40 protein-coding genes (1 of these 40 running past the window's edge) are annotated in these 57,671 nt (G+C 70.3%); 17 read left to right on the top strand and 23 right to left on the bottom strand.

Annotated elements, in window-relative coordinates; genetic code table 11:
• Together ABZS54_RS11305 and ABZS54_RS11300 are read left to right on the top strand one after the other, a co-directional pair.
• Nucleotides 1–107, top strand: the 3' end of a protein-coding gene (locus ABZS54_RS11305; protein ID WP_355533549.1) for a DsbA family oxidoreductase. Its footprint begins 598 nt before the window's first position; 107 of the gene's 705 nt are visible here — the last part of the coding sequence; its start codon lies off the left edge, out of view; the stop codon is at nucleotides 105–107.
• Nucleotides 104–1,324: an MFS transporter gene (locus tag ABZS54_RS11300; RefSeq protein WP_355533547.1), complete on the top strand. Its 1,221-nt coding sequence runs from the start codon at nucleotides 104–106 to the stop codon at nucleotides 1,322–1,324. The genes ABZS54_RS11305 and ABZS54_RS11300 overlap by 4 nt, the downstream gene beginning before the upstream one ends.
• A 139-nt stretch (nucleotides 1,325–1,463) precedes the next feature.
• Here ABZS54_RS11300 and ABZS54_RS11295 read toward each other — a convergent pair whose 3' ends face one another.
• Nucleotides 1,464–3,110, bottom strand: a complete 1,647-nt coding sequence (locus ABZS54_RS11295; RefSeq protein ID WP_355533545.1) for a family 20 glycosylhydrolase — start codon at nucleotides 3,108–3,110, stop codon at nucleotides 1,464–1,466.
• Between the two features lie 497 nt (nucleotides 3,111–3,607).
• On the opposite strand from ABZS54_RS11295, the gene ABZS54_RS11290 reads away from it, so the two are divergent.
• From ABZS54_RS11290 to ABZS54_RS11265, 6 genes are all read left to right on the top strand, one after another.
• Entirely contained in the window at nucleotides 3,608–6,127 is a 2,520-nt protein-coding gene (locus tag ABZS54_RS11290) for a nitrate- and nitrite sensing domain-containing protein (protein WP_355533543.1), read from the top strand.
• Nucleotides 6,124–6,549 (top strand): roadblock/LC7 domain-containing protein, encoded by a 426-nt coding sequence (locus ABZS54_RS11285; protein WP_020555367.1) that lies wholly within the window; start codon nucleotides 6,124–6,126, stop codon nucleotides 6,547–6,549. Before ABZS54_RS11290 ends, ABZS54_RS11285 begins: the two co-directional genes overlap by 4 nt.
• An 80-nt stretch (nucleotides 6,550–6,629) precedes the next feature.
• Nucleotides 6,630–7,844 (top strand): ABC transporter substrate-binding protein, encoded by a 1,215-nt coding sequence (locus ABZS54_RS11280; protein WP_355533541.1) that lies wholly within the window; start codon nucleotides 6,630–6,632, stop codon nucleotides 7,842–7,844.
• Between the two features lie 30 nt (nucleotides 7,845–7,874).
• Nucleotides 7,875–8,750, top strand: coding sequence for a branched-chain amino acid ABC transporter permease (locus tag ABZS54_RS11275; protein ID WP_355533539.1), 876 nt, complete (start codon nucleotides 7,875–7,877; stop codon nucleotides 8,748–8,750).
• Entirely contained in the window at nucleotides 8,747–10,678 is a 1,932-nt protein-coding gene (locus tag ABZS54_RS11270) for a branched-chain amino acid ABC transporter ATP-binding protein/permease (RefSeq protein WP_355533537.1), read from the top strand. Before ABZS54_RS11275 ends, ABZS54_RS11270 begins: the two co-directional genes overlap by 4 nt.
• Nucleotides 10,679–10,681: 3 nt before the next feature.
• A complete protein-coding gene (locus tag ABZS54_RS11265) occupies nucleotides 10,682–11,389 on the top strand; it encodes an ABC transporter ATP-binding protein (protein ID WP_355533535.1) in 708 nt (235 codons plus the stop codon).
• A gap of 59 nt (nucleotides 11,390–11,448) precedes the next feature.
• Here ABZS54_RS11265 and ABZS54_RS11260 read toward each other — a convergent pair whose 3' ends face one another.
• The 7 genes from ABZS54_RS11260 to ABZS54_RS11230 form a co-directional block, all read right to left on the bottom strand.
• Complete coding sequence (locus ABZS54_RS11260) at nucleotides 11,449–12,156, bottom strand: FHA domain-containing protein (protein ID WP_355533534.1); 708 nt, start codon at nucleotides 12,154–12,156, stop codon at nucleotides 11,449–11,451.
• A 78-nt stretch (nucleotides 12,157–12,234) separates the two neighbouring features.
• A complete protein-coding gene (locus ABZS54_RS11255; protein WP_355533532.1) occupies nucleotides 12,235–13,533 on the bottom strand; it encodes a VWA domain-containing protein in 1,299 nt (432 codons plus the stop codon).
• 24 nt (nucleotides 13,534–13,557) lie between these two features.
• Nucleotides 13,558–14,817 carry a protein phosphatase 2C domain-containing protein gene (locus ABZS54_RS11250; protein WP_355533530.1) on the bottom strand — a complete coding sequence of 420 codons (1,260 nt, stop codon included), beginning with the start codon at nucleotides 14,815–14,817 and terminating at the stop codon, nucleotides 13,558–13,560.
• Nucleotides 14,808–17,096 carry a tetratricopeptide repeat protein gene (locus tag ABZS54_RS11245; RefSeq protein ID WP_355533528.1) on the bottom strand — a complete coding sequence of 763 codons (2,289 nt, stop codon included), beginning with the start codon at nucleotides 17,094–17,096 and terminating at the stop codon, nucleotides 14,808–14,810. The genes ABZS54_RS11250 and ABZS54_RS11245 overlap by 10 nt, the downstream gene beginning before the upstream one ends.
• Nucleotides 17,093–18,367 (bottom strand): hypothetical protein, encoded by a 1,275-nt coding sequence (locus tag ABZS54_RS11240; RefSeq protein ID WP_355533527.1) that lies wholly within the window; start codon nucleotides 18,365–18,367, stop codon nucleotides 17,093–17,095. Before ABZS54_RS11240 ends, ABZS54_RS11245 begins: the two co-directional genes overlap by 4 nt.
• Nucleotides 18,364–19,371, bottom strand: coding sequence for a glutamate ABC transporter substrate-binding protein (locus ABZS54_RS11235; protein ID WP_355533525.1), 1,008 nt, complete (start codon nucleotides 19,369–19,371; stop codon nucleotides 18,364–18,366). The genes ABZS54_RS11240 and ABZS54_RS11235 overlap by 4 nt, the downstream gene beginning before the upstream one ends.
• Complete coding sequence (locus ABZS54_RS11230; RefSeq protein WP_355533523.1) at nucleotides 19,368–20,678, bottom strand: hypothetical protein; 1,311 nt, start codon at nucleotides 20,676–20,678, stop codon at nucleotides 19,368–19,370. The genes ABZS54_RS11235 and ABZS54_RS11230 overlap by 4 nt, the downstream gene beginning before the upstream one ends.
• 434 nt (nucleotides 20,679–21,112) lie before the next feature.
• Here ABZS54_RS11230 and ABZS54_RS11225 point away from each other — a divergent pair, with 434 nt between their 5' ends.
• Entirely contained in the window at nucleotides 21,113–22,102 is a 990-nt protein-coding gene (locus tag ABZS54_RS11225) for an ATP-binding cassette domain-containing protein (protein WP_355533521.1), read from the top strand.
• Between the two features lie 97 nt (nucleotides 22,103–22,199).
• The gene (locus tag ABZS54_RS11220; protein WP_355533519.1) at nucleotides 22,200–23,042 is read left to right on the top strand and encodes an ABC transporter permease; all 843 of its coding nucleotides are present in this window, start codon (nucleotides 22,200–22,202) and stop codon (nucleotides 23,040–23,042) included.
• A 104-nt stretch (nucleotides 23,043–23,146) separates the two neighbouring features.
• On the opposite strand, the gene ABZS54_RS11215 is transcribed toward ABZS54_RS11220, so the two are convergent.
• The 3 genes from ABZS54_RS11215 to ABZS54_RS11205 all read right to left on the bottom strand — a co-directional run bounded on the left by ABZS54_RS11215 (nucleotide 23,147) and on the right by ABZS54_RS11205 (nucleotide 27,759).
• Nucleotides 23,147–26,350, bottom strand: coding sequence for a BTAD domain-containing putative transcriptional regulator (locus ABZS54_RS11215; protein WP_355533517.1), 3,204 nt, complete (start codon nucleotides 26,348–26,350; stop codon nucleotides 23,147–23,149).
• 273 nt (nucleotides 26,351–26,623) lie between these two features.
• Complete coding sequence (locus ABZS54_RS11210; protein ID WP_355533515.1) at nucleotides 26,624–26,893, bottom strand: DUF397 domain-containing protein; 270 nt, start codon at nucleotides 26,891–26,893, stop codon at nucleotides 26,624–26,626.
• Nucleotides 26,890–27,759: a helix-turn-helix transcriptional regulator gene (locus ABZS54_RS11205; RefSeq protein WP_355533513.1), complete on the bottom strand. Its 870-nt coding sequence runs from the start codon at nucleotides 27,757–27,759 to the stop codon at nucleotides 26,890–26,892. Before ABZS54_RS11205 ends, ABZS54_RS11210 begins: the two co-directional genes overlap by 4 nt.
• Before the next feature lie 259 nt (nucleotides 27,760–28,018).
• Here ABZS54_RS11205 and ABZS54_RS11200 point away from each other — a divergent pair, with 259 nt between their 5' ends.
• Nucleotides 28,019–28,468: an ATP-binding protein gene (locus tag ABZS54_RS11200; protein ID WP_355533511.1), complete on the top strand. Its 450-nt coding sequence runs from the start codon at nucleotides 28,019–28,021 to the stop codon at nucleotides 28,466–28,468.
• A 126-nt stretch (nucleotides 28,469–28,594) separates the two neighbouring features.
• On the opposite strand, the gene ABZS54_RS11195 is transcribed toward ABZS54_RS11200, so the two are convergent.
• Complete coding sequence (locus tag ABZS54_RS11195) at nucleotides 28,595–29,599, bottom strand: alpha/beta fold hydrolase (protein WP_355533509.1); 1,005 nt, start codon at nucleotides 29,597–29,599, stop codon at nucleotides 28,595–28,597.
• Between the two features lie 148 nt (nucleotides 29,600–29,747).
• Between ABZS54_RS11195 and ABZS54_RS11190 the strand changes: the two genes are divergently transcribed.
• On the top strand, nucleotides 29,748–30,914 hold the full coding sequence (locus ABZS54_RS11190; protein ID WP_355533507.1) for an aromatic ring-hydroxylating dioxygenase subunit alpha: 1,167 nt from the start codon (nucleotides 29,748–29,750) through the stop codon (nucleotides 30,912–30,914).
• Between the two features lie 402 nt (nucleotides 30,915–31,316).
• On the top strand, nucleotides 31,317–32,852 hold the full coding sequence (locus ABZS54_RS11185) for a PQQ-binding-like beta-propeller repeat protein (RefSeq protein WP_355533505.1): 1,536 nt from the start codon (nucleotides 31,317–31,319) through the stop codon (nucleotides 32,850–32,852).
• On the opposite strand, the gene ABZS54_RS11180 is transcribed toward ABZS54_RS11185, so the two are convergent.
• The 8 genes from ABZS54_RS11180 to ABZS54_RS11145 all read right to left on the bottom strand — a co-directional run bounded on the left by ABZS54_RS11180 (nucleotide 32,768) and on the right by ABZS54_RS11145 (nucleotide 45,423).
• Nucleotides 32,768–33,568 (bottom strand): urease accessory protein UreD, encoded by an 801-nt coding sequence (locus ABZS54_RS11180; RefSeq protein WP_355533503.1) that lies wholly within the window; start codon nucleotides 33,566–33,568, stop codon nucleotides 32,768–32,770. The two genes, ABZS54_RS11185 and ABZS54_RS11180, sit on opposite strands and share 85 nt — an antisense overlap.
• Nucleotides 33,565–34,245 (bottom strand): urease accessory protein UreG, encoded by a 681-nt coding sequence (ureG, locus tag ABZS54_RS11175; protein ID WP_355533592.1) that lies wholly within the window; start codon nucleotides 34,243–34,245, stop codon nucleotides 33,565–33,567. The genes ABZS54_RS11180 and ureG overlap by 4 nt, the downstream gene beginning before the upstream one ends.
• A gap of 52 nt (nucleotides 34,246–34,297) precedes the next feature.
• A complete protein-coding gene (locus tag ABZS54_RS11170; protein WP_355533501.1) occupies nucleotides 34,298–34,987 on the bottom strand; it encodes an urease accessory UreF family protein in 690 nt (229 codons plus the stop codon).
• Nucleotides 34,988–35,113: 126 nt separating this feature from the next.
• Nucleotides 35,114–36,835, bottom strand: a complete 1,722-nt coding sequence (locus tag ABZS54_RS11165) for an urease subunit alpha (protein WP_355533499.1) — start codon at nucleotides 36,833–36,835, stop codon at nucleotides 35,114–35,116.
• Complete coding sequence (locus ABZS54_RS11160; RefSeq protein ID WP_355533497.1) at nucleotides 36,832–37,182, bottom strand: urease subunit beta; 351 nt, start codon at nucleotides 37,180–37,182, stop codon at nucleotides 36,832–36,834. Before ABZS54_RS11160 ends, ABZS54_RS11165 begins: the two co-directional genes overlap by 4 nt.
• Nucleotides 37,179–37,481, bottom strand: a complete 303-nt coding sequence (locus ABZS54_RS11155) for an urease subunit gamma (RefSeq protein WP_355533494.1) — start codon at nucleotides 37,479–37,481, stop codon at nucleotides 37,179–37,181. Before ABZS54_RS11155 ends, ABZS54_RS11160 begins: the two co-directional genes overlap by 4 nt.
• A 443-nt stretch (nucleotides 37,482–37,924) precedes the next feature.
• Nucleotides 37,925–38,383 (bottom strand): hypothetical protein, encoded by a 459-nt coding sequence (locus ABZS54_RS11150; RefSeq protein ID WP_355533491.1) that lies wholly within the window; start codon nucleotides 38,381–38,383, stop codon nucleotides 37,925–37,927.
• Nucleotides 38,368–45,423, bottom strand: a complete 7,056-nt coding sequence (locus ABZS54_RS11145) for an RHS repeat-associated core domain-containing protein (protein WP_355533488.1) — start codon at nucleotides 45,421–45,423, stop codon at nucleotides 38,368–38,370. Before ABZS54_RS11145 ends, ABZS54_RS11150 begins: the two co-directional genes overlap by 16 nt.
• An 835-nt stretch (nucleotides 45,424–46,258) precedes the next feature.
• On the opposite strand from ABZS54_RS11145, the gene ABZS54_RS11140 reads away from it, so the two are divergent.
• Nucleotides 46,259–51,199: an FG-GAP-like repeat-containing protein gene (locus tag ABZS54_RS11140; RefSeq protein ID WP_355533485.1), complete on the top strand. Its 4,941-nt coding sequence runs from the start codon at nucleotides 46,259–46,261 to the stop codon at nucleotides 51,197–51,199.
• A 115-nt stretch (nucleotides 51,200–51,314) separates the two neighbouring features.
• On the opposite strand, the gene ABZS54_RS11135 is transcribed toward ABZS54_RS11140, so the two are convergent.
• Nucleotides 51,315–53,324, bottom strand: a complete 2,010-nt coding sequence (locus tag ABZS54_RS11135; RefSeq protein WP_355533482.1) for a prolyl oligopeptidase family serine peptidase — start codon at nucleotides 53,322–53,324, stop codon at nucleotides 51,315–51,317.
• Nucleotides 53,325–53,419: 95 nt separating this feature from the next.
• Between ABZS54_RS11135 and arfB the strand changes: the two genes are divergently transcribed.
• The gene (gene arfB / locus ABZS54_RS11130; protein ID WP_355533479.1) at nucleotides 53,420–53,842 is read left to right on the top strand and encodes an alternative ribosome rescue aminoacyl-tRNA hydrolase ArfB; all 423 of its coding nucleotides are present in this window, start codon (nucleotides 53,420–53,422) and stop codon (nucleotides 53,840–53,842) included.
• Nucleotides 53,843–53,859: 17 nt separating this feature from the next.
• Entirely contained in the window at nucleotides 53,860–54,597 is a 738-nt protein-coding gene (locus ABZS54_RS11125; RefSeq protein ID WP_355533476.1) for an ATP-binding protein, read from the top strand.
• A gap of 6 nt (nucleotides 54,598–54,603) precedes the next feature.
• Here the strand turns inward: ABZS54_RS11125 and ABZS54_RS11120 are convergent, their stop codons facing one another.
• Together ABZS54_RS11120 and ABZS54_RS11115 are read right to left on the bottom strand one after the other, a co-directional pair.
• Nucleotides 54,604–55,458 (bottom strand): DUF1206 domain-containing protein, encoded by an 855-nt coding sequence (locus ABZS54_RS11120; RefSeq protein ID WP_355533590.1) that lies wholly within the window; start codon nucleotides 55,456–55,458, stop codon nucleotides 54,604–54,606.
• A gap of 157 nt (nucleotides 55,459–55,615) precedes the next feature.
• Nucleotides 55,616–56,797 carry an acyl-CoA dehydrogenase family protein gene (locus ABZS54_RS11115; RefSeq protein ID WP_355533473.1) on the bottom strand — a complete coding sequence of 394 codons (1,182 nt, stop codon included), beginning with the start codon at nucleotides 56,795–56,797 and terminating at the stop codon, nucleotides 55,616–55,618.
• Between the two features lie 98 nt (nucleotides 56,798–56,895).
• Here ABZS54_RS11115 and yidD point away from each other — a divergent pair, with 98 nt between their 5' ends.
• Nucleotides 56,896–57,564, top strand: coding sequence for a membrane protein insertion efficiency factor YidD (gene yidD / locus ABZS54_RS11110; RefSeq protein WP_355533470.1), 669 nt, complete (start codon nucleotides 56,896–56,898; stop codon nucleotides 57,562–57,564).
• Nucleotides 57,565–57,671 lie beyond the last annotated feature (107 nt).

The raw sequence follows: 57,671 nt of genomic DNA, 5'->3' as shown, positions 1-57,671 counted from the left end.
TCCTCCAGGTCCTGGAGCAGGTACGGGAGCAAAGCGACGAGTCGGCTGCGGCCGGGCAGGCGGCGGACGACGGCGACGCGTGCGCCGACGGTTCCTGCGCGGTGTGAGCGCCCCGGGGGGAACGACCGGGCAGTTGTCCGTCGAGCGCCTGCAACAGGCGCGCTGGGCCACGCTGTCGGTGTTCTTCGCGTTCAGCGCCGCGGTGGCTGACTTCCTGGCCCGGATCCCGCAGTTCAAGCAGGATCTGGAACTCGACGACGCGCAGTTGGGGCTGGCCCTGCTCGGCTCGCCGGTGGGCGCGTTGGTGGCGGTTCAGCTCGCGGGCACCGCCGCCGGGCGCTGGGGCAGCAAGCGAGTCGCGCGGGTGTCGGTGATCGGCGGGTGTCTGGCACTGTTCCTGCCCGCGTTCGCCTGGAACCTGCCCTCGCTGGCGGTCGGTCTGCTGGTCCTGGGCGCGCTGATGGGGTTCACCGATGTCACGGCGAACGCACAGGGTGTCGCGATCGAGCAGCAGTTGCGCCGGCCGATCATGAACGGCCTGCACGGCGGCTACAGCCTCGGCGGGCTGTTCGGCGCGCTGGTCGGCTCCGGCGCGGCGGCCCTGGGGATCACGCCCAGGGTGCATCTGTCGGTGATGGCGCTCGTGCTCGCGATCGCGGTCTGGGCGAGTTCGCGCGCGCTACTGGGCGTCGCGGACGATCCACACGTGCGCCCGCCGGCGCAGCCGGACGAGGCCGCCGAGTCGACCGTGCCGACCACGGGCGGGCTGGTCCGGCTGCTCGCCGGCTATCGCGCGGTGGTCCTGCTCGCCCTGATCGGGCTGTGTTCGTTCGTCGGCGAGGGCGCGGTCGCCGACTGGAGCGGGGTACATCTGCGCGAGACGCTGGACAGTTCCGCGGGCGTCGCCGGGCTGGGCTTCGCGGGCATGTCGGTGGCGATGGCGGCCGGCCGGTTCGCGGGCGATCGGGTGGTGGAACGGTTCGGTCCGGTACGGGTGTTGCGGATCGGCGCGCTGATCGGGGCACTGGGCATGGCGCTCGCGCTGGCCACGCCGTGGCCGGCGGTGTCGGTGCTCGGATTCACGCTGTTCGGCGTCGGGGTGGCCCCGGTCGCCCCGGTGACGTTCAGCGCGGCCGGCAACACCCCGGGGGTGCCCGCCGCGTGGGCCATCTCGCGGGTGACCGGCATCGCCTACATCGGGCTGCTCGCCGGCCCGCCGGTGATCGGCTTCATCGCCCACCACACCAGCTTGACCACGGCGTTGGCCATCCCGGCGGTACTGGTCGCGATCGTCGCCCTGACCGCGGGCGCGGTCCGCCGCTGAGCCCGCGCACTCGGCCTGTCCGGTTTCCGAGGGCAACCCGGCGCACGCCGAGCACCACTCGCGGCGGCCTCGCCCTCGGCCCATCGGGCCACCCGAGCACGCGGCCCGTACGTGCCCGGCCGCTGCCGCGGCCCCCGCGTCACGTCAGCTTGTGCGCGTGGTTGATGCCCTGTGCGTCCCAGCGCGCCTCGTGCGCCGCGGCCCTGGTCCGAAAGTCCGCCCAGTCGCGCCGTTCCGGGCGGGACCAGGCGGCCTCGGCGACCGAAGCGATCCGCGGAAAGAGCAGATACTCGGCGTCCGCGACGCTTTTGATCGTCTCGCCCCACAGCGCGCCCTCGACTCCGAGCACCGCCTCGGCGGGCAGTCCGGGCAGGTGCGTCGAGGGTTCCCACTCGTAGGACTTCCGCACGTCGACGGTGCCGGCCCAGGTCACCCCGAGCCGCTCGCCGCCGCTGTACTTCATGTCCAGGTAGGCGTGGTCGGCCGGGGCCATCACCACCTTGTGCCCGGCCCGCGCGGCGGCCGCGACCTCGGCCGCGTCCTGTTTGGACGCGCCCCAGTACTCCAGGATCGCGCCGGGCGCCGGGTCGCCGGAGGCGAGTTGGTGCCAGGCCATGGTCTGTTTGCCGTGTTTGGCCACGAGCGGCTGGGCGCGGGCCATGAAGGCCCGATACTGCGCGGGCTTGAGGGTGTGCGCCTCGTCGCCGCCGATATGCAGGTAGGGCCCGGGGGTGAGTTCCGCGAGCCGGCCGAGCACCTCGTCCAGGAACGTGTAGGTGGCCTCGCCGTCGATGCACAGCGATGAGAAGCCGACCTGGGTGCCGGTATAAGGGGTGTGCTGTTTGCCGTCGCAGGCCAGTTCCGGGTAGGCGACGATCGCCGCGTTGGTGTGCCCGGGCATGTCGACCTCGGGCACCACGGTGATGAAGCGCGCGCTCGCGTAGTCGATCACCGCGCGGTAGTCGGCCGCCGTCCAGAACCCTCCCGGCCCGCCGCCCACCTGGGTGGCCGCGCCGATTTCGGTGAGCCTGGGCCGACCCTCGATGGCGATCCGCCATCCCTGGTCGTCGGTCAGGTGCAGATGCAGGTGGTTGAACTTGTAGGCGGCGAGGTGGTCGATCAGCCGGCGCATCTCGGCGGGCGGATAGAAGTGCCGGGCCAGGTCGATCATGATGCCCCGGTACGGATACCGGGGCGCGTCCCGGACCACGGCCGCGCGCAGCTCGAACGGCGGCTTGGCCGGTACCAGTTGGCGCAGCGTCTGGGCACCCCGATAGAGGCCGACCGGCGCACCCGCCCGGATCGTGGCGCCACGCTCGGTGACGACCAGTTCGTACGCCTCGTCGCCGTCGGGTCGGCCCGCGGGGTCGGGGTCCAGGGTCAGCGCGATGTCGGCGCCGGCGCCGGCGTGTGCCTCGACCACCACGGGCAGCGGCAGGCCGGTGGCGGCCCGCAGTTCGGCGGCGACGAGTTCGGCGACCGACCGCGCGGCCTCGGTCGCGGCCCGCACCCGGGTGTCCCGGGCCGGTATCCACGGTCGGCCCCGGCCGCCGAACGCCTCGACCGGGATCGGCACGAGCCCACGCGCGTCGGCCTCAAGCGGTCCGCTTGGCAGTTCCCGGGCCTCGGCGCTGCCGGCGGCGGGCCGGCCGGGGTCCCCGGCTCCGCTCGGGTCGGCCTTCGGCGTGCCGCCGGAGGAGGAGGCTGCGTCGGTGATCCACACGGCCGCCCCCACGGCGGCGATCGGCACGGTGAGGAAAAAAGCCAGGGCGCGTCGCCGCAACATGTGACTCTCCCAAATCGGTCCGCCTGGATCGGGCTCGGTCCAGTCTAGGCAGTCCTCGACGACGATTCGGTTGGTCGACACACCGATAAGCGGAAGGCAACGATCCGGTATATCCCAACGAATGGTTGGCAAACGGGCATCGGAAGGTGGGGGTGAAATACGGATATAAGGGCCCGACTGGCGACGCCGGGGCCAAATGCCGTGATATCACCGTGTGTACGGCGATGCCCCGCTATCGTTATTCCTTCGCAGGGTTAACTTACGCTTGTCAACATTCGGGGGCGTATGCGGGGCTCCCGGCCCATTACCCACCAGGCACTGCGAGCACACGTGCGAATGCCGCTAGGCTCTGCCCGTCGTGCACGGAATAGGACGCGATCCGCGTCACCGAAAGCGCAAGACCGGAAAGTGCGAATCATCGGGAAAATGACGTACTTGACAAGCGGAATACTCGACTCCGTATCCCTGCCTCGTTCCACCCCGGCTACGACCTGGTGGTGGACGACCTGAACATCACTCGGAAACTCGTCCTGCTCGTCGCCGTGCCGCTCACCGTGATGGTGGGTTCCGCCGGCCTCGCCGTATCCACCACGACCGGCGAGGCCCTCGACGCGAACCGCCTACGCTCGCTGACCCAGGTCTCCGCCGAGGCCGGTGAACTCGCGCACCGCCTGCAGAGCGAACGCGCCGCCGCCGCCGCGGTGCTGTGGCCGGAGGCCGGCAGCGGCGCGCTGGTCACGTACCACCAGCGCACCGCCGCGACGGACGAGAGCGCCACGCGCTACCGCAAGCTGCGCAAGGACCTGGGCTCGATCCCCGGCAACACCAAGGAACGACTGCGCAGGCTGGACGCGGGTCTGACCGACCTGACCGCGCTGCGCGAACAGGTCCAGGCGCCCAAGGGCACCTCGCTGACCGCCGTCGTCTTCCGCTACCGCATCCTGATCGCGGACGCGCTCGACTACCGCGACAGCGTGGCCCAGGCCGGTGGCGCGGGCGCGGACAACTCGGACCGCCTGCGCGCCGCCGCCGCTCTGTCGCACGCCACGGAGTGGCTGGGACAACAACAGACGGCGGTCCTGCGCGCCTTGGCGTCCAGCCGGATCTCGCCGTCCCAACAGCAGGACATCCTGGCCACCCGGACCGGCTACGACGAGAGCGAGACGTCCTTCGAGTCGCTCGCCGACGCGGACTGGCTGGGCTGGCTGGAACTCGCCCAGACCGGCCCGGAGATCCTGGCCGTGCACCAGCTCGAGGACGCCGTCTCCCGAGCCAAGGTGGACACACCCATCCTGATCAGTCAGGACGTGTGGACCAAGGCGACCGCGGACCGGATCGCCCGGATCAGCGACGTCGAACGACGCGTGGACGCGGCGGTGCTCTCCTCGGTCAGCGACGAACGCGACGACCGCCGCTGGTGGGCGATCGGGCAGGCCGCCGCGGTGCTGCTCGCGCTGGCCGCCGCGGTACTCCTGGTGCTGCGCCTGGGTCGACCGATGACCCGCGAACTGCTGCGCCTGCGCGACACCGCACACGAGGTGGCCTACACCGGCTTGCCGGACGCGGTGGCCAAGCTCCAGCAGGGCCGCTCCCTCGACGGCGCGACCGCCGACGAGATCGCCGAACGCGCGGGCACCCCCATCGAGGTACGCGGCAAGGACGAGATCGCCGAGGTGGGCTCGGCGTTCAACACCGTCTTCACCGCCGCCGTCCGGATCGCCGCCGAACAGGCGGTCCTGCGCGCCGGTATCGCCACCGTGCTGGTCGCCCTCGCGCGCCGCAACCAACGGCTCACCGACGGCCTGGTCAAGGTCCTCGACGAGGCCGAGGCGCACGAGCACGACCCGGACCGCCTCAAGCGGCTGTACTCGCTCGACCACCTGGTCCAGCGGATGGGCCGCAACAACACCAGTCTGCTGGTGCTCGGCGGCGAGGGCACCGCGCGCGTGCGCGAGGACGCGCTGCTCCTGGACGTCGCACGCGCGGCGATCGGCCGCATCGAACGGTTCACCCGGGTGGACCCGGGCGCGGTGGACCCGCGCATCCTGATCGCCGGTCGGGCCCGCGACGACGTCGCACACCTGCTCGCCGAACTGTTGGACAACGCGACCAAGTTCAGCCGCCCGGAGACCTGGGTGGTACTCCAGGCGAACCGACGCGGCGACGGCGCCGTGCTCACCGTGACCGACTCCGGCGTGGGCATCACCCCGGAGCGGCTGGCCGCGTTCAACGAACGCCTCGCCTCGCCCGCCCAGTTGGACGTGCACGCGGTGCGCGCGATGGGTCTGACCGTGGCCGGCCACCTGGCCACGCGCTACGGCATCACGATCACCCTGAGCCCGGGACCGCAGGGCGGCACGGTGGCCGAGGTGGGCCTGCCCGAGGACATCGTGGTCTTCCGCGATCGCCCCGGCCGGCACCGCGGTGTGCCCAAGCCCGAAATCGCTCCCCAGCCGGCCGCCGGCCGGGCGCTGGACGTGGGAGTACGGGCCGGTGGCCATCCGGACCCGGGCCCGTTCGAGCCGGTGGCGAACGTTTTCACGCCGACCCGACCCCAACCGGTCAGCGACGCGGGCGCCCCCGGACCGCGCGAGCCCGCGCCCTCGGGACTGCGCTTCACCGGCGAGCGCCCTCCCGCGCCCGCCGCCCCGACCCCGCCCGCACTCGCCCCGATGGGCTCGGCCGAACCCGCCGAGCGCCCGGAGCAGCCGCAGGCGCCCACGGGTGCGAGCCAGGATTCGGCACTGCCCAGCCGCACCACGAACACGGGCCTGCCGCTGCGGGTTCGCCGGGACACGCCCAGCGTGCACCCGGGCAGCCCCGCCGCACCCGCCGCGCCGTTGGTCGGCACGACCGGGACACCCGCCCGGGCGAACACCACGCCGGACCGTCGCGACGCCCGCCAGGTGTCCGCGGCCATGTCCGCCTTCGCGCAGGGCATCGGGCACAGCCGGGCCCGCCGCGCCCCCTCGCCCCGCCCCGGCGGCGGCGAACCGGATCACAAGGAGAGATCGTGACCCACCCCACCGCAGCCGATCTCAGCTGGCTGCTCAACGATTTCGCCACCCGGGTGCCCGAGGTACTGCACGCCGTCGCGGTCTCCGCGGACGGTCTCGTGGTGGCCAACACCAGCACGCTGCCGCAGGACCGCGCCGACCAGCTCGGCGCGGTCGCCTCCGGTCTGGTCAGCCTGCTGGCGGGCGCCGCGCGTCTGTTCGGCACCGACCCGGTGGCGAGCAACCTGACCGAGATGAACGGCGCGTTCATGTTCTCCATGCAGGTCAGCGACGGCGCCTCGCTGTTGGTACTGGCCTCGCGCGAGTGCGATATCGGCCAGGTCTCGTTCGAGATGGCCGAGCTGATCAACCAGGTCGGCCCGGCTCTGACCCCCGCCGCCCGCGAGCGCTTCCTGCACGTACAGCGCGGCGCGTTGGGCTGACCGACGCAGTCTCGCGTCCCTCCCGACGCGGCCCCACTCGACCGCTCGACGCTGTACCCGTCCAAACCCTGGAGCACGTCATGACCCCGGCAAGTCCCATATCCCGACGCTCGTTCCGTGTCACCTCCGCCGGCCTGCTCGCCGGCGCGCTCGCGTTCACCGCCGCGTGCAGCGGCAGCGCGGCGGACGACAAGAAGGGCGGATCGTCCTCCGGCACGATCAAGATCGGCCTGACGATCCCGCTGACCGGTGTCTACTCCGCGCTCGGTCCGGACCTGCAGAACGGCTTCCAGACCTACCTGGACCAGCACGGCGGCAAACTGGGCGGGCACAAGATCGAGCTCGTGATCACCGACGAGGGCGACGGCCCGCAGACCTCGGTGCCCTCGGTCACCAAGCTGATCAAGCAGGACAAGGTCACCGCCGTGGTGGGTCTGACCAACGCGGCCACGGTGGCCGCCAACGTGCAGGTCGTGAACGACAACAAGGTGCCGATGATCGGCGCCGTCGGTCGCCCCGGCAAGATCGACAAGCCGGACTACGTCTGGCACACCAGCTACCTCTCCGAGGAGCCGGGTGTGGCGGCGGCGCCGTACATCAAGGAGAACGTGGCCGGCACGGTCTACGCGATCGGCCCGGAGTACCAGGGTGGTTTCGACCAGCTCCGCGGCTTCACCGAGACGTTCGACAAGCTCGGCGGCAAGCTGGCGAACCCGGACGGCAAGACCAAGTGGACGCCGTTCCCGGCCACCACCAACTTCCAGCCGTACTTCACCGAGATCAAGAACTCGGGCGCCAAGGCGGTCTACACGTTCTACGCGGGCACCGCCGCGGTGAACTTCGTCAAGCAGTACAAGCAGTCCGACGTCAAGGACATCCCGCTGTACGCGGCGGGCTTCCTGACCGAGGGCGCGGTACTCGGGGCCGAGGGCGATGCGGCCAAGGGCGTGTTCACCTCGCTCAACTACACGCCCACCCTGGACATCCCGGCCAACCGCTCGTTCGTCGCGGCCTACCAGGGCAAGTACAACGCGCTGCCGACGATGATGTCGGCAACCATGTACGACGCGGCCGCCGTGCTGGACAAGGCGATCGCCGCCGCGGGTGACAAGGTCACCCCGGAGACGGTCAACGCCGCGATCGCCAAGACCGGCAAGGTCGACAGTCCGCGCGGTTCCTGGGAGTTCAACCCGAGCACGCACGCGCCGGTGCAGAAGTGGTACCTGCGTGAGGTCAAGCAGGACGGCACCGCGCTGAGCAACGTCATGGTCCGCGAACTCGGCACGCTCGGCTAGCGGCGGCTTCGGAGCGAAAGGGAGCGTGCCGTGGGCTGGTTCGACGACAATTTCATCCCGGCCGTGGACGGTGTGGCCTACGGGCTGCTCCTGTTCGTCGTGGCCGCGGGCCTGACTCTGGCCTTCGGCTCGGGCGGAGTCCTCAACCTCGCGCACGGCACGCTCTACGCGTTCGCCGCCTACACCGCGGCCGCGGTCGCCGACGGCTCCTGGGTGGGCCTGGCGCTGGCGGTGCTCGCGGGCATCGGGGCGGGCGCGGCCGGCGGCGGGGTGCTCGCGGCGCTGACCGCGCCGATCGCCGGCAGAGGGCATATGGCGCAGGCGATGCTGACGTTCGGCGTCGCGCTGGTCGGCAGTGACCTGCTGACCACCACGTTCGGCAAGGACGACCCCCAGGTGTCGGTGCCCGGCGCACTGGAGAAGCCGGTGTCGATCCTGGGCCACAACTACCCGGGCTACCGGCTCGCGTTCATCGTGGTCGCGATCACGCTCGGGGTCGGCGGCTGGTACGTGCTGGCCCGCACCCGAATCGGCGCGGCCGTGCGCGCGTCGGTGGACGACCCCGAGATGCTCGCGGCCGGCGGCATCTCGCCGGCCCGGGTGCGCACCGGCGTGCTGGTCGCCGCGGGCGCCCTGGCCGGCCTCGCGGGCGGCCTGGGTGCGCCGATCATCGGCCCGTCCACGTCGGTGGCCAACACAGTGCTGCTGCAGTCCCTGCTGGTCGTGGTGATCGGCGGGCTGGGCTCGGTCGGCGGCGCACTGCTCGCCGCGATCCTGGTCGGCGAGGTGCAGACGCTCGGCGTCACGCTGTTGCCCGACCTCGCGCCGTACCTGCTGTTCGCCACGATGGCCGTGATGCTGATCGCGCGCACCGCGCGCTTCGGCCAGACGGGGAGCCGAGTATGACCACCCTCGCCCTGCGCGCACGTAGCGCGCTGCACTCGCCGCGTGCGCGCCTGGTGGGCCGAGTCCTGGCCGTCGCCGCGATCGTGTGGTTGTTCGCAGCGCCGTACCTGGTCGGTTTGTTCACCCTCATCCTGCTGTCCCAGGCGTTGTCCCTGGGCGTGCTCGCGGCCAGCGTCGCGGTGCTCGGCGGCGGCGCCGGACTGCCCTCGCTCGGCCAGGTCGCGCCGTACGCGGTGGGCGGCTACACGGCGGCGATCCTGGCCGAACACGGCATGCGGATCGGCGTCGTGCACACCCTGGTCGCGGCCGCCGCGGGCGCCCTGTTCAACGCGCTCACCGCGCCGATCGTGGTGCGTACGCGCGGCGTCACGGTGCTGATGATCACCCTGGCCGTCGGCGAACTGGTGCGCACCGCGGCGGAGAAGTGGAAGTCGGTCACCGGCGGTACCGACGGCAAGTCGGGTGTGCCGGCGATTCAGCCGTTCTGGGGCATGGGCGACCTCGTCGACGACGTGGACACCTACTGGTATGTGCTGATCACCACGCTCATCGTGATCGGGCTCACCGCGTTGGTGCTGCGCTCGCCGGCCGCGCTGTTGCTGGACGGTGCGCGCGAGAACGAGACCCGGATGCGCGCGACCGGCCACCCGGTGACCCGTTACCTCTCCATCACCTACATCGGCGTCGGCGCGCTCGCCGGCGTCGCGGGCGCGCTGCTGATCGCGGTGCAGCGCTACATCTCGCCCTCGCATATCGGCTTCGACACCTCCTCGCTGGTGTTGCTCGCGGTGGTCATCGGCGGTGGCGCGTCGCTGGTCGGCGCGATGATCGGCGCGGGGCTGATCGTCTTCACCCGGGACTGGCTCTCCGGGCCCTGGCCGGGGCACGGTCCGCTGCTGCTCGGCGTGCTGTTCCTGATCGCGGTGTACACGCTGCCGGGCGGCCTGGTCGGCCTGACGGCGGGCGGTCCACGGGCCGCGTGGCGGGCTCTGGGACGGGCCACTCGGCCGGCGGAGAATCCGGACAAGACGGATAGGATCGACAAGACAGAGACAGAGACAGAGACAGAGACCGAGACAGAGACAGAGACAGAGAAGGCGGAGAAGGCGGAGAAGGCGGAGAAGACGGCGCAGGCCGCGTCGGATCCGGCTGCCGAGGCCGATCCGGACGCGCTGCTCACCATCACCGGCCTGACCCGGCGGTACGGCGCGCTGGCGGCGGTGGACGGGCTGGACCTGACCGTGCGCCAGGGCGCCCGACACGCGCTGCTCGGCCCCAACGGCGCGGGCAAGTCGACCGTGCTCGGCATGATCGCGGGTGCGATCCCGGTGACCTCGGGCACCATCGTGTTCGCCGGCCGCGACATCACCCGGCTGGCCCCCGCGCGCCGCTCCCGGATCGGCATCGCGCGCGCGTTCCAACAACCCGCGGTGGTGCCCTCGCTCTCCGTCCTGGACAACGTGGCCCTGGCCGCTTGGCGGCACTCCGAGGTCACCGGCACGGCCTGGCGGCCGGTTCGCTACCGGGCCCTGGCAGGCGAGGCCGCGACGCATCTGGAGACGGTCGGGCTGACCGACCGCGCCGACGAGGTCGCCGGCGAACTCTCCCACGGGTCGCGGCGGTTGCTCGACATCGCGATGGCCCTCGCCGGGCACCCGAAGCTGCTGCTGCTGGACGAGCCGGCCGCCGGTCTGACCGATACCGACATCGAGCGCCTGGCCGCCGTGCTCAAGGCGTTGCCGACCGAGGTGACCATGGTGCTGGTCGAGCACAACTTCGCGTTGGTGCGCGAGGTCACCGACACCGTCACGGTGTTGGCGTCCGGGCAACTGCTGGCCACCGGCACACCGGACGAGATCGCGGTGAACCAGGTGGTACGCGACACGTATCTGGGCGCGTCCGAGCCCGAGCACCAGGAAGTGGGCTGAATCGTGCTGGAGATCGGCGAACTGACGGCGGGTTACCAGGGCGGCTCGGTGCTGCACGGCGTCGACCTGAGCATCCCCGAGGGCACGGTGCACGCGCTCCTGGGCGCCAACGGAGCGGGCAAGTCCACCCTCATCCACGCCGTCGCGGGACTGCTCAAGCCCTCCGCCGGACGGGTCGAGCTGGCCGGCACCGACCTCACCGGCCGCCCCGCGCACCGGGTCTCGCTCGCGGGCATCGGCCTGGTACCGCAGGGCCGTCGCGTGTTCGCGAGCCTGACCGTGGCCGAACACCTCAAACTGGCCCATCGCAAGCAGGCCGCGTGGACTCCCGCGCGGGTGTTGGAACTGCTGCCCCGACTGGGCGAGCGGGCCGGCAACCGGGGTTCACAACTGTCCGGCGGCGAACAACAGATGCTCGCGATCGCCCGGGCCCTGCTCGGTGGTCCGCGGTTGGTTCTGCTGGACGAGCCGACCGAGGGGTTGTCCCCGGTGATCGCCGAGCAGATCCGCACACTGATCACCACCCTCGCCGACGAGGGCCTGACCATCCTGATCGCCGCCCCTCAACTGGGCTTCGTCCAAGGCATCGCAGACCATCTGACGGTGCTGTCCACCGGACGCGTCACCGCGCGGCTGACCGCCGCCGAGGCCGCCGCCGACCCGGGCCCGATTCTGGCCGCCCTGGCCCCGGGCGTGGCCACCGTCGGCTGACCCCCCGGCGCCGGTTGGGCCGTCGGCCCGACCGGCGCCCGTCGGAACGGGGGTCGGCCTCACACGTCCACGCGTCGGATCTCCAACGTCGTCCAGGCCCCCACGTGCACCCGGTCACCATCCTTGAGGTGCACCGGGTCGCGGCGGACGCGGTCGTAACCCGCGTTGATGGTGGTCCCGTTGGCCGAGCCCAGGTCCATCACCTCCCACGTGCCGTCCCCGCAGCGCAGCAGCATCGCATGCCGACGGGAGACGCCCGGATCATCGAGCGGGATCTCCGGCGGGGCCGAACTCGGGCTGGGGTTGCGCCGGCCGATGCGCATCGACTCGCCGGTCAATTGCAGCGTCCACGGCTCCTGCTCGTGCGGGAAGCGCATGCTGTGCGCGTCCGGGCCGTCCCATTCGAGCACCCGCAGGAAGTAGTCGTGGTCGGACACCACACGCGCCGTCCACACCGTGCCGACCGACGACGTGCCCGGCTCCTCCGTGGGCGGCGGCTTCACCGGCGGCAGCTCTACCGGCGGCTCCTCCGTCTCCCCCGACTGCCCCTGCGGGTTCTCGTGCCCGCAGCCCTCGCAGAACTGGTCCTCCGGGGTGTACTCGGTCGCGCAGAACCGACACGTCAGCACGCCGAGATTCGGCGGCGCCTCCCCGGGAGGGGGCCCCTCGGGGTCGTAGGGCGAATCCCCCGCAACGGGCATCGTGCGCCCACACTCGTCGCAGTAGTCCGCGGCGGTGGACGGATGACCGACCGGACAGATCAGCATGAGCGGACCTCCTTCCTCTTCCCGTACCCAACTCCAGGCGTGCGCCGAACCGGGGCCGCGCGCAGCCCCGGACGGGACCTAGCCCTCGCGCGGCGGGCCCACCCGGGCCGTCTTGTGCGACTCGATGTCGATGACCATCAGGTCCTCCTCGTTGTTGCGCAACCTGCTGGTCCCGTCCGCCTCGATCTCCACCACGCGGCCGAGCAGACGCGCGGTGTGCTCGTCGCCCGCCTCGTTGGCCAGTTGCAGGGCTTGGACCAGCCGTGCGGTCGCGGCGATCTCGTCCCCGCCCCGGCGGAGCTCCAGGCCCTCCTGGACGGCCTCGGCCAGCTTCGCCCGGCCGGTGACCTGAGCCACCTCCGGGTTGATCCGGGTGGAGAGTTCCTCGTCGTCGGTCCACTGCGCGAACACGCCGGCCTTGGCCAACTCCAGGCCGCCGGAGCCGTCCGGGAGCACCACCGAGATCTGACACGGCCGGCGCTTGCCACCCGGGTTGACCTCGTCCGGCTCGACCTCCAGGCACACGTGGTAGTGCTTGCTCTCGCCGCCCCACGAACCGGTCGGGTAGTCCCCGACGTTGGGCCCGACCTCGGTCCGCCGCGCGGTCAGGTCGTCGATCACCGGGTAGGTCTGCTTGACGTACTTCACCCGGGCGTTGCTGATCGTGCGCACCCGCAGCGCCACGTCGGCCACCGCCTTGCCCATCGCGTTCTCCATCATCTTGGTGAAGTCGGCGACCAGGTCCGCCGGTTCGCTTACCAAGCCGATGTCACCGAGCAACGCCGTGGAGATCTTGCGCACCTCGTCCACCCGCCAGTCCAGGCCGATGCCCCGACAGTCGCAGACGAACACGCCCTCGCAGTAGGCGATCGCCTCGGCCAGGTCCTGCTCGCGCTCGCTCTCGTTCTTGCCGTCGGTGAGCAGGATCGCGTGCCGGATCGCGTCCGAGTGCGGCTCCAGAAGGCGGCGGGCCATCAGCAGCCACTGCCCCATCGCGGTGCCGCCGCGCGCGCGGAGCTTGTCCACCTCGCGCTTGGCCTCCTTGCGGGTGCGCTCGTCGGCGGCGACCAGGCCCTCCTCGAACGGGTACACCATCGACGCCATGCCGGTACCGGAGACCACCGCGAACAGCGTGCCGTCGCGCAGCGTGTCGATCGCGGCCTTGGTGGCCTGCTTGGCGGCTTTGAGCTTGGTGGACGGGAAGTCCATCGAACCCGAGCTGTCGACCATGATCACCTCGGCGCCGCGGGCGCTGCCGCGTACACCGGTCGGCACTCCGGATGCCCGGATGTGCGCGACGGCGTGCACCTCGTGACCTCCCATCGGGAGGTAGGGGTTCTGGTTGACCTCGATGGTGAATTCGGGGGCGCCTGACATGAATCCGACTCCTTTGTTTCCGGGTCAGTCGTGGTCGGGTCCGCGCACCGGGTCCCCGGGCGGGTTGAACGGGATCAGCGCGACGGTGATGTTGTCCGCACCGCCGTGGTCGAGCGCGAAGCCGGTGAGCAGGCGCGCGGCGGCCAACGGTTCGTCGAGCGCGCCCGGCAGCACCATCGCGGCCAGCGTCGGCGCGACCGAGAGGTAGTTCCACAGTCCGTCGCTGCACAGCAGCAGGGCCCCGGGGCCGGACGGCCGCAGGCTGGTCACCCTGGGCCGCACCTCTCCCGCGTCGGCGCCCAGCCAGGACACGATCGCGTGCGCGCGCCGATCCGCGTACGCCTCGGCTTCGGTCATCGCGCCGAGCGCGATCATCCGGGTCGCCCAGGAGTCGTCCTCGGTCAGCAGCGCGGAGGGGGTGCGCCGGATCGCGTCCTGCTCCTCGTCGGGCTCGGACGGCTCGCCGACCGCCCCACGAGGCAGCGTGCTCGCACCGGGCAGCGTGTCGTCGCCGTCCGCGGGGTCGTCCGCCCCGCTGTCCGGATCGGCCAGCCAGTAGGCCCGGCTGTCGCCGACCCAGCCCACGGTGATCTCGCCGGGCGTCATGATCGCCGAGACCAGGGTGCACGCGGGCGCGTTGCCCGCGTCCTCGACGCCGGGCATCCGGGCCACCGCACTCGCGGCGGCCGCGACCCCGGCGCTGGTGGCCTTGGCCGGCCCACACCCCTCGATCAGGGTGGCGGCCATCGTCGCGCACGCGGTCTCGGCCGCGATGGCGGACGCCTCGTCGGGACGCGGCGAGGAGGACACCCCGTCGCACACCACCGCGACCACGTGGTCGCTCCCGTCCGGCATCCGCAACACCCGCAGCGCGGCGGAGTCCTCGTTGCGACGGTGCCGCAACCCCCGGTTGCTGACCATCGCCACCAGGCCCAGGTCGCTCTCGACATGATCACGCGGGTTGAACGGCCGCCCGCACGCGTCGCACCACCCGTCCGAGCCGATCGTCGCGGTGCCGCACGCGGAACACACCGGCCCGTGCCCACTTGGCGCCACCACCCGCCGCGGCGGCGGCCGTTCGGCCACCGGAGGCACCGGGATGTCCAAGTCGTAGCCACAGGACTCGCAGTACCGGTCGTCCGCGTCGCCGGCGAGTCCACACGACGGACACGCCGCGCTCACGGCCGGCTGCGGCTCGGGCGGGGCGGCCTCGCCCCCGTCCGGGACGCCCCCGGGCCCGGTCGCGTCCAGTCGTCCATATCCAGCCACTCTGATCACACCCACGTCCACGGTCGCACCTCGTTCGCCCGGTCGACGAGCGCGATGCGCTCCGCATGCGTCGTCACGTGCCGGGCCAGATCGCGGTAACACTTTTCCAGGGCGAACCGCAGAGGCTTTTCCTTCAACTCGCTGCCGAGCACCCTGGCGGTTCCACCCGCGTCCCCGGCGCCCGAATTCCCACCCTTCGCGCCCGCCTTGACCCACTCCAGCGCCGTCTCCAGGAGTTCGACGGCGAGCCGATCGTGCGCCTCGCCCTCCAGACGCAGCGCGCCGAGCCGATCCGAGGCCGCGGTCAGGTCGGGGCCCAACGCCTCGCCCGCGGCGCGGCCGCTGATCCGGGTGCGCAGCGCCGCGGTCTGCGCCGCGACGTGGTTGGCCGAGGTGTCCGGCACCGTCTCCAGGGTGCGCACCGCGCCCGCCCGGTCGCCGGTGGCCAGTTGGCACCGCGCCAGCCCGAAGGCCGCCGCGACGTAGGCGCGGTCGGTGGCCCAGACGCCGCGATACTCGCCGGCGGCCTCGTCGTGCCGACCCATCAACTCGCGGCACGCGCCGAGCGCGATCCGCGGCGCGGGCTCGCCGGGCAGCGCGCCGCGCACCCCGTCGAAGCACTCGTGGGCGCGCGTGAGGTCGTGCTCCGACAGCGCGGCCAGGCCCTCGAACCAGGGCAGCCGCCAGTCGTCGGCGTCGAGGTCGGCGAGGAACGCCCGGGCGCGCACCACGTCGCCCTGTTCGATGCACATCCGGACCATCCGCAGCGTGCCTTCCGGCGAGGAGATGCCGGCGGCGGTGAGCGCGGAGAGCAGTTCGTCGGGGTCGGTGGTGGCGACGGTGGCCAACAGGTTCGCGGCCGGGTCGGCTGCGTCCACCCGGGGTACCGGCAGCGCGCCGGCGATCACCGCCGGGTCGGGCGCGGGCGCCAGCAGGCCGGGTTCGGTGTTGCGCGCGGCCACCTCCGCGTGCACGACCCGGGTCTCCGGGCCGAACAGGCCGGACACGCCCGGTCGCGGCTCGCCGGAGCGGATCGCCACCACTTCGCGCAGCACCGCGACGCACTGTTCGGCCATGTCCGCCGCGGAGGCGAACCGCTGCTCCGGGTCGGGGTGCGTGGCGCGCAGCAACAGCCGGTGGTACGACTCGAATTCGGTGAACAGCGGCACCTCGGACGCGGGCGGCAGGGCGGCCTTGTACTTGCGGGTGTAGCCGGCGAAGTAGAAGCTGAGCACCGCCATCGTGCGGCCGATCGTGAACAGGTCCGATTCCACCGACGGTTCGGCCCGCACGGTCTCGATCTCGGGTGCCTGGTAGCCGACCGTGCCGTAGGTGAACTTGCCCGGCCGGGCCAGGTCGGTCACTGCGCCGAGGTCGATCAGCTTGAGCTGGTCCTCGGTCTGGATCACGTTGTCCGGCTTGAAGTCGCAGTAGACCAGGTTCTGTTGGTGCAGGTAGCCGAAGGCGGGCAGGATGTCGATGGCGTAGGCCAGCACCTGCTCGACGGGCAGCACGGCCTTGGGATCGCTCTCGCGCATCGACTTGAGCCGGTCCATCAACGACAGACCGCCGACGTACTCCATCACCAGGTAGGTCTCGTCCTGGCCGGTGAGCGGGTCCGGGTGCTGCACGACGGTCTGGATGTGCACGATGTTGGCGTGCTGGATCTGGGTGAGGATGCGCTGCTCGGCCAGGGCCGCGGCGCGCGAGTCGGCGTCGTCGCTGCCGAGCAGGCCCTTGAGCACGACCCACATGTTGTGCGCGGCGGTGTCCTGCGCGAGGTAGACCCAGCCGAACCCGCCGCGGGCGAGGCAGCCGATGATCCGGTACTGACCGACCATGTCGTCGCGCTGAAGCTTGGGCGCGAACGAGAACGGCGTACGGTCGCGCGGGCAGAATCCGTTCGCGACGCCGGGTCGGCCGCCGCGACCGCGTCCGACCGGCTGATCGCACTTGCGGCAGAAGCGCTTCTCCTCGGGGATCACCGGGTTGCGGGCGAGCGCGGTCTCCGGGTTGCGGCGCGGCACGTTCGGCATCTCGACCAGACCGCCGCCCAGTCGCCGGCTGGTGCCGGTGCTGCCGGAGCGGCGCGAGCTGCGCCCGGAGGCGCTGCGTGCGGACGAGGAGCCCGCGGTGCCCGCCGTCCCGGACACGCCGGATCGGCCGCTCCGCTGCGGCTCGGGTGCGCGTGCGGCCGGCACCGCCGCGCCGGCGCCGAGCGGTTCCTGGCCGCATTCGGTGCAGTACCCGTCGTCGATCTCGCCCGGGCAAGGCGGACGATTGCACTTGGTCATCTCTGTTCCCCCTTGTCGTCCGGACGATCCTTGCGGTGCGCGGCGATCACCGCCTCCTGATAGCGGGTCACCACCCGTACCGCCACTTCGAGTTCACACGGTGCTCGCCACAACAACTCCTTGGCGTGGCTGTACAGCGACTCCAACACGGCTTCCTCGCCGTGTCCGCCGCGGGCGGCCATCGCCCGGTAGGACTGCACCAGGCCGCGCAGTTCGTCGCGCCGGGCGAGCGGCGCCTCGATGTGGGCGCGCGTGGCCGCCAGTCGGTCCCGGGCGCCCTGGACGTCGTTTTCCAGAGTGCTCAGCTCGCGCGAGACGCGCACCCAGTCGCCCTCGCCGCCGAGCACGGTGACCGCGCCCGATCGTTCCCGCAGCGTGGCCGCCCGGAGCGGCACTTCGGGCACCCTCTTGTCGCTGATCCGACCCAGGACGTGTGCGCGCCGTCGGATGGTGTCGCCCTCCTGGTAGGCCAACTCGTCCAGCGCTGCCAAGAGTCGGCGGATGCGCTCGTCGAAGCGGCCTCGGACGATGAGCAGGTGCCGCACCGCGTCGGTGACCCGGCTCAGCTCCGCCTCGACGGCAGGGACGTCCACGGTGCCGATCCGGCGCTCATCCCCGGCGGTCAGCGCGAGCGGATCGCCCGCCACCAGGGTCCGGGCCGTTTCCAGCCCGCGGCGGATCCGGTCCAGCGCGGCGGTCTGCTCGGGCACCGCGTCCGGGCCGCCGAGTTCGGCGATCCGGGCCTCGGCGACGGCGATGCCCGCGTCCACCCGGTCCAGCGTGGGCACCAGGCGTGTCCACACCGCGTCGGCGGCCTCGACGAGCGCGGTCACCTCGCTCCACGCCGGCGCCATGTCCGCGACCAGCTCGGCCAGGCTCATCCGGTGCACGTGCATCGCCGGATCGGTCAGCCCGCGTTGGCCGATCGGCACGTCGCGCGCGGCCAGTTCGGCGGACTGTCCGAGCAGCAGGAAGGAGAGCTCCTCCAGTTCGGGCCGCTGCGGCTTGCTCCGCCGCCCGCGCAGCGCGCGCACCCGGTCCAGGACCGCGCCGTACGCCTCGCGGTGTCCCCACAGCAGGGAGATCGCCCGCCGGCCGCTCTCCCACTGCTCGGCGGTGCGCCCGGTCAGCGTGCCGCCTTCCAGGAGCTGCCGGCCCGGGTGGTTCTCCAACTCCATCAGTCCGGCGGTGATGCCGTCGTACTCGGATTCGTGACGAGTCGTCAGCTCGTCGATCTCGTCGCGGCCGAGCATGCGGGGGGCTCGGTTCACGCGCTGTCCCGGTATTGGGCCGCGGGCGGTTCGGGCACTTCGGGCGACAAGGAGGTGCCCAGGTACTCCTTGTACAGCTCCTTCCACCGGCCGTTCTGGCGCAGCCGCTCCAGCACCGCGTTGACGAACCGGACGAAGTCGGCACGGTCCTTGGCAATCGCCATGCCGTACGGCTCCAGCGTGAGGTTGCCCCCGACCACGACGGTGAAGACGTGATCCTGTGCCTGCAGGCCGGCCAGGATCGTGTCGTCGGTGGTGATCGCGTCCGCTTGGCCCTGTTGCAGCAGCACCAGGCAGCCCGCCCACGTGTCGCTCTCGACCACCTTCGTCTGCGGCGCATCGGCGCGCAGCAGGCCGATCGAGGTGGAGCCGGGCACCGAGCACACCCGCATGTCGCGCGGCAGCGCCGCCAGCCCCCCGGCGTAGTCGGCGCGGTCGGCGACGCCGTCCTTTTGCACCAACAGCCGCTGGCCGGCCGTGAAGTAGACCGAGGAGAACTCCACACTCTGCCGGCGCTGACAGTTGATCGTCATGGTCTCCGCGATGATGTCCACGTCACCGCGCGCGACGGCGATCGCGCGGTCCTCGTTGCGCACGACCCGGAACTGGATCCGGGTCGGGCCGGCGTCGCCGAAGATCGCCTTCGCCACCTCGCGCAGCAGGTCGATGTCGAAGCCGCGGAGCACGTTGGTCTGCGGGTCCACGAAGCCGAACGGGAAGCTGCTCTGGTCGATGCCGGCGATCAGGAAGCCGCGTTTGCGCAGCATGTCCATGGTGCTGCCGGTGGGCAACGCGGTCGGCGCGGGCAGGGCGCCGCTCGGGCGCAGGCTGGCGGTGACGTTGGGGCAGGACGAATCGGGGCCGGGGGTTGCCCGCGGCGCCTGCGGCGCGGCGGCGGGTTCGGCCGCTTGCCGGTTGCTCCGCTCGTCCACTCCGGCGCCGCAGCCGGCGACGGTCAGGGCAAGGGCGCACACCGCCGTGGGCAACGCGATGCGGATGGTCATGGCCGGTTGTACCTCCCGACCTCACGACGGACGCCGTCCACGGTCGCGGCGGCGGCGATCAGCGCCAGGACACCCAGGCCGATGTCGAGGTTGTCGAGCCCCTGTCGGCCGGCGCGCACCGAATCCTCGAAGTCCTTCTGATCCTCGGCGACCGCAGCGTGCAACGCCTCGTCGATTCGGGTGAAGGCCACCCGCGAGGCACCATCGGCCTTGGTCACCAAGGCGACGGCCTGCTCGAACTTGCCGTCCTCGTAGAGATCGACGACGTCCTTGTGGGCCTTCTCCCAGTCGCGGGCGGCGGCCTGCGCGGCCTTGACCTTGGCCAGCGTGGTCGGGTCCGAGGAGGTGACCTGCTCGGCTCGGGCCAGCATGCCGACCACCGCGGGGTGACCGTCGCGGGCCGGGACGCCGACCAGCCGGCCCCACACGTCGTTGAAGTCGTTCTGGTACTGACCGTTGTCGCTGCCGCGCATGACCAGGGTCAGGCTCTCGTCGCCGTGTGCCTGCAGGGTCAAGAAGCGGGCCTGGGCAAGCGTCTCGACCGGTCCCCAGCCGTCGCTGCGGCTGCGGTCGAGGTCGGTGCGCGAGGAGTCGGTGCCCACCCACAACCAGCCGATGGACACCAGGGTGGCCAGGCCGGCGATGGCCAGGCCGATGTTGACCCGGCGGTGCGTGCGCCGCGCGAAGAACCACAGGGCGCCACCGAAGGACACCACACTGATCAGGAGCAGGCTCAGCGGCACCCACGGGGTCGAGGTGGCGTCGCGGTGGTCGCCGCTCAGGCGCTTCTCGGCCATCTCGTGCAGCGCGGTCGCGGCGGGCAGGATCTTGGCGCGCATCACGTTCTTGGAAGCGGAGCGCAGGTAGGCGGCGCCGACCGTGTTGCCCTGGCGGGTCTCGGCGCGGGCGCGCTCGACCAGGCGGGCGTATTCGGGTAGTTGCACGCCGATCACGGCGAGTTGTTCGGCCACCTTGCCGGAGGCGCCCGCGGAGGCCGCCTGGATCAGCGTGCTCGACGCGGTCTCGATCGCCTGCTGGTAGCGCTGTCGCACGTCCGCCGACTCGACTCCGCCTTCGAGCAGCCCGGCCGCGGCGGTCGCGTCGGCGTCGGCGAGGGCCCGGTAGATCTCCTGGGTCTTGACGCCGAGCGGTTCACTGCCGGTGGCCACCGCCTTGGCCGCGTCCGCACGCTCTCCCACCGCGAACACCGCGAGCAGGCCGGCCAGCAAACTGATCAGCACCAGCGCCACGCCGGTGGTGAGCATCAGGCCGGGGGTGGTGTTGCCGGCCCGGACGAGTCGGCGCACGGATATGTTCCGGGGTCGGAACAGCCCGTTCGAACGGCCCGTGCCCCGTGCGGGCACTCCCGGGCCCGGTGCCTGCGAAATCGGAACGGCTGCCGCCAACGCTCTGCCTCCCCCACTGTCGCGTGTGCCCCTTGCCGGTCGCCCGACACCACGTCCGCCGACCGTCGATGTGCCCGGTGAACGGCCCCACCCCGAAGTTATCGCGAGCGTGTGGCGGCTCCCGATGGTCTTCCCTCGTTCTCCCCGCAAGGACCCTCAGGGCCAGGACATTACCGCTGCTTGGGCCCGGGTCGGTCGCGGCACCGTGTCAGTTCGGTGCCGGCGGTGCCGGCCAAGTGTGCGCGCGATATCAGCGGGCGGGTCGAAGCTGGTGTGCAACGGACGGCGAACACACGTCGCACACCGAAGACGAACACCCAACGGGGAGCGACCCGATGACTTACGCGATCGAGACCGAGGGCCTGGTCAAGCGGTACGGCACCACCACCGCGTTGGCCGGGGTCGACCTACGGGCCGAGACCGGAACCGTGCTGGGCCTGCTGGGCCCCAACGGCGCGGGCAAGACGACCATGGTCCGCGCACTGGCCACGCTGATCACGCCGGACGCGGGCATCGCCCGGGTCGGCGGGTTCGACACGGTCCGGCAGGCGCACGAGGTGCGCGGGCTGATCGGGTTGACCGGGCAGTACGCGTCGGTGGACGAGGAGATGACCGGTTTCGAGAACCTGCTGCTGCTCGGCCGGTTGTTGAACATGTCCCGCGGCGAGGCGAAGGCGCGGGCCCGCGAGCTGCTCGCCCGCTTCGATCTGACCGAGGCCGGCGGTCGCACTCCGGACACCTATTCGGGCGGTATGCGTCGTCGGCTCGACCTGGCCGCCTCGCTGGTCGGGCGACCCGCGTTCCTCTACCTGGACGAGCCGACCACCGGACTCGACCCGCGCAGTCGCGGCGACGTGTGGCAGATGTTGCGCGAGCTGGTTCGCGACGAGGGGGTGACCGTGCTGCTGACCACGCAGTATCTGGACGAGGCCGATCACTTGGCGAGCGACATCGTGGTGATCGACCACGGCCGGGTGATCGCAAGCGGCACCTCGGACCAGCTCAAGGCCCAGGTCGGCGGCCAGAGCCTGGAGGTCCGCCCGGCCGACCCGGCCCGACTGGCCGACGTGGTCGCGTTGCTGCGCGAACTCACCGGCCGGGAGCCGGTCCTGGAGAGCGAGCGCGGTCAGGTCACGGTGGCCGTCTCCGACGAGGACCTGTTGCCGGTGGTGGTCCGCCGGCTCGACGAGGCGGGCATCCGGGTCACCGAGTTCGCGCTGCGGCTGCCCAGCCTGGACGAGGTGTTCATGACCGTCACCGGGCACCGCAGCCAGGACTCGACCGAACAGGACGACGGGTCGGCCGAGCAGGGGAAGGCGGCATGAACAATCTCCCGGATCTGTACGGCACCCGGGTGCTGCCACTGCTCGCCGTCCTCCTGTTGACCATCTCCCACATGGACCTCGTCCTAGGAGCCTCCCGATGACCACCACCACCGTTCGTCCCACCGAAGACGCCTCCGCGCACAAGCCCGACCGGACCGCCCACGTGCCGCACAGGAACGATGCGAGCGCGGTGGTGCGGCACACGCTCACCCTCACCTGGCGCAGCCTGGTGAAGTTGAAGAAGCAGAGCGAACAACTGATCGATCTGACTCTTCAGCCGATCCTGTTCCTGGTGATGTTCGTATACCTGTTCGGCGGCGCGATCGAGGGCAGCACGCACGACTATCTGCAGTTCATACTCCCGGGCGTGCTGGTGCAGACCGTGGTGTTCGCCTCGGTGGGCACCGGCGTCGGGCTGTGCACCGACATGTCCACGGGTGTGTTCGACCGCTTCCGCAGCCTGCCGATCTCGCGGATCGCACCGCTTGCGGGCACCGTGCTCGGGGATGTGTTGCGCTTCCTCGTGGCCGTCGTGTCGGTGTTCGTGTTCGGCACGATCATCGGCTTCCGGTTCCAGACCAACGTGTTCGCGGTGGTCGCCGCGGTCGGCCTGGTCCTGCTGTTCGCGTTCGCCTTCTGCTGGGTCGTGGCGCTGCTCGGGGTGACCATGAAGCAGCCGCGCAGCGTGCAGGGCGTCTCGTTCCTGATGATGTTTCCGCTGACCTTCGGCTCGAACCTGTTCGCCAAGACCTCGACGTTGCCGGGTTGGCTGCAGGCGTGGGTCAAGGTCAACCCGATCACCGAGGTGACCAACGCCACGCGCGGGTTGCTCACCGGCGGGCCGGTGGCCCATCACGCGATGGTGGCGGTGATCTGGGCATTCGGCCTGATGCTGGTGTTCATCCCGCTGACGGTGCGGCAGTACAACCGCCGGGTCTGACACCCGATGCCCGCCCCGGTCGGGCGGGCATCGGTCCGATGCCCGCCCCGGTCGGGCGGCCATCGGTCCGCCCGCCCTTGCCGCACCCGGACCGCCCCGGCACCTCACGGTGTCGGGGCGGCGGGCGGTTCGGGCTCGATCAGCGCGATCACCTCGACAATCTCCAGCGCCGAGCCGATCGCCATGGCTCGGGCGAATTCCTCGGCCCCCATGCCGGCCTCGAGGGCGCGCCGAACCCGGTCCGCATCGATGTCACTGAGATCGGGATGGCCGCGTACCACCTGCGCCGCACCGAGCAGCATCGCCGCGCGTTCGACATCGCCGCCCGCCAGGGCCAGCGCCGCGAACCCCTCGACACACGAGCCGAGCACCGGCATGTCCCTGCCCTGCAACGCGTGCGGGACCGCGGCCTCGAGGAAGGAGCGAGCCGCCGTCAGGTCACCACGCCCGCATGCGACGTGCGCGCGACCGATGTACAGACTGCCGGTCAGCTGCGGGGGGAGCAGCCGAGCGTTCGGCAACTCCGCGAAGGCGAGCTGGTAGCGGTGTTCGGCCTCCTCGAAATCACCTACGAAGCGCGCCAGTTCGCCCAGCCCGAGCTCACCGAACAACTGCAACATCGGCGTCGCGTGGGCCTCGGTGCGCTCGTTGAGATCGGTCATCACCTGACGCGCGAGGTCGATGTCGCCCGACCGCGCGTGGATCATCCCCCGGCGGATCAGGAGTTGCGGGATCTCGTCCTCGGCCTGGAGCTCGCGCAACAGTTCCAGCGCGTCGTCCACGGCGGCCAAGGCTCCGTCGAACTCGGAGGTGTACATCAGCAGTTCGGCCAGGCCCGAGATCGCGGACGCGCGCCCCCAGCGGTCCCCCATGGCGGCAAATCGGTCCCGGGCGTCGGTCAGGAAGGAAACCGCGTCGTCCGGGCGGCCGAGGTTGACCGCGAAGTGCCCACGCATCAGCCGGGCCATCGCCTGGGTCCACTCGTCGCCGAGCGCGTCGGCCTCGTTCAGCGCCCGGCCCAGCGCCGGATCGTCCCCGCGCATCACCGCGGCCAGCATGTCGACGAAGACCGGCAACGCCGGTGGCAGGTCCACGCCCTGTCGCCGGATGATCAGTCGGGCCCCGGCGTAGGCGCGGACCGCGTCCCATCGTTCGCCGACCGAGAAGGCGTGCAACGCATGGAACGCGAGCGCGCCGGCGCGCTTGCCCTGCGGCGCGGGTCCGGGCACCGCGAGCCCCTCGTGGCCCCACGCGTGCGCCTCGCCGTGATTGCCACGCATCGCCCAGAACCAGGACAGCGCCTCGATCAGCCGGGTCGCCAGGTCCGCGTCCTGGTGGTCGATCGCGTAGCGCAGCACGACCGCGAGGTTGTCGTGCTCGGCGGCGATTCGGTTGAGCGCGTCGATCTGTTCGTGCCCGCGCAGTCGGGCGTCGGCCTCCTCGGCGTAGCGGGTGAACCACTGCGCGTGCCGGGCCGCGATCGCGGCCACCTCCCCCGCGTCCACCAGTCGCTCGCTCGCGTACGCCTGGATGGTCTCCAGCAGCCGGTAGCGGGTCTCGGTGGTGCCGATCACGTCCACCAGCGACTTGTCCACCAGCCCGGCGAGCAGGTCGAGCACGTCGGCCGCGGCGAAGTCCGTGCCCGGCAGCACCACCTCGGCGGCTTCGAGCGTGGTGCCGCCGGCGAACACCGACAGTCGGCGCAGTGCGACGCGTTCGCGTTTCTCCAGCAGGTCCCAGCTCCATTCCACGACCGCGCGCAGCGTCTGGTGCCGGGGCAGCGCGGTCCGGCTCCCGCCGGTCAAGAGCCGGAACCGGTCGTCCAGCCGACAGGCGATCTGGGTGGGGGTGAGCGAGCGGGTGCGGGCGGCGGCGAGTTCGATGGCGAGCGGTTGTCCGTCCAGGCGCCGGCAGATCTCGGCGACCGCACCGATCGTGTCGGTGTCGATCACCAGGCCCGGGCGGACCGCGCGGGCCCGGTCGGCGAACAACCGCACCGACGCGTAGGCCATGCCCTCGGCCGCGTCGACGCCCACCGGCGGCAGCGCGAGCGGGCCCAGCGGGCACAACATCTCGCCGTCGATGCCCAGCGGTTCGCGGCTCGTGGTCAGGATGCGCAGGGTGGGCGTGCGGGCGAGCAGTCGGCCGGCGAAGGTCGCCGCGGCGGCGATCAGGTGCTCGCAGTTGTCCAGGATCAGCACGCTGGCTCGACCGGCGAGCAGTTCCACGACCCGCTCGACGACGTCGCGACCGGAGCCGGGCACGTGCGTGTCGAGCAGACCCACCTCACGTCGGCCGAGCGCCGACAGCACCGCCTGCGGGACGTCCAACGGGTCCAGCACTGGGGCGAGTTCGACGAACCAGACGCCGCCGTCCACGCCCTCGCCGCGAGCCGCGATCCGGGCGCCGGCCTCGATGCTCAGTCGGGTCTTGCCCGCACCGCCCGGGCCCACCACGGTGACCAGACGCGACTCGGCGAGCAGCCGGTCGACCCGGACCACCTCGTCCTCGCGTCCGACGAAGGTGGTCAGCCGGGCGGGCAGATTGCCCGGCGCCGGGCGGGTGGCGCCCGAGGCCCGGCCGGCCGGTGGCGCGGCCGACACGGCGGGCGCGTCCGCCACCGCCGGGCGGGGGTCGCCGCCGCGCAGCACCGCGAGGTAGGCGGCCTCCAGGTCCGGCGAGGGGTCGATGCCCAATTCGTCCGCGAGCCGCTCGCGCAGGTCCTGATACAGCGTCAGCGCATCGGCCCGGCGGCCCTCTTCGTGCAGCGTGCGGATCAGCAGTCCGTACAGCCGCTCGCGCAGCGGGTACTCCCGGGTCAGTTGTTCCAGCTCGGCGGCCAGACCCCGGCTGTGCCCCAGCGTCAGCTGGGCCTGGGCCCGGTCCTCGATCGCGCCGAGTCGCTGCTCGGCCAGCCGGGCGGCGGGACCGATCGCGAACGAGGCATCGGCGGCGTCGGCCAGCGCCGGACCCCGCCACAGCGCGAGCGCACGGCCCAGGGTCTCGGCGGCGCCCGCCGGGTCGCGCTCGCCCAGCTGCCGGCGGCCACGGACCGCGAGCGTGCCGAACATGTGCGCGTCCACATCCTCGGGCCGGACACGCAGCACGTAGCCGGCCGGTCCCGAGTCGAGTTCGACGGGCAGTTGCCGGCGCAGTCGGGAGATCAACGATTGCAACGCGTTGCCCGCCCCCGTGGGCGGCTCGTCGCCCCACACGGCCGCGATCAGCCGGTCCGCGGAGACCGGCCTGCCGGGGTCCAGGACAAGCCGGATCAGCAGCGCACGCAGTCGCGCGCCGCCGATCGTCACGGATCGACCGTCGTCGTCCCACGCTTGGAGCGGGCCAAGCACCGAGATTTGCACCCCACCACTCTTCCACCCCGATGCGCTGCCGGAGCGGGCCGCAGCAGCGCACGGAGTGAAGTAGGGGGTTGGCGACAGAGACTTGCGCCTTGGGAGCGCCCCGGGGCACGGGAACCCGGGACGATCATCGGGAGAATTCACTCTTTCGTGGGATTACTTCCCACTCTTGGGAGTGAGGAGCGCGAACAATCAACCGTTCGGTATCGGAACGGACGCGACTCAGGCGCCGATCCCACCGATAAAGGTCTGCCACGCATCGGCTTCCAGGTGGAGCACCGGACCGGCGGCAACTTTCGAGTCGCGCACCAGGACCGCGCTCGCGACGGGGGCCGTCTCGACGCAATTGCTGGTGGCGCCACTGTATGTGCTCCGCCGCCAAGCGTGGCCGACGAAAGCGCTGTGACCTGCAACTTTGAGATCTTCGAGGGAATCTGCGGTGATACTCGGGGAATCGAATCGGAAATGCGCACCCGGGTTTGTGTTGCTCAAGACAATTCCTTCGCTGCGAGCTCGATCATGGACAAGGATTCACCGTACGACAGCGCCGAAGCGCGGATGTCCTCAAACAAACGCTCATAGACACTGACGTGTTCGGGCTCCTCCAGATAGAGGCTACTCGTATGCGTGTCGAGTACGACCACATCCAGATCGGAAAGCGCGGGGAATCCGATGATCGCGAATGAACCCTCGATCGCGGGATGTGCGCCCGCCGAGAACGGGAGGATCTGCAGGCGCACGTGCGGCCGGGCCGCGGCGGCCATCAGGTGCTCCAACTGGGCCCGCATCGTTTCCCGGCCGCCCACCACGGTGCGCAGCACGGACTCCGAGATCACCACGGTGAGCCGGAACGTGGCCTCGCCGTGCGGTCCGACCCGATCCAGCACCGCCTGCCGCTCCTGCCGGACCCGGACCAGCATGTCCACCTGCTCGGCGGACATGTCCTCACGGACCGCGGCGATCACCGCCCGGACGTAGTCCGGCGTCTGCAACAGCCCCGGAATGAGCGAGAGTTCGAATCCGCGCATGCCCGAGGCCTCGGCCTCCAGGCTGAGCAGTTCGGCGTAGGAGCTGGGCAGGATCGACGAATAGCTGTGCCACCAACCGCGCTTCTTGGCCTCGCGCGCCAGGGTGAGCAGCGAGTCCCGCTCCTGCTCGTCCTCGACCCGGTACAGGTCCAACAGAATCCGCAGGTCCACCGGTCGCACACCGCTGCGGCCCAATTCGATCCGGCTGACCTTGGAGTCCGAACACTCCAGGCGCACGGCGACATCTTCGAGGCTCAGTTGGCGCGCTTCGCGCAACCGGCGCAGCTCGGTCCCGAGCCTGCGCTGCCGGACGGTCGGATTGGGCGCCATGGCCACGCCGCACCTCCACTTACACGCTGTTTTCGCACCGAACCGGAACGTCGGCGCGTCCGATCGGGGGACAGTGTGCCCTACTGCGGGTGGAAGTGTGGTTACTACCGGAAACTTCCCGTCGATCCAAGAGTGGGAGTTGCACACTCATTCACGGCCCGACACGCTCCACGTCGGTCATGACTTACTGTTGTCCACGGGTCGCCCTGGGTGCATGCCTCGGACCGCGCGACCCCCTGCCGCACGTCCGGAGGTCGACATGCCGGTGATGGCGGAGGACGTCCGTCACTATTGCGTTCAGCTCGCCGCCTCGACCCTGGGGGTCGGCCGAGTCCGCCGGACCACCGGCAAGGTCCTGCACGACTGGGGCCTGGCCGAGTTGGTCGATGTCGCGGAGGTGCTGCTGACCGAACTGCTGACGAACGTCCTCGTCCACGTCGGGCCCGGGGCCTGGCACGCACTGACCCTGTTGCACGACGGCGACGTACTGCGGGTGGAGGTGCGCGACTCGTCGCCGCGCATGCCGGTCGCCCGGGTCGGCGAGTGGGACGAGGAGTCCGGCCGGGGCCTGCGGATGATCGACGGCCTGGCGCACGCGTGGGGTGCCGACCGCCTCCCGCCGGGCAAGGTGGTGTGGTTCACCCTGCCGGACACCTTGTGTCGGGCCCCCCGTGATCGACTCCGGCTCCGGGCAACCGACGCCGTGTGACCGGCGACCGCAGCCGAACACCGGGCGCCCGAACGCTACCCCCCGAACAGCGCGCACCAGAGCACCGGGCGCCTGAGCACCGGGCGCCCGAGCTCCCGCGCACCGGCGACCACCGGCCGTCAGTCGTCAGCCGTCGGACGGGCCGGCCTCCGCCGGGCCCGCGTCGGCGAGGCCGGCGTCGGCGGGGTCGCTGCTGTCCGGGCCGGGGTCGGCGGCTCGGACGAGCCGGCATTCCTCGGCGAAGGCCAGCACTCGCAGGTGATAGGCGCGCGCGGCGTGGTGCAGGCTGATGTTGTGCCCGACGCCGCGTTGGGTATGGGTCTCCACCCACCGCGCGCCGACCAGCAACTCGCGTGCCTCGGCCGGCACTTCGGGACCCGCCGGCTGGGACCGCTCGAACTCGGCCACGGTCCAGTGCACGGGTGGCACCACCCGCGCCAGCACGCCGGGCAGCGTGTACGGGCTCTCCCGCACATCGACGAACTCGGCCATCGGCACCGGGGCCGCCACCCGACCGGCCCGGGTGAGCAGCGCCGGATCGTAGGACCCGGGCGGCCCGAAGAAGGTGTCCGGCGTACTGCCGCCCGCCGACGGCACGAACGCGCCGTCGGTGGGGACCGTGGCGAACTCGGCCAGCCGCTCGGGGGTGTACCGCAGCGGTGCGCCGCCGACCGCGAGCCCGAGCAGGTCCCGGCCGCGCTTGTCGGCCGCCATTCGCAGCGCCACGAGTGCGCCCATCGAGTGCGCGGCGAGGAACACCGGCATCGGACCCGACCCGTCCGGCTCGGCGCCGACCGGAGCCTCGCCGAGTTCGTCGAGCAGTGCGAACAACACGTCCACCTGCGCGTCCAACCCCTGCCGCTCCCGGGCCAGGCCCACGGATGCGCCATAGCCGGGTCGGTCGACGGCCAGGACCGTCCAGCCGAGCGCCGCGGCCGGCACGAGCAGCGAGTCCTCGGCCGCGCCGTCGCGGTGCCAGTAGGCCGCGCGCGACCCGCCGCCGTGGAGCGCGAGCAGCAGCCCGCGCGGGCGGACGCCGGGTTCGGGGCGGGCGAGCAGACCCGACAGGGTCATGCCCGCGATGTCATAGCCAACGTTCTCGACCCGGCCGGGCATGGTGCTGACCTCCACGTGCGATTGCCCACTGATGAGACCACATCGACCCGCGAGTCATTGACGGGGTATCGACCCCGGCCAACAATGTAACGGTGTAACAGAGACGTGGTCGGAGTACTTGATCTCCCCATCGCGGACATCTCCCAGACATCGGAGTCACTCCTTGAAGCACCAGGACGTGGTCGCCACCGGGCGACGCATCATCGAGCACATCAACAACCGCACGCTCGACCTGGGCGCGGCGCCCGCCGTCCTGGACGGCTCGTGCTTCACCGATCCGAGCCGGCACGCCCGAGAGCGCGAGGTGTTGTTCCGCCGCACTCCGCAGGTGATCGGGTGGGCCGGCGAGGTGGCCGAGCCGGGTGACTTCATCGCGCGCGACGTGGACGGCGTACCGGTTCTGGTGACCCGGGACCGGGACGGCGAACTGCACGCGTTCCTGGACGCGTGCACCCATCGGGGCATGCGGGTCAGCCGGGACGTCCCGGAGACCGAGGGCCTGACCGGCACCGGGTGCGGCAGCGCGCAACGGTTTCGCTGCGGGTATCACGGGTGGACCTTCGGCAACGACGGCGAACTGACCGGGCTGCCCTCGCGTCCGCAATTCCCGGGCATCGACCCGGCGAAGTTCGGCCTGCGTCCGCTGCCGGTCGCGTTGTCCGCCGGACTGGTCGTGGTCGGATTGCGTCCGGACGTCGAGGTCGCGGGCGCGCTGGACGAACTCGAGGACGCGTACGCGGGCTTCCCGTACCAGCGCACCCGCGCGGTGGTCAGCGAACGGTTCGACCTGGACTGCAACTGGAAGCTCTCGGTCGACATCAACGTCGAGGCGTACCACGTACCGTTCCTGCACACCGCGACGATCAACGGCATCGTGCTCAACCACGGCATCGTCGACACGTGGGGCCCGCACACCCGATTCGCCGTCCCGATCGTGGGATTCGAGCAACTCGCCGACGTGCCGGAGGAGTCCTGGCCCGCGCGGCTGCCGATGGTCAACGTGCAGACCGTACTGCCGTCCACCGTGTTGATCGAGAGCCCGCTGAGCACCACGATGTTGCGGATCTATCCGGGCGACCGGCCCAACCGCTCGGTCGTGCACATGACCGAGGGCACCTGGGAGCCGCTGGAGGAGAGCAGCATCGCCACGGCCCGGGCCAACCACGAAACCAACAAGCGGGTGCTGGTCACCGAGGACTTCCCCGGCGCCGAGTCCTGTCAGCGCGGCTTCGACGCGGGCCTGCCGAGCATGGTCGCGGGCATGGGCGAGTCGGCGGTCGCACACTGGCATCGGGTGTGGGAGGACGCGCTCGCCTCGGCCCGGTACTGAGCGCCCCGCCGGAAGCCGGCGGACGCGGGCGGCCGTGTCCGGGCCCGGGTCGCGGCCGGGTTATGATCGTCCTGCTCGCGAAACGCTGTGCGGTTCGCGAAGGAGGCGCCTTTGGCCGGGCGCCTCCTTTTCTTTTGCTCGGATCCGGTCGCGTCTTTTGCTCGGATCCGGTCGCGCGCCCGGTCCGGAGCCGGGTTCGGCGCCGTGCGGAACCGAATTCGGAGCGGTGCCGAAGCCGTGTTCGGGCGCCGTCGAAGCCGTCCCGGGCGCCTCGGACATCCCTCCCGTATCGCGCCGCAGAACCGTTTCCGGATCGTATTTCCGGGCTCTATCCGTGCCGCCGCCCAGGTCCTACTCTGCTCTCCAGCAAGCACGTCGACAGGTCCCGGAAGGGCGTGGGCGATGCCCGGAGTGCGGACGCTCGGTGAGGTGCTCGACCACGACGGTCCGCTTGCGGAGGGGCCGCTGCGCGAGGTCGCGGCGGGAATCGCCGACGCCCTGGCCCGGGTGCACGCGATCGGACTCGTGCACGGCCGACTGGGCCCGGACCAGGTGCTGATCACCCCGTACGGACCGCGGGTGACCGGTTTCGCCGGGCGCACGGACGCGGACGACGGCGGCGACCCCTCGGAGGACGTGTACGCGTTCGGCACGCTGATCACCCTCGCCGGCGGCGGCTCGCCCTCCTGCGAGTTGAGCCCGCTGCTCCGGCGCTGTCTCGATCCCGATCCCGGACAGCGCCCGACCGCCGTGGAGGTCGATCGGGTGTTGACCCCGCGACCGGTGGTACTGATGCCGCCCGCCGCCCTGACCGAGGAGGCCGCCGACACGCCGCAGGCGGCCCGCGCCGAGGATCCGCCGACCGGGCGCGGGCTGACCCGACGCCGGTTGCTGATCGCGGGCGGGTTCGCGCTCACCGCGGCGACGGTGACCTCGGCCGGCGTCGCCTTCGCCCGGTTCGCCGACCACGGCCGGACCCAGCCCAAGACCCGGTGGCGGCGTGCGGTGGAGGGGCGGGTGACCACCCTTCAGGTCTTCGACGACGTCGCGTACTGCACGACCACGGAGAACGTGGTCATGGCACTGGGCACCGAGACCGGGGTCGCGCTGTGGACCGCGCGCACCGAATCGATGGTGTGGTCCGAGCCGGTGGTCTCCGGGACCGCCGTGTACCTGGCCTGCGTGGCCGGGCAACTCTCCGCGCTCGACCCGGCGAACGGCGAACGCTTGTGGCAGCAGTACGCCGGCGATCAGATCCTCGGCGCGCCGGTGGTGCTCGGCTCGTCCCTGGTGGTCGGCACCCGGGACGACCGGGTGCTCGGCTTCGACATGGCGCAGGGCGCGCACCGGTGGGAGTGGTCCGAGCCCGCAGCGCGCGGTGGGGCGATGCCGGCGGTGTTCGAGCACAGCGCCGGCGATGTGCTGTACCTGACCTACAACGACGGCACAGTGAGCTCGATCGTCCCCGAGCGCAAGGAGCCCCGGTGGACGATCCACCTCGCCTCGCCGATCACCCGCCCGCCGCATGTGATCCGTGATCTGGTGTACGTGGTGACCGGATTCACCCTGGTCGCGCTGAACACCGCCAACGGCGACATCGTCTGGCGCTTTCGCGGCACCCCGGACCTGACCGCCCCGGTGGTGACGGAGGACGTCGTCTACACCACCGATGTCGGCACGTTGTACGCGCTGGACGCGCACAGCGGTGCGGAGCGTTGGCGACAGAGCACCGGGGCCAGTGTGCCCAGTCCGGTGGCCCTGGTGAACGGCACCGCCTACGCCGGCGGTACCGACGAACTACACGCCTTCGACGCGGTATCGGGCCGGCGGCGCTGGACGCACGCGCTGCCGACCTACCTGACCGCGGCTCCCGCGGGCACCGGCGGGGTGCTGTTGCTGGGCACCGCCGGCTCCGAACTGGTCGCCCTGGAAACCTGATCCGCCGGCGGCGCCGCCTCCATGGCGCGCCGTGCGGTCATCGCGTCGTGCGCCGTCACGGTCACGAGTCGGCCGCCGCCGGCGAGGTCGCACACCGCGCGCCCGGGGGCGCTCGGCAGCCGGTCGGGCGGCGCGGGCAGCATCAGCCGGGAGGCCACCACGGTCCCGCCCGCGGTGCCGGCCGGGCCGCGCCAGCCCGGGTGTGCGGCGGGCCCGTAGCCGCTCTGCTGGCGCAGCACCGGGCGCCCGCCCACCACCATGTCCCAGCGCGAGAGCACGTCGCCGCAGGGCTCGTCGGTGCGTCCCAGGACCAGCGTCTCCTGGGCCAACAGGCGTGCGTCCGGCGCAGGTTCGACTCGCACGTGGGTATGGAAGGTCGCCCGCGCGGCCACCACGACCGGCTCCGGCAGCCACTCCAGCAGGCCGCCGGCGCCAATCATCAGGTCCACCCGTTGCCGGGCCGGGGTGCCGTCGCCGATCAGGATCACCGCCGCGGCGGCGGTCCGCACCCGCAGGCGCGCACCGGCCCCCACCTCGACGCGCAGCGCCAGGTCGTCGCCGCCGATCGGTCCCGCCGCACCGCCCACGAAGACCACTTCGGCGGTGTCTCCCGACACGGACACCTCGCGCGGCAACAGCGGCACCCGTCCGCGCAGTTCGGCGAGCACCGTGCGCCCGCGCCGAAGTTCCGCGCGGACCACGGCGGTCGCCCTCACCCGGCGGCCGATCCCACGGTCGAGGAGACCGGGGCCGGCCGCACGACCGGGACCGCCGTACCGGCCTGCCACGCGGTGATCTGGTCGAGCACCCATGCGGTGACCACGTCCGCCCCCGGGCTCTCGCGCAGCGACAGGAACGCCACCGGGGTGCCCGGCCGCATCCGGGCGGCGTCGCGGTCCATCACCGCCAGATCGGCGCCGATCTGCGGGGCGATGTCGGTCTTGTTGATCACCAGCAGGTCGGAACGGGTCACCCCGGGGCCGCCCTTGCGCGGGACCTTGTCGCCGCCGGACACGTCGATGACGAACATCTGTACGTCGGCCAGTCCCCGGCTGAAGGTCATGGTCAGGTTGTCGCCACCGGATTCGATGATCACCAGGTCCAGGTCCGGGTGCGCCGCCGCCAAGTCCTCGACGGCGTCCAGGTTGCCGCTGATGTCGTCGCGCACGGCGGTGTGCGGGCAACAGCCGGTCTGCACGGCGGCAATCCGGTCGGCCGCCAACACCCCTGCGGCGCGCAGGAAGTCGGCGTCCTCGGTGGTGTAGATGTCGTTGGTGACCACGGCGAGCGAGAAGCGGTCGGCAAGGACTCGGCACAGCGCGGCGACCAGCGCCGTCTTGCCGGATCCCACCGGCCCGCCGATGCCGATGCGCAGGGGGCGCGAACCGGGCACGGCGGGTGCCGGCGGGGTGTGCGCGCGGGTACCGCCGTTGCCGGGGGTGTGATCAAGATGCAAAGTGGACGACCTCCTCGTGGACGTGCAGTTCCGCGCAGACGTCGAGGCCGACCGAGGACCAGCACGGCAACCGCTCCCAGTCGCCGTCGGCGAACACGGTGCGCGCCGCGTCGGCGGCCTCCTCGGCGACCTGATCGCAGTGCCCGGCCATCTCGGCGAGCACCACGGTGACCGAGATCGGGTCGAAGGACAGCAGCTTGACCGCCGCCGAGGCGGGCCCGTTGACCACGTTGGTGGCGGCGAGCACGGCCGCCTCGCGCTCGTCGAGTCGGGCCCGGGTCGCCGCGGCGCCGAGCACGATCGCGTGGTGCGGGGATACCCCCAGCGCGGCCCAGGGTTCGGTGGGCCAGGCCGCCTTGGCCACTCGGCGCAGCGCCCTGCCCTGCGCGCGCGAGGCGGCCCGGGCGGGCGCGGAGGCGGTCCGCGCGTCGAGTTCGGCGTCGAGTTCGGCCCAGGGGGCCACCTCGGGCATCGTGTACCGCCCCGCGGTCAGCGCGGCGACGGCGGCGAAGGCCGCCTGCACCGCGCCGGTGCCATAGAGCTTGCCGAGCAGGAACTCGGTGAGCGTGTCGAGGTCGTGCACCTCGCCCCGCAGGACGGCGTTCTCCAGGCCGCCCGAGTGTGCGTAGCCGCCGGCCGGCAGCCGGGAGTCCCCGAGGAGGAGAAGTCCAGCACCCATGAGTACCACCTCTTACTGGTCGTAACGTGTCGATGTCGGTCCTGGCCGGTCACCGCAGTCACAGTTCTACATCCTGACGGTGAGTCAGCTCTCACTGACCCTCCGTCAAGAAGCATGCATGCGCAATCAGAACAGGAAATAACGTTGCGCCATCGGCAAGGTTCCGGCCGGCGCCGCGACCACCTTCTCGCCGTCGATGCGTACCGAGAACGTCTCGGGATCGACCTCGATGTGCGGCATGGCGTCATTGAGCGGCATGGCCGACTTGCCCCTTCCCCGCACGTCGCCGGTCGGCACGAGTCGGCGGTCGATGTTCAGCCGTCCCGCGAGCCCGTCCTCCAGTGCCGCCGGCGCCACGAAATGCACCGAGGTAGCCGCGGCGGTCCGCGCCGCCGCGCCGAACATCGGCCTGGGCAGCACCGGTTGCGGCGTCGGGATGGACGCGTTCGCGTCGCCCATCGCGGCCCACGCGATGGCCCCGCCCTTGACGACCAGGTGCGGCCGGACACCGAAGAACTTCGGATCCCACAGCACCAGGTCGGCGAGTTTGCCGACGGCGACCGAGCCGACCTCTTCGTCCAGACCGTGCGCGACCGCCGGGCAGATCGTGTATTTGGCCACATACCGCCGGGCCCGCAGGTTGTCCGCGGCCCCGTCCCCGGGCAGCGAACCGCGCCGGACCTTGTTCACGTGTGCGCTTTGCCACGTGCGCAGCACGGTCTCGCCGACCCGGCCCATCGCCTGGCTGTCCGAGCCGATCATCGAGATGGCGCCGAGGTCGTGCAGCACGTCCTCGGCGGCGATGGTCGAGGGCCGGATCCGCGATTCGGCGAAGGCGAGGTCCTCGGCGACGGCCGGGTTCAGGTGATGGCAGACCATCAGCATGTCGAGGTGTTCCTCGACCGTGTTGACGGTGTGCGGCCGGGTCGGATTGGTGGACGAGGGCAGGATGTTGGGCAGTCCGGCCACGGTGATGATGTCCGGCGCGTGTCCGCCGCCGGCGCCCTCGGTGTGGTAAGCGTGAATGTTCCGCCCGCCGATCGCGGCCAACGTGCCCTCGACGAAGCCGGTCTCGTTGAGAGTGTCACTGTGCAGCGCGACCTGGATGCCGGCCGCGTCCGCCACCCGCAGCGCGGCGTCGATCACGGCCGGGGTCGAGCCCCAGTCCTCGTGCAGCTTGAGCCCGCCGGCGCCGGCCCGGATCTGCTCCCACATGGCCTCCTCGGACACGGTGTTGCCCTTGCCCAGGAGCACGAAGTTGATCGGTACCTCGTCCAGCGACTCCAACATCCGGGCCAGGTGCCAGGCGCCGGGCGTGACGGTGGTCGCCTTGCTGCCCTCGGCGGGCCCGGTACCGCCGGCGACCATCGTGGTCACGCCGGCGGACAGCGCCTCGGGGAACTGCGTCGGGGAGATCAGGTGCACGTGGCAGTCGACGGCGCCGGCGGTCAGGATGCGCCCGTTGCCCGCGATGATCTCGGTCGACGGCCCGATCACCAGGTCCGGATGCACGCCGTCCATGGTGTCCGGGTTGCCGGCCTTGCCGATCCCGCAGATCCGCCCGTCCCGGATGCCGATGTCGGCCTTGACGATCCCCCAGTGGTCCAGGATCACCGCGCCGGTGATTACCGTGTCGGGGGCGCCTTCGGCGCGGGTGCGCAGCGACTGCCCCATCGACTCCCGGATCACCTTGCCACCACCGAAGATCGCCTCGTCCCCGGCGGCCCCGTGCGGGCGGGTCAAATCCTCGGTCACCTCCACGAGCAACTCGGTATCGGCGAGCCTGATCCGGTCCCCGGTGGTCGGCCCGTAGAGCAACGCATACCGATGCCGATCGATGGTGGTCATCGCGCGTCCTCCCGGTCCAGATCGCCCCCGCGCCCGACCCGAAGCCCCGGCACCACCCGCGCACCGGCCAGCGGCACCAACTCCACCTCGCGCGCCACCCCGGGCTCGAACCGCACCGCCGTCCCCGCCGGCACATGCAGCCGATGCCCCCAGGCCGCCGCCCGATCGAACTCCAACGCGTCGTTGGCCGCCGGGAAATGCAAATGCGACCCCACCTGCACGGGCCGATCCCCGGTGTTCACCACCACCAGCGTCAACACCACCCGCCCGGGATTGAGCGGGATCTCCTCCTCGCCCAACAGAATCTCCCCGGGCACCACGGCCACGAGCGACCTACGCGGCTTCACGGGATCGGCCGATGCACGGTCACCAGCTTGGTCCCGTCCGGAAAGGTGGCCTCGACCTGCACCTCACCCACCATCTCCGGGACGCCTTCCATCACATCGTCCCGCCCGAGCACATGCCGCCCGGCCTCCTGAAGGTCCGCCACAGACCGCCCGTCCCGAGCCCCTTCAAGCAGAAACGACGACAACACCGCAGTCGCCTCGGGGTAGTTGAGCCGAAGCCCTCTGGCTCTACGCCGCTGCGCAAGGTCAGCCGCATAGGACACCATCAACCGCTCCTGCTCATGCGGGGTCAGCAACACGCGAAGCCCCTCCAGTCCCGTCGTACCGACTCGTTGCTCCGAAGCCTTCCGGCCCCGTGTTACCCAACGAAACGATCAATGTTAACGCTATGTATCTGATCCCTCACATCACCGACGCGCCGACCAGCACCGCCATCGTCGCTCTTCATTACCTTCGCGAGTCCGCACCACATTGCGACCTGGCTCCAAATGTCAACCGACCGCGCGCTCCGCTTGACTCCAGGTAAAGCTCCATCCCACTAGTGGCATCCGCGAAACCAATTCAAGACGGGCGTAGCACACTGTCGAATGCGCTCCGCGCGTTTGCATAGTCGGCGCTTTGAAATCTATTTCTCTCACACCTGGGGGATAAGAATACCAAGGTAACGGGAAAGTGCCCTGCCTCACTGAGAGATCAGCGAGGCAGGGCACTTCACCGGCAAGGGGATCATTCCCCTATGGAGCTAGTCCGCGTACCGAACGATGCCTCCGATCGGGGGATGCGCTTCACGATAGTCGCGCTCCTCCGCCGCCAAAGGGCTGACAGCACCGTACGGCAAGTCGAATTCTGCCCAGTAGACCCGTTGAGCGATCACATAGCTTTCGACCGAACCAGATTCCAAGAAGTAGATCTCGGCACCCGTTTTGATTCGACCGATACGCTCCATGATCACGATTCTCTCGACATCACTAGCCCGGCGCAGCCGAAGATTGTCGAGGTCTCTACCACATGCGATTCGATCTATCCCGGTGAAAAAGAGGTCCAGCACGCGATGAGTTCCGCCGCCTGTTGCCTTGTCGTCCATCGGCGGAAACCCACGAATCACCACATAACTGTGACCGTGCCGATAATCGACGAGACTGAACTGTCTGGTATCCGAAAGATCTAGTTCTGAACTGCGAATATTCACAGCAGCTTCCATGCTCCAAGCTTTCGATTCCACCGATAGAAGTCGACCTTGCCCATTGCCCCCGCATTGTGAACCTGTATAAGTTCCCACTGCGTAGCCAGCAGCGATCCGTTGTTTGCCTTCATCGCCTCTTGAGCACGCTTCAAGGCAACCGCCGGACCGCCATTCGCCCCAGGAAGTCCGTCCAGCATGAAAGAGATTCGTCCCTCTCCTCGCTGAACACGAGCAATAGAACGTTGTACGTCAGTCCGCCAGTCGGCCGAGTTCATGAAGTGACGTCCCTGTACCTGCTCGGCGAACTGCTCAACACTCGGTCCGCTCTTCATACTACGGCCAAGCACGGCGTGATCCTTGGGTCCCTCGTTGCAGTTATGTACAAGGGCAGCGCTCTGCCCGACCACCACGTAATACGTGTGGACGTTCGCAACGGTGAGATTGTAAACGCGTTGCTGCTGCGTCCAAGCGCGAACCGCTGTGATCTGAACCCACGAACCGGCTGCCGTCTTGAGCCATTGGCCTTGCCGGAGTTGACCGGCCGGGACCCAGGAATCCGACTCCGGGAGCCAGAACGGATGACCGTCGGTCGCGGTAATTTTATCCGTTGCCGATCCGGCGGCCCCATCTGTGTCGACCGTGACCTCGACGAGGTTCTTTATTCCCTCGCCCTTGATCAGTGCAACGATCTTTTCTTGGCCGTTTTGCTGCGACTGCGGATCGCCTGCCAGGACCGCATCGCCCAGCTGAATATCTTCTATCGGTTTAGTTGCACCGTCCGCCAAGAGAACATTAGTCCCCGGGACAAAGCTATTGCATTCGGGGTCCGCTTCCTTAGACTTTCCGGCTTTCTTGGTCTCGGTGGATTTTGAGCTCTTCCCGTCGCCGTCGGCGCTCTTGGCCTTGGTCGCCGATTCCTTGCCCTGTTGGGCTGCCGAAGCGGCCGCCTCATCAGCCTTCTTGGCTGCCGCCGCTGCTGCCTCTTCCTGGGCCTTCTTGGCTGCGGCGGCCTCCTCCTCCAGCTTTCTGGCTGCCGCTGCCGCTGCTTCCTGTTCTCGTTGCCAAGCTGCCAAGTCCTCGGCGTACTTCGCCATTGCCTGCTGGTAGCGCTCGGCGCGGGCGATGATGTCGAGTGCAATGCGCACCTTGCCGGCCCACGCGTGATAGGCACTCCACGCACGATCCAGTGCCTTCGCAATGCGTTTGGCCTTCGCTCCACCGCCGGTCAGCCACGATGAGCCGGCGTCCCAGGCGATACCGGCACATGCCCATCCGTCACCGCCGATGCAGTCACGAATGTCGTTGTAGCCGGATGCGTCCTTGAGGGCTTCCTTCGCGGCCTCCATCGCAACGCTGATCATGCTGCGACCCTTGGCCCAATGCGCCCAGGCCAGTTCGGCGTCGCTGTAGTCCTGGATCGGCGCGACCGGCATGGAGATCGCGAGCCCGGACGGGTCGCTGAAGGTGACCGGGGAATTCGCCGCGTACACGTACGCGTTCATCTGCTTCGGCTCGCTGTAGTCGACCACCGGGTCGACGGACAGGAACCGGCCTACCGCAGCGTCGTATTCGCGCGCCCCCAAATGGACGAGCCCGGTGGACTCGTCGTTCGTTCCGCCGACGAAGCCCTGGTTGCCGGGCCAGATCGACGGCTTGACCCCGCGAACATCACCGAATGGGGTGAACTTGCGTTGCGTGACCGCCTGGGTGTTCGCGTCCACCGCGATGTTGGCAGTGCCGTTCTGATCGGCCATCAGATACGAGCTGGTGGTCTGGCCGTTCTCGACCGTCTTGACCAGCGTCGGCCCGGCCGGGTGAGCGTAGTACCGCGTGCCCTTGACGATGTTGCCCGCGGGGTCGAGCTGAACCTCGGTGTCCGGCAGGTACAGGGTCGTCCCGGACGGGTCGCGCTTGATCAGCCGCTCACCCTCCGAGTCGTACAGGAAGGACGTGACCTTGGCGCCCTCCGTCACCTTCGAGACGCGGCCCTCGGCATCCCACTCCAGGTTCTGCGTGTTGCCCTGGATGGTCCGAGTCGCCGTGTTGCCCACCTCGTCGTACGTATACGACTCGGTCCGACTCCCGCCCGGCCCTGTGGTGTCGACCTTCTTCAGGTAGTTCGCGCCCGCCGCACCCGGAGTCCCGTACGTGTAGGCCCGGTTTACATCCTGGCCGGCCACGCCGGCCGGGTCGTGCTTCGTCTCCGTCTTGCGGTTGCCCGCCGCGTCGAAGCTGTAGGACGACCAGTACGCCTCCGGCCCACCCACGCTCGGCCGACCGCCGCCGGCGCCGACCTGGCCCGGCTTGGCCTGGCAATCATCCGTAGCCGACCACGCATCCGTCATCCGACGCATGTAGTCGTACGCAAAGCACTGGGTGTCCGTCGTGGACGGCGTCGGGTTCGGCCCGAACGCATCCGTGATCTTGGTGATGTTGCCGACCGCGTCGTACTCGGTCCGCGCGTCGTTGATCCGCGACGGCGAGGTCTCCCGGTCGTTCACCGTCCGAGTGGGACGACGCGTCTGCTCGTCGTACTCGTACGTCGACCACACCTGCTTGGGCGCCGGCCCCGCGTGCGTGCGCAGCACGTCACCCAGTGGCGAGTAATCCACCCGGTCGACGAACGTGTCCCCGTTGATGCCCATCACGGTGGGCAGTTCGTAGCGGTTGTAGGACATCGAGATGTCTTCGAGCGGCAGACCCGCAACCGCCGGGAGGGTGCTGGTCTCCGGAAGCCCGTTGGTCTCGGAGTAGGTAGTGCCGAAGACATAAGTCTTCGCCAACTTGCCCTCCGAGGGCGGGATGGTGATCTTGCTGCCCTTGGCCCGGTACTCCGTGTCGTAGCCCGTGATCTCCTGCTTGTACGCGTTCCCGTTCACGAACCGCGTCGAAGAGACCGGCAGCCCGAGCGCGTTCGGCAGCGTGTCGAACACCGACTCGGTCAGCTTCGGGCCGGTGATCGAGCCCTCGTGCGTCGCCTTGACCCGACCCAGGACGTCGTACTCCGGAGCGATCGTCTTGCCACGCGCGTCCGTCGTCGTCGCCAGCCGGTCGCCCGCGCCGTACGTCATGGTCGACGTGCCCTTGTCCGGGTCCGTCACCTTGACCTGACGACCCCGCAGGTCGTACTCGAAGCCCCACGTGTTGCCGGCCTCGTCCACCACCGACGACAGTTGCCCGCGTCGGTTGTAGCCGTAGCGCGTCGTGTCGTGTGCCCCGCTCGGGTCCGTGCCCTTGAAGAACTGCAACTCCGTCTTGCGGCCGACCGCGTCCAGGATCGCCTTCGTCGGCGTCTCGCCCGTGGGCGGATCCACCGTGATGAAGTCGCCGCCGTACGTGGTTGTCGTCCGCGAGGTCTCGATCCCGAACTTGCGCGAGATCTGCACCGTCGGCTGACCGGTCGAGTTGTACTCGGTCATCGTCGACGCCGGGACCTTGTTGTCCAACGGCGCGAACATCGCACCCTCGGGCGCACCGTCCGCGTAGTAGCCGCCGTTGGACTTCCAGATCTGGCCGAGGCTGTTGTAGAAGGTGTCGGTCACCATGCGACCGCCGCCCAGCGCCTCCATCTGGGTCTGCCGGATCCGCAGGCTGCCGTCGTAGATGTCGTAGCTGGTGCGGTAACTTCCGTCGTCCAACAGGCTCTTGTTGGTGATGACGACGGGCCCGTCACGCCGCACGGTGTAGGCGAACTCGGCGTCCGGCGACTTCTTGTCCGGGTTCCGGTCCGGCGACCACGCCTTGACCAGACGACCCAGCGAGTCGTAGCGCACCACGCTGCGCCGCTTGTTGGCGTCCTCCTGGACCAGCGTCGCGCCGCGCCCGGGGTCGGTCTCCACCGACTGGGTGTGGCCCGCCGGGTTCGTGACCGTGGTCTTGGTGACGAGCTGCCCGGCGGCCGGGAAGTAGTCGGTCGAGTTGACCGCGCCGAGCACGTCGGTGACCGACTTCGGCCGACCGTAGACGTCGAACGTGGCCGTGCCGTCCAGGACGTAGGTCGGCTGCCCGTTCACGTAGTCCGAAAGCGACTCCGTACGCACCAGGTTGCCGACGTTGTCGTAGAACATCTTCGCGTCGGAGGTGACATCCTCCGGCCGCTGCACGTTCGTCGCGTCACACGCCTTCGCGACCGACTCGATCCGCGACTGGCGGTCGATCATCCACTGCGGCTCGTCCGGCGCGTACCAGTACCGCGTGCACGAGTCGTCGTTCGGGTCGTCGATGTTCCCGAGCGAAGACGTGGTCTCGATGAAGCCCCGTGCGTTGAAGGTGCTTTCGGTCGACGTCCGGCGCCACCCGCGCCCGTCCGTCAACAACACCCGCGAAGCCGTCTTGGTCGTCTGCTGTACGAACGCCTGCAACGGCGGCGTCTCGTTCGGCCGCACGCGCGTCGCGGTCGGGCCGGACAACCACGGCGTGTACGTAGTCGCCGCCTGGAGCGCGCCGCCCTCGCCGTCGTAGACCAAGACCTCGCGCGTCTGACCCGCGAAGAGCTTGTGGTCGGTGATCTCGCCGTTCTCGGAGTCCTTGACCTTGACGGTCCGCCTCGCGGCGGTCGTCGGCGACGCCCGGTCGCCGTCGAGGCCCCGGAAGAACAACGTCTCGGTCTGGGTACGCCGATCCGGGTCCTGCCCGATGAACGTGCGCACCCGCTCGTAGCCGCGCCACTGCGACCACGTGCGCGTCTTGGGCTCGGTGAGCTCGTTGTCCTCGTCGTACGCCCACGCCGGCGCGCCCAGGTACTCGTAGGACGTCACCCGCGTCGGCGAGTTCGCCATCGCGTCCTGCTCCTGGACCCGGTCCACCACGTGCTTGTGGAAGTAGTCCGTGACGTAGAGCTTGCGCTTGTGCTCCGGGTCGGTCGGGTCCGGGATCTCCTGGATCACCGGATAGCAGCGCAGCCCGTTCGACTCGGCCGCCGTCGGCAACTTGACCGGCGCCACCGACGAGCACTCGGTGTCCTTGAACCGCACGGAGATGATCGAGCCGGTCTCGGTGTCGATGTTCTCGATCCGATAGCGCCGGTACGCCGGCCGGCCGTCGCCGTCTCGGTCCACCCGGTTCGCCAACTGCTTGCCCCGGAACGTCACCGGCGGCAGCGTGATCGGCGTTCCGTTCTTGCCGGTGCGCTGGATCGACGCGAGCCACAGCGCGTAGTCGGTGCCGTCACCGTTCTGCGGGAAGTCCTGGGTCAGCGCCCAGGTGTCGACCGGCTGGTAGGCCGCTCCGGTCCAGACCTTGGTGTTGATCTCGGTCAGCCGCTTGCGGGTGAAGAACGTCGGGGTGAACCGCGCCTTGCACTCCTCGTTCGCCGCGCAGAGCTGGTCACCGGGGGTGTCCGGCCACATCTTGGCGATGTTCCAGTCGACCTCGGGCTTGAGCTTGTCCTCGGCGCAGTCGAACGTCGGCGAAGTCAGGCAGCGCTCGGCCACCGTGAAGTCCACCTGGGAGGGCGCGTTGGTGAACAGGTTGTCGCTGCGCAGGCCGTACGAGACGTGGTCGAGCCAACCACCGCGGTCGTAGGCCCGGTTGGTCGACCCACCGGCGAACTTGAAGTTCGCGCCGTAGTGGTTGACCTCCTTGTTGTACCAATACGTCATGGCGTTGCCGCGCGGGTCCACGACGTAGTCGAGGTTCCAGCGCCAGGCCCGGTCACAGGCCGAGTTCGCGAAGTCGGTCTGGTAGCAGGGCTCTCCGGGCTGGTTGTTGTAAATCGGCACGAGCCACGCCGAGTTGGTGACGGGCTTGCCCGGCTGCCACCCCGGGACCTTGTTGAGGCCGAAGTTGAACTGCACACCCTGCGCGTTGGTCACGCGCCAGTGCACGCCCTCCTTGTCGCCGTTGAGGTCCTGCGCACCGGTGATCAGCTCGATCCGCGAGCCGTCGTCCTTCGCCGGGCGCCAGACGCCGGAAGCGTCGTCGCGCACCAGCGGGGTCGACCCGCCGTTGAGCGACATCGTCATCATCGGCGCGCCGTGGCACAGGTCGCCGGTGTCGTCCTTGGGGTTGTTGAACCCCGAGCCGTCCTTCTTGTCCTGGCTGCACGGCACCCAGGTCCGCTCGATGAAGTTCGAGCCCAGGTCCCAGCCGTCGCCGACCCACGAGGTCTGCTGCAGCGAGGCCGACGTACGGCCGTCGATGCTCGCCGACGAGTAGCCCAGCGCCAGCGACGGGCTCGGGCCACCGAGCGAGCCGGGGAGCTCCAGCGGGTACGACCAGGAGAAGTCACCTGCCGCGCCACCCGCCTGCCACGAACCCGAGGCGCTCAGCGAAGTCGCCTTGTAGGTGCCGTTCGCGCCATCGGCCGTCGGCTGGGCGGCGAGCAACATGCCCTGCCCGCCGGCGCTCGCGCCCTTGGCCGCAACGCCCTGACCGGTCGCGGCCGGTGCCACCGTCGCGGTGAGTTTGCCGGTGCCCGCGTCGTTCTTCATCTCGACCGGCGTGCGGGTCTGACACTGCGCCAGCTCCGGGGTGGTGAGGGCACATTCGGGAAGCAGACTGAACCCGAGCCGCGACCCCCAGCCGCCGCCGTACGCGTTCTTGAACGCGGTGTAGTCCAGCTCGACACCCACCGGTGCGACCCCGGTGCCACCGTCGGTGCGCCGCACACCGAGCAACAGACCGTTGCCGACGCCGGCCTTGTTCGCGGTCGGCCGGTCGAACAGGTCGACCTTGACCTTGACCGGACCGGTGTCCGCGGCGTCCTGCACCGAGCGAGCCGCCGTCTCCGGGAGCGGGGGTGTGCTCAGCTTGATCGGCAACGAGCCGGCCTTGGCCTCGGCCGGTGCTTCAGCGGCGGCGGAGCGAGCGTCGGACTTCGATGCCGTGCGCGGCAGTTCGACCTCGGCGGAGCCCGCGGCAGGCCAACTCACCGGCGGTGCGCCCTTCCAGGCGTTGACCTGCGACTCGGCAGGCGGCGCAGGGGCCTTGGCCGTCGACAGTCGCTCGCCCGGGACCTTGGTGAGTTTTTGCAGGTCGGGCAGTTGTGGGCGGCCAACCGTTTCTGCTGCCGCCGCCGGCACCGCAGTCAGGCCGGAGCCCACCAGCACGATTGCCATCAGGGGTACCGGCCATCGCCAGGTACGTCTTATCGCCGTGCGCATGGCACGGGTCTTCCGTGGAAACACAACCCCACCCGAGAGATTCGACGCGGAATCCCCCGAGGCCCACGTCACCCAATACTGGCGGCGCAACCTAGCAGTAGGCGAAACGGTTTGGCGACTTTATCGATGTGCAAGGTTCGGAAAGCAATCCCAATCGCCTGAAGCGGTAATGGACATCGATTCGGGTTTAAAACACGATACCAACCGTTTGGCTAATATGTCCGAATGCCTTGCCTCCACTCGCCAAGAGCCGTACTGACCTGCTACAACTCACGGAAAGTGAGGCGATTTGCACCCCTGCCAGGGTGCGAATTCCAGCCACATACGGCACGGGAGGGCCGCAATGCTTCCGCGCCGGGACGTCCCGAATGCAACCGCTCCCATCGTTCGCGGAAGCCACTATGAATTCATCGACAAGATGCTCGCCGGATACGGCTGGTCCAGCACGAAATATGCCGCCACAGGCAATTACCAGGGCATTATCGGACACTTCGATCCCGGTCATATCGGGCGTGATTCGGCACAGCGGTGCCGATAGGACACGCGTGTCCACGTGCCCCGACCACGTGTCGGCGACCTCCGCACGAGCCGGCAGTGCCCAGCCTCCGGGCAACCGGATTCGGCCACCTCGACGCACTCGCGTCGTGCCGGCCCATCACCGTCCCCGACGGTCCCCCACCAAGCCCCCGCCCGACGCACTGCGCGCCGGGTGGCCTGCGGCACGACCGGCTCGCTCCCCGCGACCGGCCGCGTCGCATCGTCAACTCCCGCCCCGACCCCGGAAAGCAGCATGAACACATCGACACGACCCGCGCGCTCGGCGGGTCACCCGCGGCGAAGAGCAGCCGCCTGGGCGATCGCGGCGGCGCTGTCCGCCGGCCTGATCACCGCCGTACCGGCGACCGGCGCCCCCATGCCGCAGGTCGCCCCCACCGACAAGACGACCGCCGGCGATCCGCGCACGCAGGCCGACACCCGCACGGAAGCCGAGAAGCAGGCCGACGAGCGGACCGCCGCGTCCACCAAGGCCAAGCAGACCGGCCAACGCGTGGAGGTCGTCTCGCTCCGAACCGAGACCGACCAGGTCTGGGCCAACCCGAGCGGCACGTTCACCTTGGAGAGCGCGACCCGCCCGGTCCGCGTATGGCGCGGCGGAACGCTGGTCCCGGCCGACGCCACCCTGGCCCCCGTCCAGGGCGGTCGCCTCGCGCCCAAGGCCGCGATGATCGGCCTCACGTTCTCCCCGGGCGGCGACGGCCCGCTGGCGGAACTCACCAAGGCCGGGCGCAAGATCGCTCTGTCCTGGCCGGGCACACTGCCCAAGCCGGTGGTCGAGGGCGGCTCCGCGATCTACCCCGAGGTGCTGCCCGGCGTCGACCTCAAGGTCGTCGCCAACGTGGACGACTTCGCCCACTACGTCGTGGTCAAGACGCCGGAGGCGGCCCGGAATCCCGCCCTCGCGACGCTGAAGTTCGGCCTGGAGACCACCGGGCTGAACATGGTCCAGGACGCGAGCGGTGAACTCCGGGCGCTCGACCCCACCGGCCAGGCGGTGTTCACCGCACCCAAGCCGCAGATGTGGGAAGCCGGACGAAACGATTCGTCGACGGCGAATACGCGGGCCTCCGCCGCCACCCGCTCGGCGACCGCCGGCACGCCCGAAAACGAGCCTCCCGCCGACCCCACCGACGGCTTCGACCCCGGTGCCAAGCACGCCGATCTCGGCGTGAAGCTCACCGGCAAGACCCTCGAACTCACCCCCGACCAGGCCCTGCTCACCGCGCCCGGCACCAAGTTCCCGGTGGTCATCGACCCGACCCTGCGCGACGACTGGAAGCTCGCCTGGACCATCGCGTACAAGCACAACGCCATCGCCGGCTCCGCCTCCACGAACTACTGGAACGGCGGCACGATGCCCAAGAAGTGGGGTCGTGTCGGCTGCTCGAGGGACGGCGAGATGGGTGGCGCGATCGTCTGCGCCAAGACGTTCTTCCAGGTCGGCATGACCGATCTGTGGGATAAGCAGATCATCAAGTCCGTACTGACCCTGGAGCAGATCCACGCCGGCGCCTGGGACTGCAAGTCGGGCGAGCTCGAGGTGTGGGACACCGGAAGCATCTCGAAGTCCACCACGTGGAACAACCAGCCGAGCTGGGACCGCATGGTCGGCAGCATCGACGAGTCGTACGGCGGCCGCAACTGCCCCGGGGACAACGAGAAGAAGGTCGAGATCAACGTGACCTCGGCCGTCGACGAGGCCGCGCGCAGTCACTGGAACGCCTGGACGCTGGGCCTGAAGTCCCGCAACGACACGGTGGACAAGTCCTGGCGCAAGTTCGCGCCGGACGCGACGGTGATCAGCACCGAGTACAACACCCCGCCGGCCACCCCGAAGGACCGGACGACGGATCCCTCCACCCCGTGTGCCGGCGGCGTCATCGGCACCACCGACCGTGTCACGCTCTACACCCGGGTGGACGACGCCGAGGACAACAACCTCACCGCCGAATTCCACTACTGGAAGGACGGCGCGAACACCGGCCCGACCGTGATCAAGCGCGGCGTCAGCCGCGGCACCATAGCCGCCGCCGAGATCGACGCCGCCGCGCTGGACGGCACCTATCGCTGGGACGTCCGGGTATCCGACGGATACGACAACAGCCCGTGGGCCGGCCAGTGCCTGTTCACCGTCGACCGCACCAGGCCCAGCGAGATACCCGTCGTCTCCTCGCCGGAGTTCCCCGCGAACGACCCGAACAACCCGACCCAGGTCCGGACGACGGGCACGTTCAACTTCACCGCCAACGGCGTCACCGACGTCGTGAAGTACCGGTGGTGGACCGACGGCGACCCGAAGGTGCGCGAGGTCGCCGCAGCCGGGCAGGGCGGCCCGGCGAGCATCGCCTTCAAGCCCACCATCGCCGGCCCCAACCACCTCTACGTACGCAGCGTCGACGTCGCGGGCAACCTCTCCGACGTGCGGAACCACCTCTACTACGCGAAGCGTTCTCCGGACCGGGACAAGCCGGGTGACCTCAACGGCGACACCAACGTGGACCTGTGGAACGCCAACCCGGTCACGAAGGGCGTGGACACTCGAACCGGCCAAGGTGACGGCACTTTCGGTCAGCCCGTAGCGGCGAGTGGCGATTCCTTCAACGGCACCCTCTCCTTCGCCCATCGTGGCACCTGGAACGCGGACTACTACGAGGACCTGGTCGTACTGAGAACGGCCCCGGCCGGCGACCGTAACAGTCTCTACATGCATCGCGGACGCGGCGACGGCTCGCTGGAGCCGAGCGACAGCGGGCGCACCGAGCTCAGGGTCAAAGACCGTGAAACGAACGACCACTGGGCCAAGGCCGACCAGATCCTGGTCATCGGCAGCGTCAACGACGACAGCGCCACGCCGAACGGCATCGACGCGACCGACTACCCCGATCTGCTCGTCAAGAACGGCGCCGAACTCTGGCTCTACCTCGGCACCCCGGCCGGGATGCTCGACCAGCGCTCCGACGCGATCTCCCTGGGCAGCGCCGACTGGGCGAACCTGACCCTGATCGCTCCGGGCGACCTGAACGCGGACGGTCTGCCCGAGATCTGGGCGCGGGACAAGAGCACCGGCAAGATCCACCAGTACACGAGTCGCCGCAAGACCACCGACAGCGCCACGGACGGCAACCCGACCGCACTGGACCTGACCGTCTACGGCGACCCGACCGTACGCACCACCTCGATCGGCAACGGCTTCACCGACGTCGCCTATCCGCTCGTGTCCTCCGACGGGGACTACGAGAAGGACGGCTTCGTCGACCTGTGGGCGCAGGACCCGACCGGCAAGATCGTGGAGTTCCCCGGCCGCGCCCTGAGCAACGGCTCCGCGTTCGGCGCTCCACGGTCGGTCGCCGCGGGCACGCCGTGGTCGGAGTGCGAGCTCTTCGGACCCGCTGCGGGTGCCAAGTTCGAGCTGTGTGGCCCGGTCCTGACCAAGTACCGCGCCGCCGATCAGGCCACGCGCGGCTATCCGGTCGTGAACATGGACGTCACCGGCGACCAACTCGGCCGCTACGTCCACCTCAAGCGTCCCAACGGTGAGGACTGGTCGATCTATTGGCACCCCAGCACCGGGGCCAAGGAGGTCGGCGGCGCGATCCGCGCCAAGTGGGCGTCGCTGGGTTGGGAGACCGGCGATCTGGGCTATCCCACCGGCGACGACCACACGATCGGCATCGGGTCGGCGTCGATCAACACCTTCCAGGGCAGGGGCGGTTTCGGCGCGATCTACTCGACGCCCGAATTCGGCGCGTGGTCCGTCCACGGCGGCATCTACGACAAGTACCTCTCGCTCGGCGGTCCGGCCGAGCTCGGCTTCCCGACCACGGACGAGTCCGACGTGCCCGGCAATACCGGCCACTACAACCACTTCCGCAAACTCTCCGAAACCGCCAACAGCACCTCGATCTACTGGAACGCGGCCGTGGGTGAGGCCTGGTCCGTGCGTGGCCCGATCCGCGCCAAGTGGGCCTCCCTCCGGTGGGAGCAGGGCTACCTCGGTTATCCCGTGTCCGACGAGTTCACGGTCCACAACGGCGACCGTCGGGTCAGCTTCCAGGGTGGCTACATCCGGCTGAACCCGACCACCGGCGCCTATGTCGACCACCACCCGGAGGACCGCACCGCCGACCTGCGCACCGACCTGTCGGGCGACTTCAACGGCGACGGCCGGGCCGACCTGCTCACCGTCTACAACTACGGCAACGACACCACCGCCTTCCACACCCTGACCGCCAGGCCACAGGGCGGCTACAACGCGCCGTTCAACGCCTGGACCGCGCACGTCGGCTGGATGCGCTACGAGAGCACCAAGTGGGTCACCGGCGACTTCAACGGCGACGGCCGCGACGACGTGGCCGGCCTCTACGGCTACGGGGACGGCAGCAACCGGCTGTTCACGTTCCTCGCCAAGGCCGACGGCACCTTCACCGACGGTGCCGGCAGCGCCTACGTGGGCCCGGGCAACTGGGACTGGGGCAAGGCCGTGTTCCTGGCCGGCGACTTCAATGGTGACGGTCGCGACGACACCGCCATGCTCTACGACCACGGCGGTGGCTCGACCGGTGCCTACACCTGGATCGCCAAGCCCGACGGCACCTTCAACGATCCCTTCGCCAGTTGGCGATCCAACCCCGGCAACTGGTACTGGAACAGCGCCAAGTACGTCGTGGGCGACTACAACGGCGACGGCCGCGACGACATCGCGGGCATGTACGGCTATTACAGCGGCGTCGTCTCCTTCCACACCATGCTCGCCGGGCCGAACGGCGGCTTCGCGGTCCCGTTCGAGTCGTGGCGTACCGAGCCGGGCAACTGGGACTGGTCCCGGGTCAAGCTCACCAGCGGCGACTACAACGGCGACGGCAAGGCCGACGCCGCCGCGATGTACGACTACGGCAACGGCCACTCCGCCCTGTTCACGTTCCTCGGCAAGTCCGACGGCAGCGGCGGCCTCCAGGCCGACGTGAAGTCGTGGGACACGGCCGACGGTGGGTGGTGGGGCATCAGCGCCGGTCTGCCGGTATCCGGTGACCAGAACGCCGACGGCCGCGACGACATCTCGATCATGTACAACTACCAAACCGGCGCCACCACGGCGTTCCTGTTCACCGCGCGTACCGACGGGGGCTTCGACAGCCCCAACGACGCGTGGCAGGCGGCACCCGGCTTCTGGTAGCCGCTCACCCACCCGACGGAGGCCCCGAGGGCGCTCCCGACCATGACGAAGCAGCCCCGCCCGGCCGAATCCCTCGGCCGGGCGGGGCTGTTCGCGCGTGTGATCCGCAGTCGACTCAGAAGCCGCCGCCCGGCGGAGCCTCGATCTCGTCCGCCGGGTCGAAGCCGAACACGCGCCCGTAAAACCACAGTTCGGCTTCCAGGGCACGGATGATGTTCTCCGACCGTCGGAATCCGTGCTGTTCTCCCTCGAACGCCAGGTAGACGTAGGGGAGTTGCTTCTCCTTCAGCGCGGCCACGATCAGCTCGGCCTGGGCCGGCGGGACCACCTGGTCCTCCAGGCCCTGGAAGACCGCGAGCGGGCTGGACAGGTGCTCGGTGTGGTTGATCGGCGAGCGCGCCCGGTACACCGCCTCGGCCTCGGGATAGGGGCCGACCAGGCGATCCAGGTAGCGTGATTCGAACTTGTGCGTGTGGCGGGCCAGCGCGGCGATGTCGGCGACGCCGAAGTGGCTCGCGCCGGCCGTGAAGTCGTCGCCCGCCACCAGTGCGGCCAGCGTGGTGTAGCCGCCCGCCGAACCGCCGCGAATGGCCAGCTTGGCGCCGTCCACGACGCCGGTGTCGGCGAGGTGCCGGGCCACCGCCGTGCAGTCCTCGACGTCCACGATGCCCCACGAGTCGTACAGCAGGTTGCGGTACTGGCGCCCGTAGCCGGTGCTGCCGCCGTAGTTCACGTCCGCCACCGCGAAGCCCCGGCTGGTCCAGTACTGGATCCGCAGGTTCAGCACCGCCGGCGCCTGCGCGGTCGGACCGCCGTGGATCGACACGATCAGCGGCGGCAGCGCACCCTCGGGGGCTGCTGCGTCCGGGTTCTTCGGCAGGTACAACAGCGCGTGCGCCGTGCGGCCGGCCGCGGAGGGGAACTCGATCGCCCGCGGTGCGCTGAACCACCGCGCGTCGAAGCCGAAGTCCCGGGCCGGCCGCAGCCGTTCGATCTGCAACGCGGTCGTCGCGCCGGCCGCGAGCCGGACCCGTCGGGGCGCGTCCTCGTCGTCCGGACCGCCGCCGACGAGCAGTACGCCGCCGGGCGCCGCGGCCAGGTCGGACAACCACGTCAGGCCGGTCTCCACCCGCACGGGCGGCTGCTCCGGGCGGGTCGGATCGACGATGCCCAGGTGCGCGAAACCGCCGGAGTTGACCGAGCAGGCGATCCGGCCGTCGTCGAGGAAGGTGTAGAAGCGCTCGCCGAAGACCCACTGCGGGCCGCCGATCTCCGCCTCGACCGGCGCAACCGCCTCGACCTGACCGCCCGCCCCGACCCGGTACAGGTTCCACCAGCCGGTGCGGTCGGAACCGAACCACAGCGCGCCGTCCGGTCCCCACTCGGGCTGAACCACCGACTCGTGCCCACCGCCCGCGACCGCCTGCGCGCCGGTGGGTCGCGGCCCCGCCTCGATCGCCGCGACCATCAATTCGGCGGCGTCCCACGGCATGTCCGGATGCGACCACTGGGTCCAGGCCAGCGCCGAGCCGTCCGCAGCCGGGCGCGGCGAGGACACGAAGTCCGGGCCGGTGACCAGGACCCGCTCGCCGCCGAGGCCGTCCAGCGACAGCGCGACGATCTCGTTGACCGCCTCGCCGTGCGCCTTGACCGCGGCCGGCTCATGGCTCTCGCGCACCGCGACCAGCCACTCGCCCGGCCCCCACTGCCCCGCCGGCACGATCGTGCAGTCGGCGTAGCGCAGACCCGCCTCGGTCTCGGGCTCGGCGGTGATCGGCACCGGCGCCACGTCGCCCGGCGCGAGGCGGTACAGCCGCTGGTCGGCCCAGTTCGCGAAGACCAGCACGCCCGCGCGCACGGTCCAGGCCCCGCCGCCGTACTCGTGCACGCGAGTGCGCGCCGAGAAGCCCTCCGGGAGCACGTCCTCGGGGGAGTCGCCCGGCCGTAGTCGCACCAGTTGGATGCGCCCGCCCTCGGACGGCCGGCCCTCCGACCACCACACGTCCTCGCCGTCGGCCCGGATGTCGCCGGGGTTCGCGGCCCCTTCCACCAAGCGCTCGGCCGTGATCGGCGAGGCCCAGGAACCGTATGTCTTCGTCTCGTCGGCGTTCATGTCGGCACTCATTCCCCGATCCTCTCCATCCGGAGCCGGGAAAGCATCCGGCGGGGCCCTCGAAAACCGGGTCGACCCGAGCCGGTTCCAGGCGGGATCATGTCCGTATGACGACAGATCTCGACATTCGCGGCGTGGTGATACCCGCCGCCGAGCTGTCGTGGCGGTTCTCGCGCTCCTCCGGACCGGGCGGGCAGTCGGTGAACACCACGGACAGCCGGGCCGAGGTGTCCTTCGACCTGGGCGCCAGCACGATGCTGCCCGACGTGCTCAAGGAGCGTGCCCTGCGCCGACTGGAAGGACGTCTGGTGGACGGCGTGCTCACCGTCGCCTCCTCCGAACAGCGCTCACAGCTGATGAACCGCCAGAGCGCGGTGCGCCGACTGATCGACATCCTGGTCGAGGCCACCGCCCCGCCCCCGCCCCCGCGGCGGCCGACCAAGCCCTCGCGCGGGATGCGCGAGCGCAGGCTGCGCAACAAGCACCATCGCGGTGAGATCAAACGACTGCGGCGCTCGACCGGGGATTGATCCCGAGTCCGAACAGGGTGCGAAGCGGACCCAAAGTCGAGACGAAGTGTCGCTTACCGAAGCATTACGTATCACACCCGGAAAACCACGCCACAAGCACGATTCGCCATCGCACACTGCCAACGCCGGCAAGACCACCCGCGAACCGCAGTGAACGAAGCGAAGGACACCGGGATGCCCTCCCCCACACGCGCACCACACCCGCCTCAGCCGATGGCCGTCCCGGCCGCGTACCACTCGTCGAGTCATCCGTGACCGCCGTCGGGCGGGCCCGTGCCCGCGCACGACACGACCGGCGTGCCTCGGCGGACACCCGGCACGACGCCGATGCCGAACATCGAGCCGGCCCTGTGTTCGTACGCTGGACCATCGCGCCCACGGTCGCGGGCGTGCCCGAGGTCCGACACCGCCTGCGCGACCTGTTACGCGCCTGGGGGGTGGCCGAGGAGATCGAGGACACCATGCTCCTGGTGGCCACCGAGCTGACGTCCAACGCGGTCCGACACGCCGCGATCCGTACCGAGCGGATCCGGATCACCGCCTCGCACAGCGGCGCCGAACTGCATCTGGAGGTCGCCGACGACCACCCGTTCCGCCCGCACGCGCTCCTGGAGACCGGCCCCGAGGCCGAGGACGGTCGGGGGCTGATGATCGTGAAGCTGATGGTGGCCGAACTCGGCGGCCACATCGACGTGCTGCCCATCGGCCCCGGCAAGAGCATCCGGGTCACCCTGCACGAGGGGACCGGAGGATAAGCCGCCTCAGCGCACCCGCCGCCAACGCGCCTCACAGAACGAATACAGCCCGAACACCACCAGGCCCAGCGCGATCGCCACCAGCAGTGCGGGTCCCACCGGCGTACCGGCGAACGAGCGCAGCGTCTCGTCGACCCCCTTGGCCCGATCCGGGTCGAACTTCACCGCCGCCACCACCACGAACACCCCGGCAGCGCCGAACACCACGCCTCGGCTGATCCCGCCGATCATCCCGAGCAGGTCCACCATCCGGCGTTGGAGCGGGCTCATCTCCCCCGTGTTCAGCTTCTCCCGGAACTTGCGCAGCGCGTACCGCACCGCCATCCCGATCCCGACGCCGAGCAGCACCAGTCCGGCCAGGCCGACCAGGTATCGGCCGCCCGGCCAGTCCAGGGCCTTGGCGGTGAGGTCCTTGGAGGTCTTGTTGCTGCTGCCGCCCTGCTCTTGGCCCTGACCCCCGCCACCGTCGCTCGCGGTGAGCGTGCGGATCAGCGAGGCGACCACCACACCGTAGAAGATCGCCCGGCCCAGCGACATCAGGCGTTTGCCCGCCTTGCCGCCGTCCGGCACGGCCTGCCCGAACGCGGCCTCGACCAGCCGCCACAAAGACATCCCGATCAGTGCGACGACCAGCACCCACAACATCGCCTCGCCGAACGGTTTGCTGCCGATCTCCTCGACGGCACCGCCGCGGTCGGCCTCCTGATTCTTGTCGCCGAAGGCGATCTGCACCGCGATGACACCGACGAGGATGTAAAGGAGTCCGCGAGCGGCGAGGCCCGCCCGAGCAAGGCCCACCATCACCTTGCTGTCGGCGGCCTGCCGCCCCGCGGCCTTGGCCGCTCGACCCGATTCGGCCATGGAGGCTGACGCTGACATGTCGTATCCCCAATGCTTTCCGCGATTTCGCGGCCGTGCCCTGCGGCAGTCGGCTGGGCTGACGTCTGCCCTGACCGGGCGCGGGCAAACGGCACGCAAAGCCGCGGCGATACGGGAGCGTCGGGGAGGTCGGGTCGGGTCAGTGGAAGGCGTCCAGGCCGGTGAGTGCCTTGCCGATGACCAGGGTGTGCATCTCGGAGGTGCCCTCGTAGGTCAGCACCGATTCCAGGTTGTTCATGTGTCGGATCACCGGGTATTCCAGCGAGATTCCGTTCGCGCCCAGGATCGTGCGCGCCTCGCGGGCGATCGCGATCGCCTCGCGGACGTTGTTGAGCTTGCCGAAGCTGATCTGCTCCGGCCGCACCGCCCCCGCGTCCTTGCGCCGGCCCAGGTGCAGCGCGAGCAGGTGCGCCTTGCCGATCTCCACCGCCATGTCCGCCAGCTTGGCCTGGGTCAGCTGGAAGCCACCGATCGGCCGGCCGAACTGCTCACGCGTGCGGGCGTACTCCAGTGCGGACTCGAAACACGAGCGCGCCGCGCCGACCGAGCCCCACACGATGCCGTACCGGGCCTCGCCCAGGCACGTCAGCGGACCGCGCATGCCCACCACGTCGGGCAGCACCGCATCGGCCGGCAGCCGTACCTCGTCCAGCGTCAGTTCGCTGGTGATCGACGCGCGCAGGGACATCTTGTGTTTGATGTCGTGGGCCGCGAACCCGGCGGTGTCGGTGGGCACCACGAAGCCGCGCACGCCGTCCTCGGTCTGCGCCCAGATCACCGCGACGTCGGCCACCGAACCGTTGGTGATCCACATCTTGCGACCGCTGAGCACCCAGTCGTCGCCGTCGCGCTTGGCGTGCGTGCGCATCGACGCCGGGTCCGAGCCGTGGTCGGGCTCGGTCAGGCCGTAGCAGCCCAGCGCCTCGCCGGCGGCGAGGCGAGGCAGCCATGTGCGCCGCTGCTCCTCGGTGCCGAAGCGGTGGATCGCGAACATCGCCAGCGAGCCCTGCACCGACACCAGCGAGCGCAACCCCGAGTCACACGCCTCCAGTTCCAGGCAGGCCAGGCCGTACTGCACAGCGCTGGTCCCGGCGCAGCCGTAGCCGTCCAGGGTCATCCCGAGCACGCCGATCCCGCCCAGCCCGCGAGCCAGTTCACGCACGTCGGGCAGCGCGCCGCGCTCGAACCACTCGGCAACGTACGGAGTGACGTGGTCGGCACAGAACCGGCGCACGGTGTCTCGGATCGCCTTGTCCTCGGGGTCGAGCAGATCGTCGATACCGAGCGGATCCATCGGGTCGAACGCGGGTGCCTTGGCCATGCGGGTGCCTCCTGATGCGGGCCGGGAGACCCGAACGACGCCGAACGGATCCCGGTAGATTGCCCCGAACATAGATCCGGAACACGGGGAGCACCACCATGACCCAACCGCCACCGGAACCGCATCCCCTGTTCGGGGAAGGCGCGGGTTCGCCCGGCGGGACGCCCGAGGAACGGCGTCGCCGGCTGGAGGAGGAAGAGGCGCGTCGACGGCGGCGGGACCGCCGTGAGGACCTCTCGGACGGAGCCGATGCCGTCAACGACCTCTCCGGAGGTGGCGGCGGAGGCGGCGAGGGCCTGTTCGGCGGCGGCGGGAGCGGCGGTTCCGGCGGCAGTGGCGGCTCGGGCAGTGGTGGCTCCGGCGGCGGAGGTCGCGGCGGCTGCTTCGGAGGCGGCGGAAACAGTGGCGGAAGCAGCAGCGGCGGCGGCAGTCGCGGCGGCAACGACTGCGGCTGCGACGCCTGCCTGCTCAGCCTCCTCTCGCTGCGCCTGGTGTGGATCACCATGACCAGCCTGCTCCGCCCGCGTGGTGGCCCGCCCGCCCGCCGTCTCGGTGCCGCCGTCGAGCGCTACCGCACCGAGATCAGTCCGCTCAACCCACCGTGCTGCGCCTTCACGCCATCCTGTTCGACCTACGGGAAGAAGGCCCTGCACCGGCACGGCGCGGTCCGCGGTACGTATCTGATCGCCCGTCGACTGATCCGCTGCCGGCCCGGCAACGGCGGCTTCGACCCGGTGCCGGCCACACGCCGGGCGAAGCGGCGCTGACCGGCGGGTGAGGAGCGGTCGGGGGGGGGGGGGGGGGGCGCCCCCCCCCCCCCCCCCCCCCCTGGTTTGGGCGTGGGGGCGACTAGGGGGTTGATTATTTTTGGTTA

The sequence above is a fragment of the Embleya sp. NPDC005575 genome (assembly GCF_040605455.1).
Taxonomy (GTDB): Bacteria; Actinomycetota; Actinomycetes; order Streptomycetales; family Streptomycetaceae; genus Embleya.
This window is presented reverse-complemented; position numbering and strand designations above follow the sequence as displayed.

Excerpts from the sequence above, each read along its gene's own strand:
- ABZS54_RS11295 (WP_355533545.1), bottom strand. The coding sequence starts at position 3,110 with ATGTTGCGGCGACGCGCCCTGGCTTTTTTCCTCACCGTGCCGATCGCC.
- ABZS54_RS11280 (WP_355533541.1), top strand. The coding sequence starts at position 6,630 with ATGACCCCGGCAAGTCCCATATCCCGACGCTCGTTCCGTGTCACCTCC.
- ABZS54_RS11270 (WP_355533537.1), top strand. The coding sequence starts at position 8,747 with ATGACCACCCTCGCCCTGCGCGCACGTAGCGCGCTGCACTCGCCGCGT.
- ABZS54_RS11260 (WP_355533534.1), bottom strand. The coding sequence starts at position 12,156 with ATGCTGATCTGTCCGGTCGGTCATCCGTCCACCGCCGCGGACTACTGC.
- ABZS54_RS11255 (WP_355533532.1), bottom strand. The coding sequence starts at position 13,533 with ATGTCAGGCGCCCCCGAATTCACCATCGAGGTCAACCAGAACCCCTAC.
- ABZS54_RS11245 (WP_355533528.1), bottom strand. The coding sequence starts at position 17,096 with ATGACCAAGTGCAATCGTCCGCCTTGCCCGGGCGAGATCGACGACGGG.
- ABZS54_RS11235 (WP_355533525.1), bottom strand. The coding sequence starts at position 19,371 with ATGACCATCCGCATCGCGTTGCCCACGGCGGTGTGCGCCCTTGCCCTG.
- ABZS54_RS11225 (WP_355533521.1), top strand. The coding sequence starts at position 21,113 with ATGACTTACGCGATCGAGACCGAGGGCCTGGTCAAGCGGTACGGCACC.
- ABZS54_RS11220 (WP_355533519.1), top strand. The coding sequence starts at position 22,200 with ATGACCACCACCACCGTTCGTCCCACCGAAGACGCCTCCGCGCACAAG.
- ABZS54_RS11205 (WP_355533513.1), bottom strand. The coding sequence starts at position 27,759 with ATGGCGCCCAATCCGACCGTCCGGCAGCGCAGGCTCGGGACCGAGCTG.
- ABZS54_RS11200 (WP_355533511.1), top strand. The coding sequence starts at position 28,019 with ATGCCGGTGATGGCGGAGGACGTCCGTCACTATTGCGTTCAGCTCGCC.
- ABZS54_RS11185 (WP_355533505.1), top strand. The coding sequence starts at position 31,317 with ATGCCCGGAGTGCGGACGCTCGGTGAGGTGCTCGACCACGACGGTCCG.
- ABZS54_RS11170 (WP_355533501.1), bottom strand. The coding sequence starts at position 34,987 with ATGGGTGCTGGACTTCTCCTCCTCGGGGACTCCCGGCTGCCGGCCGGC.
- ABZS54_RS11165 (WP_355533499.1), bottom strand. The coding sequence starts at position 36,835 with ATGACCACCATCGATCGGCATCGGTATGCGTTGCTCTACGGGCCGACC.
- ABZS54_RS11150 (WP_355533491.1), bottom strand. The coding sequence starts at position 38,383 with ATGGAAGCTGCTGTGAATATTCGCAGTTCAGAACTAGATCTTTCGGAT.
- ABZS54_RS11145 (WP_355533488.1), bottom strand. The coding sequence starts at position 45,423 with ATGGCAATCGTGCTGGTGGGCTCCGGCCTGACTGCGGTGCCGGCGGCG.
- ABZS54_RS11140 (WP_355533485.1), top strand. The coding sequence starts at position 46,259 with ATGAACACATCGACACGACCCGCGCGCTCGGCGGGTCACCCGCGGCGA.
- ABZS54_RS11135 (WP_355533482.1), bottom strand. The coding sequence starts at position 53,324 with ATGAGTGCCGACATGAACGCCGACGAGACGAAGACATACGGTTCCTGG.
- arfB (WP_355533479.1), top strand. The coding sequence starts at position 53,420 with ATGACGACAGATCTCGACATTCGCGGCGTGGTGATACCCGCCGCCGAG.
- ABZS54_RS11120 (WP_355533590.1), bottom strand. The coding sequence starts at position 55,458 with ATGGCCGAATCGGGTCGAGCGGCCAAGGCCGCGGGGCGGCAGGCCGCC.
- ABZS54_RS11115 (WP_355533473.1), bottom strand. The coding sequence starts at position 56,797 with ATGGCCAAGGCACCCGCGTTCGACCCGATGGATCCGCTCGGTATCGAC.
- yidD (WP_355533470.1), top strand. The coding sequence starts at position 56,896 with ATGACCCAACCGCCACCGGAACCGCATCCCCTGTTCGGGGAAGGCGCG.